Source organism: Mesorhizobium sp. WSM4822 (genome assembly GCF_055811155.1).
This window is the reverse complement of record NZ_JBVVQM010000011.1, coordinates 220483-271111: the sequence shown is the minus strand read 5'-3', so window position 1 is coordinate 271111 and position 50629 is coordinate 220483. Positions and strand designations below refer to the sequence as shown.

Below are 50629 nucleotides of genomic sequence, written 5' to 3'. Positions count from 1 at the left end.
AAATGCCTGCTGCCTTTTAACGTAATTTTGACGCGCTCTCGGCTGGTGGGGTATCCGTTTTTGCTCACTATTGCGTTTTTATCTGCTCGCCGTGGGGGCCGCGTCACCGCGGCCGCTTGCATGTTTAGAGCCCGGAGCTTATCTCGTGAGCTTCGGTGAAACGCGCCGCCTGACCTCAGGGCCATCAAGCGTTACCAAGCGGAGAATCAGGCATGGCTTCGGCTGCTGAACAATTAGCCTCGAATCTGAATTTCTCGGCCTTCGCCAAGGCGGAGGATTTGAAGAAGCGCATCTGGTTCACGATCGGCGCGTTGCTCGTCTATCGCCTCGGCACCTACATCCCGCTTCCCGGCATCAATCCCGACGCCTTCGCCCAGGCCTTCTCCTCGCAGAGCAAGGGCGTGCTTGGCATGTTCAACATGTTCGCCGGCGGCGCCGTGGAGCGCATGGCGATCTTCGCGCTCGGCATCATGCCTTACATCTCCGCCTCCATCATCATGCAGCTGATGACTTCGGTCATCCCGTCCCTGGAAGCGCTGAAGAAGGAAGGCGAGCAGGGCCGCAAGGTCATCAACCAGTACACGCGCTACGGTACCGTGCTGCTTGGGCTGGTTCAGGCCTATGGCATTTCTGTCGGTCTGGAAGGCGGCAACGGCATCGTCAGCGATCCCGGCATGTTCTTCCGCGTCTCGACCGTCCTCACGCTGCTCGGCGGCACCATGTTCCTGATGTGGCTCGGCGAGCAGATCACCGCCCGCGGCATCGGCAACGGCATTTCGCTGATCATCTTCTCCGGCATCGTCGCCGGCCTGCCGCACGCCATCTCCGGCACGCTGGAGCTTGGCCGCACCGGCGCGCTGTCGACCGGCCTGATCCTGGCGATCATCGTGCTCGCCGTCGTCGTCATTGCGCTCATCGTGTTCTTCGAGCGCGCCCAGCGCCGCTTGCTGATCCAGTATCCGAAGCGCCAGGTCGGCAACCGCATGTTCCAGGGCGATACATCGCACCTGCCGCTGAAGCTCAATACGGCGGGCGTCATTCCACCGATCTTCGCCTCGTCGCTGCTGTTGCTGCCGGCCACCGTCGCGGGCTTCTCGCAGACGACCAACATGCCGGCCTGGGCAAGCACGATCCTGGCCGCACTCGGCCACGGCCAGCCGCTCTATATGGCATTCTATGCGGCGATGATCGCGTTCTTCGCCTTCTTCTACACTGCGATTGTCTTCAACCCGAAGGAAACCGCCGACCAGCTCAAGAAGCATTCGGGCTTCATCCCGGGCTATCGTCCGGGCGAGCGCACCGCCGATTACATCGATTACGTTCTCACCCGCATCACCGTCGTCGGCGCCATCTATCTGGTGCTGGTGTGCCTGTTGCCGGAGTTCCTGATCTCGGCGACTGGCGTACCATTCTACCTTGGTGGCACATCGCTTCTGATCGTGGTCAGTGTCACGCTCGATACGGTTGCGCAGATTCAGGGCCACCTGATCGCGCACCAGTATGAAGGCCTGATCAAGAAGTCGAAGCTGCGCGGGGGGAAGAAAGCCAGATGAGGTTGATATTGCTTGGGCCGCCAGGAGCGGGCAAGGGGACGCAAGCACAAAGACTGGTAGAAAAACACGGCATACCCCAGCTCTCGACGGGCGATATGCTGCGTGCTGCCGTCCAGGCAGGCACCGAAGTCGGCAAGCGCGCCAAGGCGGTGATGGATGCCGGTGAACTGGTGTCCGATGCGATCGTCAACGCGATCGTCGCCGAGCGTATCGATCAGCCCGACTGCGCCAAGGGGTTCATCCTCGACGGCTATCCGCGGACCCTGGTGCAGGCGGATGCGGTCGAGCAGATGCTGTCGGATCGCTCCCAGGGCCTCGACGCCGTCATTGAGCTCGTGGTCGACGACAAGGCCCTGGTTGGCCGGATCGTCAAGCGCGCCGACGAGGCGCAGGCCGCCGGTCTTCCCGTTCGCAAGGACGACAACCCGACCGTGTTCGAAGAGCGCCTGAGGGAATACTACAAGAAGACGTCGCCGCTGATTGGCTACTACTATGCCAAGGGCAAGCTCCGCAGTGTCGACGGCATGGCCGATATCGACGCCGTGACGGAACAGATCGAAGCGGTGCTCAAGGACGCAGTGCGGGGAAATTAACGATTGCACTTGACGGAGGCGGTTCGCTGCGGTATGGCGGCCCGTCTTCCTATCAGGCATGAGCTTTGCTTGTCCGCAAGGGCAAGGCAGCCGCATTGAACTGGAAACTCCCGCATGGGCCGGCCTCCACCGGACGCGGGGCAACTTAAGACAGCGCCGTGCCCGCCTCGTTTTTGAGGATTGGCCGGCCCACATGGAGAAGGGAAGAACATGGCTCGTATAGCCGGCGTCAACATTCCGACCAACAAGCGCGTTGTCATTGCGCTTCAGTACATTCACGGCATTGGCAAGCGGTTCGCCCAGGAGATCGTCGACAAGGTCGGCATCCCGGCCGAGCGCCGCGTCAACCAGCTGACCGACGCGGAAGTGCTGCAGATCCGCGAAACCATCGACCGCGATTACCAGGTTGAAGGCGACCTGCGCCGCGAAGTCTCGATGAACATCAAGCGGCTCATGGACCTCGGCTGCTACCGCGGCCTGCGTCACCGCCGCTCGCTGCCGGTCCGCGGCCAGCGCACGCATACCAATGCGCGCACCCGCAAGGGCCCGGCCAAGTCGATCGCCGGCAAGAAGAAGTAAGTGAGCGAATAGCGAGTAGCCATTAGCGAGTAGGGATCCCTACTCGCTATTCCCTACTCACTACTCGCTTTCCAAGGTGGAGCCGCTGGCATTACGGCGGTGTAGAGATCAACTGAAAGGACTATCATGGCCAAGGAAGCCGCTCGTGTTCGCCGTCGCGAACGCAAGAACATCTCGTCGGGCGTTGCCCACGTCAATTCGACCTTCAACAACACGATGATCACCATCACCGACGCGCAGGGCAATTCGATTGCCTGGTCGTCGGCCGGTGCCCAGGGCTTTAAGGGTTCGCGCAAGTCGACCCCGTTCGCTGCCCAGATGGCTGCCGAGGATGTTGCCAAGAAGGCCCAGGAACACGGCATGCGCATGCTCGAAGTCGAGGTCTGCGGACCCGGCTCCGGTCGTGAATCGGCATTGCGCGCCCTGCAGGCGGCCGGCTTCACCATCACCTCGATCCGTGATGTGACGCCGATCCCGCACAATGGCTGCCGCCCGCGCAAGAAGCGTCGCGTCTAAGCATTTACCGAACGCCGCGCGAGCGCCCTTGGGCGCTCCTCCGCGGCATTCCAGGTCGCCCGCCACGATTGGATGGTGGCGGGTCAACGGAAGGAAAGCATCATGATCCAGAAAAATTGGCAGGAACTGATCAAGCCGAACAAGATCGAGTTCTCGTCGAAGAAGAAGACGCTGACCACGCTGGTCGCCGAGCCTCTCGAGCGTGGCTTTGGCCTGACGCTGGGCAACGCGCTGCGCCGCGTGCTTCTGTCTTCGCTGCGCGGTGCGGCTGTTACCGCCGTGCAGATCGACGGCGTTCTGCATGAATTCTCGTCCATCGCTGGCGTGCGCGAGGACGTGACCGACATCGTCTTGAATATCAAGGAAATCGCCATCCGCATGGAAGGCGATGGTCCCAAGCGCATGGTCGTTCGCAAGCAGGGACCGGGTGCTGTTCTTGCCGGCGACATCCAGACGGTTGGCGACGTCGAGATCCTCAACCCCGACCACGTCATCTGCACGCTGGACGAAGGCGCTGAAATCCGCATGGAATTCACCGTCGACACCGGCAAGGGTTACGTGCCGGCCGACCGCAACCGCGCCGAAGACGCGCCGATCGGCTTGATCCCGGTCGACAGCCTTTATTCGCCGGTCAAGAAGGTCTCCTACAAGGTCGAGAACACCCGCGAGGGCCAGGTTCTCGACTATGACAAGCTGACCATGACGATCGACACCGACGGTTCGATCACCGGCGAGGACGCGGTGGCTTTCGCCGCCCGCATCCTGCAGGACCAGCTCGGCCTGTTCGTCAACTTCGACGAGCCGCAGAAGGAAGTCGCCGCCGAGGCCGTCACCGAGCTCGCCTTCAACCCGGCGCTGCTCAAGAAGGTCGACGAACTCGAGCTTTCGGTGCGTTCGGCCAACTGCCTGAAGAACGACAACATCGTCTATATCGGCGACCTGATCCAGAAGACCGAAGCCGAGATGCTGCGCACCCCGAACTTCGGCCGCAAGTCGCTGAACGAGATCAAGGAAGTCCTGGCGGCGATGGGCCTGCACCTCGGCATGGAAGTGCCGGACTGGCCGCCGGAAAACATCGAAGATCTCGCTAAGCGTTACGAAGACCAATATTGAGCATGAATTCCAAGGATGGGCGGCGTGGGCCGCTCGATCCGACGGTCATGCGGAAAACCATCAGAGGCCGCGGCCTCTTGAACAACTGAAGAAGGAAAAGAGCCATGCGCCACGGTTTCAAAGGCCGTCGCTTCGCCCGAAGCATTAGCCATCGCAAGTCGATGTTCGCCAACCTCGCCGTGTCGCTGCTCGAGCACGAGCAGATCGTCACGACCTTGCCGAAGGCGAAGGACCTGCGTCCGATCGTCGAGAAGCTGGTGACGCTCGGCAAGCGCGGCGACCTGCATGCCCGCCGCCAGGTCATTGCCCAGATCGGCAATGAAGGCGTCGTCAAGCGTCTGTTCGACACCATCGCGCCGCGCTACGCCAACCGCAATGGCGGCTATCTGCGCATCATGAAGGCGGGCTTCCGTCACGGTGACAACGCCGCCATGGCCGTCATCGAGTTCGTCGATCGCGACGTTTCGGCCAAAGGCGCCGGCGACCGCGCTCGCATCGAAGCCGAAAGCGCTGACACGGACGCCGCAGCCGCATAAGGCTCGGTTTTCCCAAATGAGTTCAAAGGGGCCTGCGGGCCCCTTTTTGTTTTCTGAAAGCAGCAAACCGCGGCGGAATCCGATTTCCTGGCTTGCCCCTGGGGTTTTGGCCCAAAATAGTCGGATTTCAGCGGCTTAGCCTTTCATTTTGCACAATCGTCGGGACAATGCCCCCGAACTTGCCTTGGAGGATTCGCGAATGCGCGCCAGAAGACTGCCCTTTGTTCTGCTTTTCGCCATCATGGCGTTTGCGGCCGCACCGGTGGTCAGGCAGGCATTGGCCGAGGAGACGAAGACCGATCCCGGCCTGTCCGATGTGCTGACCGACCTGCTGCATGGCGTGGAAGGCGAAAACGCCACGGCTGGTCCCGACAAGCGCGTACCCTTCGGCCGCGAGGAGGTGCAATTGTCGTTTGCGCCGCTGGTCAAGCAGACAGCCCCGGCCGTGGTCAACGTCTATGCCTCGCAGACGGCCAAGGTCACGTCGCCTTTCGATGGCGATCCGTTCTTCGAGGAATTCTTCGGTCGCTCGCAGCCGCGTGCGCAGTCTTCGCTCGGCTCCGGCGTGCTGGTCGATCCGACCGGCGTCGTGGTCACCAATTACCACGTCATCAAGGATGCCGACCGGGTCAAGGTGGCGACCGCTGATGGGCGTGAGTTCGACAGCAAGGTGCTGCTCAAGGACGAGACACTCGACCTTGCCGTGCTCAAGATCACCTCGGACAAGCCGTTTCCGGTTATCGCCATCGGCGATTCCGACGCGCTCGAGGTCGGCGACCTGCTGCTGGCCATCGGCAACCCCTTCGGCGTCGGCCAAACCACCACCAGCGGCATCGTCTCGGCCCTGGCCCGCAGCCATATCGGCGTCTCCGATTCCAGCTTCTTCATCCAGACCGACGCCGCCATCAATCCGGGCAATTCCGGCGGTGCGCTGATCAACATGGGCGGCCAGCTGGTCGGCATCAACACCGCCATCTACAGCCGCAGTGGCGGTTCGATCGGCATCGGCTTCGCCATTCCCTCGAATATGGTCCGCGCTTTTGCCGACGCGGCCAAGGCCGGGCTCGACTTCTTCGAACGGCCCTATATCGGCGCCGAGTTCGAATCGGTGACGCCGCAGATCGCCGAATCGCTCGGCATGGAGAAGCCGACCGGTGCGCTGGTCTCGTCGGTCGAGGCGACCGGTCCGGCCGGCAAGGCAGGACTCAAGCCCGGCGACGTGGTGCTGCAACTCAATGGCAAGCCGGTCGAGAGCATCGAAGCGCTGGACTACCGGATGGCGACGCTGTCGATCGGCACCACCGCCAATTTCGCGGTTTTGACCAAGGGCCAGCAGGCGGCGATGGATATTGCGCTGGAGCGTGCTCCGGAAGGCATGAAAGCTGCCGAGGTGACGCTGCATGGCCGCAGCCCGTTTTCGGGCGCCAAGGTCGCGGAGCTGTCGCCCCGGCTCGCGCAGCGGCTTGGCCTGCGCACGGACATCAAGGGCGTCACCGTGGTCGACATCAACCGTGATTCTCCGGCCGCCGATTTCGGCTTCCAGCCGGGCGACATCGTGCGCGAGGTGAACGGCACCACCATCGATACCGCGGCGACCCTGGAGTTGGCGGCCAGGACGGATACGCGCTGGTGGCGCTTTACCGTCGAGCGTGGCGGGCAGATAATGCGTCAGGTGTTGCGTTATTAGGGCTGGGTTCCGTGCATTCGGGCTCATGCTCCAACGAAAAAGAAGTGCATGGCCGATCTGTTCAGCGTCGATGAACCGGAAAAGACCCCGCCTGGGCGGCCGCTGGCCGACAGGCTGCGGCCGAGAAACCTTGGCGAGGTCGTCGGCCAGGAGCATCTGACCGGCCCTGACGGCGCGCTGACCCGGTTGATCGGTTCCGGCTCGCTCGGCTCGATGATCTTCTGGGGGCCGCCCGGCACCGGCAAGACCACCGTGGCGCGCCTGCTTGCCGGCGAAACCAGCCTGGCCTTCGAGCAGATATCGGCTGTCTTTTCCGGCGTCGCCGACCTGAAAAAGGTGTTCGAAGCGGCCAAATTGCGCCGCACCAATGGCCGCCAGACCTTGCTGTTCGTCGACGAGATCCATCGCTTCAACCGTGCCCAGCAGGACAGCTTTCTCCCGGTCATGGAGGACGGGACAGTCGTGCTGGTTGGCGCCACGACCGAAAACCCGTCCTTCGAACTGAATGCCGCTTTGTTGTCACGCGCGCGCGTTCTGGTCTTCCATTCGCTTGGCGAGGAGAGCATCTCCAAGCTGATGGTGCGGGCGGAGGAGACCGAGGGCAGGGCGCTGCCGCTCGACGACGAGGCGCGGACCATGCTCATCCGCATGAGCGATGGCGACGGCCGGGCCTCGCTGACGCTCGCGGAAGAAGTCTGGCGGGCAGCCAAACCCGGCGAGGTCTTCGATCCCGAGGGACTGCAGCGCATCGTCCAGCGCCGCGCGCCGATCTACGACAAGGGCCAGGACGGCCATTACAATCTGATCTCGGCGCTGCACAAATCGGTACGCGGTTCAGACCCTGACGCGGCTCTCTACTATCTCGCACGCATGTTCGATGCGGGCGAGGATCCGCTCTATCTAGGCCGCCGGCTGGTGCGCATGGCGATGGAAGACATCGGCCTTGCCGACCCGCAGGCGCTTGTCGTCGCCAATGCCGCCAAGGATGCCTACGACTATCTCGGCTCGCCCGAGGGCGAGTTGGCGTTTGCCGAGGCCACCGTCTATCTCGCCACCGCGCCCAAATCCAACGCCGTCTACAATGCTTTCAAGGCTGCCACGCGGGCCGCGAAGGAACACGGCTCGCTGCTGCCGCCCAAGCACATCCTCAACGCACCGACAAAGCTGATGAAAGAGGAGGATTACGGCGCCGGCTATCGTTACGACCATGACGAGCCGGATGCCTTTTCGGGGCAGGATTATTTTCCCGAGAAGATGGGCCGCCAGACCTTCTATGATCCGCCCGAGCGCGGCTTCGAGCGCGACATCAGGAAGCGGCTCGACTATTGGGCGAAGCTGCGCAAGGAGCGGGAGTAGCAGGCTTGCGTGAGGCCGTTGACCAGATCCGCCAGGCAGCCAGCCGGCCGCGATAGCAGGGCCGTTGTGTGGTAACCCAAAAAACCTTATCAAGGCGCACGACCGGGCGGTGGTCGTTGCCGTGATTTGGGCACTTCATTCGCAACAGGATCGCGCTCCGCGCGTGGAAAAATGACAAAAACCCTTCGCAAGTCCCTTCGCAAATTCGCCATTGCCATCCCGCTTCTCGCCCTTGGCTTCTATTTCATTCCCATCCTGACGACGATCTTCATCATCTGCGGCCTGATCGACGTGCTGCGCAACGACCGCAAGGATCTGTCGCTGTTCTCAGGCTATTTTCTCGGCAACGGCCTGTTCACCTGGCTGCTTTCGCCGTTCAATCTGCTGGTCGACCTCTTGTGCTACAGAAATCCAGGTGTCTGGAAGCTGGAGCAGTTTCCCGCCGACTATCAGCGCGAGGTCAACGAGGTCCTGGACATCTTCAAGGCGCGCAAAGATGAGATCATTGCCGATATCGACGCCAATTTCGGCGCCGGCCGGCGCGGCATGTATGTCTACCAGTGGTACGGTAAGCACAGGATCGACAACGTCGCCGAGTTCAACAAGGATTTCAAATACATCAAGACCATAGCCGTTTCCGTCTTCAGCAAGCGCGAATCGACGTCCTGGCATTTCGGCCCGCTGCGGCTCAGCCTGCGCATCCTCTACAATCTGATCCCGGTTAAGTCGGAGATTTTCGTCGAGTGCGGCAACGTCAAGAATTATTGGTACGACAATCCGCTGTTCATCTTCGACGACACGCTGCTGCATCGCTCGGTCAACGAGTATGACGGACGCCGCTACTGCGTGTTCATGGACATCATCCGGCCGTCTCCGGTTCCCAGACTGATCGCGGGTATGCTCTCAATCGTCTCGGTCAGCGTCGAGCGCATCAATTCCATGTTCTACAAGAACTGGAAGATGATCGGTTCGACCAAGCCGAAGAATGCCGAGACGACCTGAGCAGGCAATCGCTCAATGCAGCTGGCGGCATCGGCTGAATTTGAATAGCCCGGGGAAGTACCGAAGATGTTCAATCTGTTTCTCGTCGTCGTCGGTGGCGGCATCGGTGCCGGAATTCGTCACCTTACCAACATCGGCGCGCTGCGTTTTGTCGGCCCCAGCTATCCCTGGGGCACGATGGCCATCAACATCATTGGCTCCTTCGCCATGGGGCTGTTCATCGCCTCCATGATGCGCCGTGGCGGATCGAACGAGGTCAGGCTGTTCGTTGCTACCGGCATTCTCGGCGGCTTCACCACCTTCTCCGCCTTTTCGCTCGATTTCGCGACGCTGTGGGAGCGGGGAGCCACGCTGCCTGCGCTGGCTTATGCCCTTGCCAGCGTCATTGGCGCCATTATCGCCCTGTTTCTGGGACTTTGGCTCGCAAGAAGCCTGCCTTAGTGCTATTGCCGCGCCAAGAACAGGCCGAGCTTCGCTCGGGAAACGGATAAGCGACAAAAAACATGGCAGGCGTTGAACAGATCACGGTGGAGGCCGGCGAGGCGGGCATGCGGCTCGACCGCTGGTTCAAGACCCATTTCCCGGGCCTTGGTTTCGGCCATTTGCAGAAGCTTCTGCGCTCCGGCCAGATCCGCGTCGATGGCGGACGGGTCAAGGCCGACACCCGTGTCGAGCCCGGCCAGATGGTTCGCGTCCCACCGCTCGAGGTCGACAAGAAGGGCGAGAGTGCGCTGACCGGCCACTCGATCCGCAACCAGGGCGATGCCGATGTCCTGTCGAAAATGCTGATCCATGAAGATCCCAAGGTTTTCGTCTTCAACAAGCCGGCGGGCCTTGCGGTGCAGGGCGGCTCGGGCGTCACCCGCAATGTCGACGACATGCTGGAGGCCTGGCGCAGCCAGAAGGGCGAGAAGCCCAGACTGGTTCACAGGCTCGACCGCGACACTTCAGGTGTTCTGGTCGTCGCCCGCACCCGGCTGGCCGCCATGAAGCTCTCGGAAGCGTTTCGCGCCCGCGAGACCAAGAAGACCTATTGGGCGCTGGTCAAGGGCGTGCCGCCCAAGCGCGAGGACAAGATCTCGACCTGGCTGATCAAGGAGCCGACGCCGGACGGTGACCGCGTGCGTGTCGCCGCGCATGGCGAAAAGGGCGCCGATCACGCCGTCTCCTACTACCGCATCATCGAGCAGGCTGCGCAGACGATGACCTGGCTTGAAATGGAGCCCTATACGGGCCGCACCCACCAGCTTCGTGTCCACGCCGCCTACATCGGCTGCCCGATCCTGGGCGATCCGAAATATTTCGAGGCCGACACCAACTGGGACTTTCCAGGGGGCATTCAAAACCGCCTGCATCTGCACGCCCGCCGCATCATCATTCCGCATCCCGACAAGGGCGTCATCGATGTCACCGCGCCAATGCCGCCGCACATGCGCCAGAGCTGGAACCTGATCGGCTTCGACGACGCCAGCGCGGAGGACTGATCGTGAGCGGCGCCAGTGACGCGCTCGACCGGCGCGACACGGTCGACATGGCCGCCGCCGCCATCATGGTCGGGCTGACCTTTTCCTGGGGGTTGAATTACGTCGCCGCCAAGATCTCCTACGCTGGTTATGACCCGGTCTTCCTGTCGATCGCGCGCTCGATCATCGGCGGCCTGTGTGTCTTTGCCTGGTGCCGGTGGCGCGGCATCGCGCTTTTCACGCGCGACGGGACCTTGCTCGCCGGCATCGTGGTTGGCGCGCTTTTCGGCATCGAGTTCCTTTGCCTTTATGTCGGCCTGGAGCATACGACCGTTGCCCGCAACACGCTGCTGGTCAACACGATGCCGTTCTGGATGCTGCTCGGCGGCCATTTCCTGCTCGGTGAGCAGATCACATTGAGGAAATTCCTTGGCCTGCTGCTGGCCTTTGCCGGCCTTGTCGCGGTGTTTTCCGACAAGCTTGGCGGCGGCGGAGACATGCTGTTCGGCGATCTGCTGAGCCTCGGCTCCGGATTCTTCTGGGCTTTGACCAACATCCTCATCAAGCGGTCGAAGCTGGTCGAGGCGAGCGCCGAGAAGCTTCTGCTTTACCAACTCGCCGGGGCAGCGATCGTCGGCATATTGGTGCTGCCTCTCGCCGGCCCGCCCGTTCGCGACCCGACCGTGCTGCCGACCTTGGCGCTGCTATTCCAGGCTGTCTACATCGTCGCCTTCACCTATGTGCTGTGGTTCTGGCTGTTGCGGCGCTATCCGGCGTCAGGCCTGTCCAGTTTCACTTTCCTGTCGCCGGTTTTCGGCGTGCTGTGCGGCGCCATGTTCTTGAATGAGCCGCTGACCATGCGCATTTTCCTGGCACTTGGCCTGATTGCCGCCGGCCTGATCATCGTCAACCGGCCAGTGCGCAAGCTGACGCCGGTGTAAGAGAGACCTTCTATGCGTGACATCCTCAACGACCTTGAAGCGGGCAAATATCTTTCGGATCCGGATCCGGTGCGCCGCGCCCAAATCCAGATGAAGACGCCTCTGCCGAAGCGCTTCTACAAGACCGTCTCGGTCGCGCCGGTCGAAGGCGGCTTTGCCGTGCATCTCGACGGCAAGCCGGTGCGCACGCCGGGCAAGGCGCTGCTGGCAGTGCCTACCGAGGCGGCAGCCGCGCTCGTCGCCGACGAGTTCGCCACCCAAAGCGAGACCATCAATCCGGTGACCATGCCGGTGATGCGGCTTGTGAACACCGCCATCGATGGCGTCGCCAGCGACCCGCAGGCGGTGCTGGAAGACATTCTGCGCTTCGCCTCGTCCGATCTGCTCTGTTACCGCGCCGACGCGCCGCAAGGGCTGGTGGAGCGGCAGAACCAGCATTGGGACTCGGTGATAGACTGGGCGAGGGGAACACTTGGGGTGCGCTTCAATCTCGCCGAGGGCATCATCCATGTCGAGCAGCCGCGTGAGACCATCGCGGTGCTGGGCAGCCATCTTGCCAAGCGAACAGAGCCGCTGCGTCTCGCCGCCATCCATGTGATGACGTCGCTCACAGGTTCGGCGCTGCTGGCGCTGGCTGTCGATTTCGGCGAGATCGACGCTGAGGCTGCATGGGCCGCGGCTCATGTCGACGAGGACTGGCAGATCGAGCATTGGGGGCAGGACGCCGAAGCCGTTGCCCGCCGCGCGGCTCGCAAGCACGACATGATGGCTGCTGTCGGCCTGCTGGAAGCGCTCAAGGGCTAAGGGTTTCCCAGCTCGCCCGGTTTCATTCCGCAGCGCACCTAATACCAAAGTCATAATCCCAAAGACGCGCTGCCTTTGGCGGGCGCTTTCTGTCATTTTTCCCGAATGGCTGTCGTTGAGTCCGTGCTCGGAGGAGAACGCGGACGGTGTCGCGCAGCATCGAGAACGGGTCTCACGGGAGGATAACGAAATGGCAATAGCATCGACCGCCGGCGGAGCAAGCCGCGCCATGACGCGGGAGGAGAAGAAAGTCATCTTCGCTTCCTCGCTCGGCACCGTTTTCGAATGGTATGATTTCTATCTCTACGGCTCGCTGGCAGTGTTCATTGGTTCGACCTTTTTCAGTCCAGCCATCCCGGAAGCGACCCGCAATATCTTCGCGCTGCTGGCTTTCGCTGCCGGCTTCCTGGTGCGCCCGTTCGGCGCATTGCTGTTCGGCCGCATCGGCGATCTTGTCGGCCGTAAATATACCTTCCTCGTCACCATGACGATCATGGGCCTGTCGACCTTCCTGGTCGGCTTGCTGCCTGGCTATGCGACCTTGGGCATCGCCGCTCCGGTGATCCTGATCATCCTGCGCATGCTGCAGGGCCTGGCACTGGGTGGCGAATATGGCGGCGCGGCCACTTACGTCGCCGAACATGCGCCGGACAACCGGCGCGGCTACTATACCTCGTGGATCCAGACCACGGCGACGCTGGGCCTGTTCCTGTCGCTGGTTGTGATCCTGATCGTACAGGCTTCATTGAGCAAGGAAAACTATGCTGCCTGGGGCTGGCGTATTCCGTTCCTCGTATCCTTCCTGCTGCTAGGCATCTCGATCTGGATCCGGCTTTCGCTTTCCGAATCGCCGACCTTCCAGCGCATGAAGGATGAGGGCAAGGGCTCCAAGGCGCCGCTGACGGAAGCCTTCGGCCAATGGAAGAACGCCAAGATCGCACTGCTGGCGCTGCTCGGCCTCACCGCCGGTCAGGCCGTGGTCTGGTACAATGGCCAGTTCTACGCGCTGTTCTTCCTGACCAACGTGCTCAAGGTCGACGCGCAATCGGTCAACATCATGATCGCGATCGCCCTGGCAGTAGGCTCGATCTTCTTCGTCGTCTTTGGCTGGCTCTCCGACAAGATCGGCCGCAAGCCGATCATCATGGCGGGCCTTGCCTTAGCGATTGTATGCACCTTCCCGCTGTTCAAGGCACTGACCTGGGCTGCCAATCCGGCGCTTGCCACAGCCCAGCAGAACACGCGGGCGACGGTGACGGCGGCACCTGGAGATTGCAAGTTCCAGTTCAATCCGGTGGGTACCGCGAAGTTCACGACATCCTGCGATATCGCGACCTCGTTCCTGACCAAGAACTCGGTTCCCTATGACGTCGTGTCGACGGCCGCCGCCGGCACACCCGCATCTGTCAAGATCGGCAACGAGACGGTCGAGTCCTATGACGCCATCGCCGCCGGCGATCAGGCCAAGGCCAAGGAAGCCGCCTTCATCAAGGCCGTCAACATGTCGCTGCAGGACGGCGGCTATCCGCTGAAGCGCGCGGCAGCCAAGGTTGCGGACCAGAAGCTCGATGCGTTTGTTGCCGCCAACCCGGAACTGAAGCTGGATGCCGCTGCCATCCGTGCCGGTGAGAAGGCGACGGTGCCGATCGACCAGGCAGTCAAGGACAAGCTGCTGACCACCGACGAGGCGGCGGGCGCACCCGAAGTCACCGTCTACAACATTCCGGGTGGTGGCGCGTTCGCCATGTTCGCCGATCCTGCAGCAGTGAACTGGCCAATGACGATCGGCATCCTGTTCATCCTGGTGCTGTTCGTGACCATGGTCTACGGGCCGATCGCGGCGATCCTGGTCGAGATGTTCCCGACCCGCATTCGCTACACCGGCATGTCGTTGCCCTATCACATCGGCAATGGCTGGTTCGGCGGCCTGTTGCCGGCAACCGTGTTCGCGCTCAGCGCCTACAAGGGCGACATCTACTATGGCCTTTGGTATCCGGTGGTGATCGCGGCGATAACGCTGGTCATCGGCATGATCTTCGTCAAGGATACGCTCGGCACCGACCTGCACGCCAAGGAGTAGGCAGGCCCGGTGTTCAAAAGAAAGCCCGGCGCGAGCAATCGCGCCGGGCTTTCTCTTTTCAGGCCAATTCGTTGGCGAGGGCTGCTGCCCTTTGTGTCAGCTCTTGCGGCCCCGGGTCTCATCCTCGATGGCTGCCTCATGGTACCAGCCGTCGCCGAAGTCTGCGCGGGCACCACGCAGCGAGGCAAGCTCTGCCGCAAACTTAGCCTTCCCGCTCAAATTTGAGGCAGAGAGGCGCGCTGGCGCCGGGAACATCAAAATTTTGGCCGACGGTCGTGTGGAAATGATTTCCATTGCCGGGTTCCTTTCTTCCGCCGAACCTTTTCGATTCAACTTGATCTGAAGATAAGGTCTGCAATCAAGTTAGGCAATATGCCTATGAAAAGATCAGCATTTGCACACTATTTGTGCAAAGAACGACTGTGATTGATCGGAACGCATCGCTTAGGCGGATCACCGACTTCGAGTGGATACCGGGTCAATTTTGCCGCACCCTCCACACCAAGAATGGCACACGAATTGCATTTTAAGAATGCGGCAGGCCGGCTGCTGACGGCAGACGCATGTCGACGCCGTTCAGTGTTCGGTGATCAAGCAACGAGAGGCTAGAATGACGAAATACAAGCTCGAGTATATCTGGCTCGATGGATATACCCCGGTCCCCAACCTTCGCGGCAAGACGCAGATCAAGGAATTCGCCGAATTCCCTGATCTCGAGCAGTTGCCGCTGTGGGGCTTCGATGGTTCCTCGACCCAGCAGGCCGAAGGGCACAGCTCCGATTGCGTGCTGAAGCCGGTTGCGGTCTATCCGGATCCCGCCCGTACCAACGGCGTGCTGGTCATGTGCGAAGTCATGATGCCCGATGGCGTCACGCCGCATGCCTCCAACAAGCGCGCCACCATCCTCGATGACGAGGGCGCCTGGTTCGGCTTCGAGCAGGAATATTTCTTCTACAAGGACGGCCGGCCGCTCGGCTTCCCCGAGAGCGGCTATCCCGCACCCCAGGGTCCGTACTACACCGGCGTCGGCTATTCCAATGTCGGCTCCGTTGCGCGCCAGATCGTCGAGGAGCATCTCGACCTCTGCCTCGCCGCCGGCATCAACCACGAAGGCATCAACGCCGAAGTGGCCAAGGGCCAGTGGGAATTCCAGATTTTCGGCAAGGGCTCCAAGAAAGCCGCCGACCAGATGTGGATGGCCCGCTATTTGATGCAGCGCCTGACCGAGAAGTACGGCATCGACATTGAATACCATTGCAAGCCGCTCGGCGACACCGACTGGAACGGCTCGGGCATGCACGCCAATTTCTCGACCGCCTATATGCGCGAAGTCGGCGGCAAGGCCTATTTCGAGGCGCTGATGGCGGCCTTCGACAAGAACCTGATGGATCACATCGCCGTCTACGGCCCGGACAACGACAAGCGTTTGACCGGCAAGCACGAGACCGCGCCGTGGAACCGGTTCAGCTATGGCATTGCCGACCGTGGCGCCTCGATCCGCGTGCCGCATTCCTTCATCAAGAGCGACTACAAGGGTTATCTGGAAGACCGCCGTCCGAACTCGCAGGGCGACCCCTACCAGATCGCCTCGCAGATCCTGAAGACGATCGCCTCGGTTCCGGCAAGCGCTCAGGTTTCGGCCGCCGCGTAAGCGTTTCGACTGCATGACAAGAAGACCCCGGCGTTTCGCGCCGGGGTTCTTTTTTGGCCGTTACCCGGCTGACGGCATTCCTGGTAAAACATACCCAGAAAAAGTCAGGGAATTCACGCGGTCGCAAATCGCCCGGAAGTTCTGGCCGCAGCCATGTGAGCCTCCGGCGATCGCTCCCTATAAAGCCCGGAAAAGCGCCTTTTCCAGCCCTTATCTGGGGCAATGGACCTTCCATAAGCATCTGTTCATACAGCAGAATCGGTCATTCGCGGCCCGGCTTGCAGCGTTGACAGATCACGCTACGGCATGCGTATTCGCAGGCCTTGGGGTTACGTCACGCAATGCTGTTCGGACGGGCGGGGTTTTCTGAACGGCGGCATTGGCGTGGGCGCCGGACGAGCGGTCACTGTAGCCTGAGACAGTGCTCCGCTCGCTCCTGGCTCCAACGTTGGCGACCGACCGGCCGCCTTGATCTTCACCGGACATCGCCGAGTAGTGATTGAAGTCACCGGACCGACGCGCTCAGGCCGGCCGCTCCGATGGACCGTGGGTCTAGAATCCAGGCATCGTATGATCGTCGAAGACGAAAGACCAATATGGCTGTCCATGCGTGGCTGCCGCGCAGGCGAGACATGCCGGTCGGCTGGCAATTCCTATTGGAGCGCAGCAAAAAGCCCTTGAAAGAGGGAAGTCTTTCAAGGGCTTGGTTATTATGGCGTATCTTAGTCTGAGATTGAAGCCTCAGACAGAGTAATACATATCGTATTCGACCGGATGCGGGGTCATTTCGAAGCGCATCACTTCGGCCATCTTCAGCTCGATGTAGCTGTCGATCTGGTCGTCGTCGAAGACGCCGCCGGCTTTCAGGAAGCCGCGGTCCTTGTCGAGGCTTTGCAGGGCTTCGCGCAGCGAGCCGCAGACGGTCGGGATCTTCTTCAGTTCCTTCGGCGGCAGGTCGTAGAGATCCTTGTCCATCGGCTGGCCGGGATGGATCTTGTTCTTGATACCGTCGAGGCCGGCCATCAGCAGCGCGGAGAAGGCGAGGTAGGGGTTCGCGCCCGGATCGGGAAAGCGGACCTCGACGCGCTTGGCCTTCGGCGACGAGCCGAACGGGATACGGCAGGACGCCGAGCGGTTGCGCGCCGAATAGGCGAGCAGAACCGGCGCTTCGTAACCCGGCACCAGGCGCTTGTAGGAATTGGTCAGCGGGTTGGTGAATGCGTTGATCGCCTTGGCATGCTTGATGACGCCGCCGATGAAGAACAGGCAGCTTTCCGACAGACCGGCATATTCATTGCCGGCGAAGGTCGGCTTGCCGTTCTTCCAGATCGACATGTGGACGTGCATGCCCGAGCCGTTGTCGCCGAAGATCGGCTTCGGCATGAAGGTCGCCGTCTTGCCGTAGGCATTGGCGACCTGATGCACGACATATTTGTAGATCAGCATCTTGTCGGCGTTGCGTACCAGTGCGTCGAACTTGATGCCGAGTTCGTGCTGCGCCGCCGCCACCTCATGGTGATGCTTTTCGACGCGCACGCCCATCTCGGCGAGCACGGTCAGCATTTCCGAGCGCATGTCCTGCGCGCTGTCGATCGGCGGCACCGGGAAGTAGCCTCCCTTGACGCGCGGACGGTGGCCGAGATTGCCGGTTTCGTAGTCGGTGTCGTCGTTCGACGGCAGTTCCGTGGAGTCGAGCTTGAAACCGGTGTTGTAGGGATCGGCCTTGTACTTCACGTCGTCGAAGACGAAAAATTCGGCTTCCGGGCCGACAAAGATGGTGTCGCCGATGCCTTCGGCCTTCATGTAAGCCTCGGCCTTCTTGGCCGTGCCGCGCGGATCGCGGTTGTAGGATTCACCCGAAACCGGATCGAGGATGTCGCACAGGATGACCATGGTTGACTGGGCGAAGAACGGATCCATGTGAACCGTTTCCGGGTCGGGCATCAGCACCATGTCGGACTCGTTGATGGCCTTCCAGCCGGCAATCGACGAGCCGTCGAACATCACGCCATCGGCGAACATGTCTTCCTCTACCTCGATGACATCCATCGTCACGTGTTGCAGCTTGCCCTTCGGGTCTGTGAAGCGCAGGTCGACGAATTTCACGTCGTTGTCCTTGATCTGCTTCATGATGTCTTTGGCTGTCGTCATGTCGTGTATCCCTGTGTGATGACTTTTTTTGATGATGACGTTTTCAGGAGGATGGGGCGGTCGGTTCAGACCGCGTCCATGCCCGTTTCGCCGGTGCGGATCCGCACGACTTCCTCGATGTTGGAGACGAAGATCTTGCCGTCACCGATGCGGCCCGTCTGGGCCGCCTTGCGGATGGCCTCGATGGCGCCTTCGACCGCGTCGTCGCCAAGCACGACCTCGATCTTCACCTTGGGCAGGAAATCGACGACATATTCGGCGCCGCGGTAGAGTTCGGTATGGCCCTTCTGACGACCGAAGCCCTTTGCCTCGGTGACGGTTATGCCTTGCAGTCCGGCCTCCTGAAGCGCTTCCTTCACTTCGTCCAGCTTGAATGGCTTGATGATCGCTTCGATCTTTTTCATGTAAAAAGTGGCCTCCACTGCCAAAAAAACGGGTTGTGACCCCCCGCTTGCGCCTCCATCAAGCACGAACTGTGCCAATTCAGCGGATTCGAAGCGGTCTCATAAGATTTCAAAGCCACGCCGCACCGGGATGCAAATTCGCGTCATTCGCTGCACCGGAAGCGGCATGGGCTGCCAGAGCCTACACAGCGCCAGCACCCGCGTCCGCACAAAAATCAGGCATATCGCCTATCCCGCAGGCAATTTTCTGCCCGCGATGCCTTCGTGCCGACGTTATGGCTGCAGATCTCGGCAACTCCCCCTTGTTTGCTTAGGATCGAAATTGGACAATGCGCGATAGCATGCGGATCGGCAATCCATGAGCAACGAACTTCTTTCCCCGGCCGAAATGAGCGAGGCTGATCGGCTGACGATCGCGGCCGGTCCGGCCGATGGAATCAGCCTGATGCGGCGCGCGGGCGAAGCGGTCGCGACCGAGGTGCTCAAGCGCTATCCCTCGGCAAAGCACATCCATGTGCTCTGCGGGCCCGGCAACAATGGCGGCGATGGCTATGTCGTCGCACGCCTCCTGGCCGGCAGCGGCGTCGGCATAACGATCTGGTCATCCGGAGCGCCGAGGCCGGAAAGCGATGCGGCGCTCGCCGCCGCGGAATCCCTGGTCAAGTCCCGGCCGCTGTCTGATTTCGACGCCGAGTTCGGCTCGATCGTGATCGACGCGCTCTATGGGGCAGGGCTGTCCAAGCCGCTGTCCGGCGATGCCGCGAAAGCTGTCGATACCGTGACAGCCCTGCGCCTGCCTGTGGTCTCGATCGACCTGCCGTCGGGCGTCTCGGGAGCCAGCGGCGAAATATTGAGCAGGGCGTTTCGTGCCGAGGTCACCGTCACCTTCGCGCGGAAAAAGCCCGGCCACTTGCTGCTGCCGGGGCGCGGGCAATGCGGTGAGATCGTGCTCGCCGATATCGGCATCGATGACGGCATCATCGCCCAGCTCGCCGTCTCGACCTTCGAAAATGTGCCGGACCTGTGGTTGCGGGAATTTTCGGTGCCGGCGGTGGACGCGCATAAATACAAGCGCGGCCATGTCGGCGTCTTTTCCGGCGGTCCCAGTGCTACCGGCGCAGCGCGGCTGTCGGCGATGGCCGCCGCGAGAAGCGGGGCAGGGGCGGTCACCGTGCTGTCGCCTGGCAATGCCATGCAGGTGAACGCGATACACCTCACCTCGATCATGCTGCGAGAGGCGGGGTCACTCGAGGAGGTGCAGGAATTTCTGACGGCGCGCCATCCCGAGGCGCTGGTGTTTGGACCGGGGCTCGGGCCAAAGCCCAAGGTCGGCGATTTCGCCCTGCAACTGATCAAGACCTTGGCGGAGGGTGCACGCGCATCGCAAACTGCAAACCATGGAGGAGCGATCGTGCTTGATGCTGACGCCATTACATCTATGGCCCATCAGCCGCAGGCGCTGTTCGAAGCCGCCCGTCACCTGAACGCGCCAGCGTTGGTGATCACGCCGCATGAGGGTGAATTCGGCCGCTTGTTCCCAGATATCGCCGGGGACAAAACCATGTCGAAATTGGACAAGGCGCGAGCGGCTGCCGCGCGGGCCAACGCAACGATCGTCTACAAGGGCGCCGACACGGTCATAGCTGCGCCTGATGGCAAGGCAGCCATCAATTCCAATGGTGCGCCGTGGCTGGCCACAGCCGGGTCAGGCGACGTGCTGTCGGGCATCATCGCCGGTCTGCTCGCACAAGGCATGCCGCCCTTCGAGGGCACCTGCGCGGCGGTGTGGCTACACGCTGAAGCCGGCAGCCGGTTCGGACCCGGCCTGATCGCCGAGGATCTGCCGCTGGCGCTGCTGCCGGTGTTGCGTGAACTCTTCGACGCGCGCACGGCCGCTCCATGAGCCGTCCCTTTGCTCTTTTGCTTGCCACTTTCTTTATCGCCTTCGTGGCGTCGACGGCGCGCGCCGAAGGCCCTGTAACCGTCGTCGACAATCCGGCGGTGCTCGCCGCGCTCGATGCCGGGGGTTTTGGCTTCGCCGATGTTTTGGGGGTTGACGGCGAGGACGGTCTAAAGACGCTCTACGGCGAGGCGCCCGCCTATCACGCCATCGTCGACATCGTTGCCTCCGATGTTGCAGCGCTCCGCGCCGAGATGAAGGCCGGCGGGCGGCCGCTCTACGAGGTCACCGACGGCAATGTCGGCCGCATCATGGACATGCGCTGGCTGAAGACCGATGCCGCGCGCTTCCGGCTGGTCGGCGTCGTCAACCGGCTCGACCGTCGCGACTTCACCATGCTGCAAGGCGACAGGAGCTGCGGCGAGGTGCGCTTCATCTACCGCCTGGCCTACAGTTTTCGCAAGAACGGCAAGCTGCTGGCATCGCGCCTGCCGTTCAATTTCAATGCCGTCTACAGCGCCGCGCCCGATGCCGATGGCGGCTGCGTCGGCACTGCCGGACGCTGGACGCCACAGCTTGACGAGAGCGTCGATGCCGGCTGGCTGACCGGCGGGCCGCTGGAGAAGGCCGGGCTGACCTTCAAGCAGCTGGAGCTCAACGCGCAGGTGGTGCGCTTCCCGTCCGGCCAGGAAACCGAGTTCGGCGGGCAGGCGGCCTATCTCATGCGGGTATTCGGCATCGATGGCGCTGCTATCAGCGAGAAGCCGCTGGAGAACACGCCCGACACCGCACGGCTCTCGCAGGACGCGGCGCTGAAAGCACGGCTTGCCGCCTATGTCGGCGCCAATCTGCCGGCGGTCGACGAAGGCGTCTATGAAATCCCCGACGAGTTCCTGGCCAGAAAGATCATTTCATGGTCGACCTTCGGCAGCGCGCGGCAGGCCAATCATCCGTTTACGCAATTATTCCAGCCCAAGGAATTCGCACCGCTCGATTATTCCGCGCTGAAACTGGTGCGCACGCCGGAAGCGCTGGTCGAGCGGCTGGACAACGGCGCCTGCCAGGGTTGCCATCAGGCCGGTTCGACCGCCGGTTTCCATTTCATCGGGCTAGACGACAAGACGACCTCGCCGTTGAACCGCATCGAGGTCGGGATTTCGCCGCATCTTCATGCCGAGATCCCGCGGCGCCAGGCGTGGCTCGCCGCCACGGCCGAAGGCAAGCAGCCGAACCGCTTCCGTCCGCTCTCCTTTGCGCCGCCGGCGGTCTGGACGAACGCCGACGCGGTCGATTACGCGCCGGCGGAGATGGCCATGCCTTGCCTGATGCCGGAAGATGCCGCGCGGTTCGGCGCGACCTGGCAATGCGACGGCGGCTCCGTCTGCACGCCGCTGGCCACGGCTTCGGGCGTGCACACGAAATTGGCGCAATGCCTGCTGCCCAAGGACAGCGAAAAAATGTTTTCCGGCCACCCCTGCCTGACCGGCTCGATCGCCAGCAACGCGGCGCAGCCTTTCAACGACCGCTATAGCAAATCGGGCCAATTCGCGGCCTTCGCCCCGGACATTTCCCGTACCGCCTACACCTGCCGTCCGCCGAAGATCGGCGTGCCTGGCGGCATCGCCTATCGCGGCTGCGACGACAAGGACCGCGACTTCGCGGCCTTCAAGGCCGGCAAGCCGATGCCGAACGAGATCTGCGGCCTGGTCGGCGGCAAGAAATTCGACATCTGCGTGGCCACCAACAATTTCGACCAATGCCTTGGCGGCGCCGTCAATCGCGGCAACCGGCCGGCCTGTTCGGCCGATCATTTCTGCCGCGAGGACTATATGTGCCAGTCGCTGCCGCCTGACACGCCGGGCATCGGCAAGGTCAAAGGCATCGGCTTCTGCTCGCCGACTTACTTTATCTTCCAGATGCGTATCGACAATCACGCGACGCCATGGGGCAGCCCTGTCCGCGCCACCATGGGGGCGGGATTTGGCGCGGCGGAAGAGGAGTGAGCTGCCCGACGGTTACCTCGGATAGATGCCCAGCCACGCCTCACAGCGGGATGTTGTCGTGCTTCTTCCAGGGGTTCTGCATGTCCTTGTTGCGCAGCATGCGTAGCGCGCGCGCGATGCGGCGGCGGGTCGAGTGCGGCATGATCACCTCATCGACATAGCCGCGCTCGGCGGCGACGAAGGGCGACAGGAAGCGATCCTCGTAAGCCTTTGTATGGGCTGCGATCTTTTCGATGTCACCGATGTCCTTGCGATAGATGATCTCCACCGCCCCCCTGGCCCCCATCACCGCGATCTGCGCGGTCGGCCAGGCATAGTTCATGTCGCCGCGCAGATGCTTTGACGCCATCACGTCATAGGCGCCGCCATAGGCTTTGCGGGTGATGACGGTGATCTTCGGCACGGTGGCCTCGGCATAGGCGAACAGGAGTTTCGCGCCATGCTTGATCAGGCCGCCATATTCCTGCGCCGTGCCGGGCAGGAAGCCGGGGACATCGACGAAGGTGACGATCGGGATCGAAAAACAGTCGCAGAAACGCACGAAGCGCGCTGCCTTGCGGCTGGCATCGGAATCGAGCACGCCGGCCAGCACCATCGGCTGGTTGGCGACGAAGCCGACGGTGCGGCCCTCGACGCGCCCGAACCCGGTGACGATGTTCTTGGCGAAGTTCTGCTGGATCTCGAAGAAGTCGCCTTCGTCGGCAACTTTCATGATCAGTTCCTTGATGTCGTAGGGCTTGTTGGCATTGTCGGGAATCAGCCGGTCGAGCGACAAATCATGGTCGGTGACCGACTGGTAGCATTCGATCTCGGGAAGCTCCGATGTGTTGGAAGCCGGCAGCAGGTCGACCAGCCGGCGCATCTGCAACAGCGCCTCGACGTCATTGTCATAGGCGCCGTCGGCGATCGAGGATTTCGTCGTGTGGACGGAGGCGCCGCCGAGGCTCTCGGCGGTCACCGTCTCGTTGGTCACGGTCTTCACCACATCCGGTCCGGTGACGAACATGTAGGAAGTGTCGCGCACCATGAAGATGAAGTCGGTCATGGCAGGCGAATAGACGTCGCCGCCGGCGCACGGCCCCATGATGACGGAAATCTGCGGAATGACGCCTGAGGCCAGCACGTTGCGCTGAAAAATCTCGGCATAGCCGCCGAGTGCTGCCACGCCTTCCTGGATGCGCGCGCCGCCAGCATCGTAGAGGCCGATGATCGGCGCCCGGTTGCGCAGCGCCATCTCCTGCACCTTGATGACCTTCTCGGCATGCGCTTCCGACAGCGAGCCGCCGAACACGGTAAAATCCTTGGCGAAGAGGTAGACCGGGCGGCCGTTGACGGTGCCCCAGCCGGTAACCACGCCGTCGCCGGCGATCTTGCTCTTCTCCATGCCGAAGTCGGTCGAGCGGTGCTCGACATACATGTCGAATTCCTCGAACGAGCCCTCGTCGAGAAACACCTCGATGCGTTCGCGCGCGGTGAGTTTGCCCTTCTTGTGCTGGGCATCGATGCGAGCCTGGCCGCCGCCCATGCGGGCAATCTCGCGGCGGCGCTCGAGTTCCTTGAGAACGTCTTTCATCGATTACCTCCCAAGCCAGTGGCATTTCGTGGTAATCGTGCCGGCAAGCGAGCGCAAGCGCCGCTTGCGCCACGGGTTTTGTTGCGCTGCAGCATGACGCCCCTTGCATTTGGCGGCGAACTCAGCCATATGCAGCCCATAGGCGCTTGGGCCGGGAACGAATCCGGCCTTCTCGACGAATGAGACTGGTTGCGTCTGTTTTCCCTCTTTCCGGTATATCGGCCCTTTTTCCGGTAAATCACAAAGCGGCGAAAAAGCCCCGTGGCATGATGCCTGCGGGCACGACAGCGCAGCCGAGTGGACGAATACGTCCGCCCGCCTTGTCGTTCATCACAGATTTTTCGACGGCAGGTTGCGCCCTGCCGCCATCGATGTTTGCGGCTAGAAGCCGCGTGAAAGAAGATTATTTTGACCAACGAAAACACTTTGCCCGGTAGCACTGCGGAACTCACCGGTTTCGCGGCACTGGGTATTACGGGCGCGCTGCTCAAGGCCACCCACAACGCGGGCTTCGCCGAGCCGAAGCCGATCCAGGCACAGGCGATCCCGCCTCAGATGGAAGGCCGTGACATTTTCGGCATCGCCCAGACCGGCTCCGGCAAGACCGCGGCCTTCGCGCTGCCGATCTTGTCGAAGATCATTGCGCTTGGCACCAAGCGCCGGCCGAAGACGGCGCGTGCGCTTATCCTGGCGCCGACGCGCGAACTCGCCGTGCAGATCGAAGACACGATCAAGATCCTCGCCAAGGGCGCGCATGTCTCGACCGCGCTCGTGCTCGGCGGCGTGTCCCGCTTCAGCCAGGTGAAGAAGGTTGCTCCCGGCGTCGACATCCTGATCGCCACGCCCGGCCGGTTGACCGACCTTGTGCGTGAGGGCGACCTCGTGCTTGCCGACACCAAATGGCTGGTGCTCGACGAAGGCGACCGCATGCTCGACATGGGCTTCATCAACGACGTCAAGCGCATCGCCAAGGCGACGGCGCCCGACCGTCAGACGGTGCTGTTCTCGGCGACCATGCCCAATGAAATCGCCGAACTGGCCAAGGGCCTGCTGAAGAACCCGATCCGCGTCGAAGTCGCGCCGCAAAGCACGGCGGCGGCCGAGATCGTGCAGGGCGTCGTCTTTGCCCGCACCAAGCAGAAGCGCCAGGTTCTGTCGACGATGCTCGCCGACGAGGCGATGAAGTCCGTCATCATCTTCTCGCGCACCAAGCATGGTGCCGACAGGGTGACCAAGGACCTCGAGCGCGACGGCTTCAAGGCCGCCGTCATCCACGGCAACAAGTCGCAGAATGCCCGCCAGAAAGCGCTGAACGATTTCCGCGACGGCTCGGTGCGCATTCTGGTGGCGACCGACATTGCGGCGCGCGGCATCGACGTCCCCGGCATCAGCCATGTCGTGAATTTCGACCTGCCTGATGAAGCCGAGAGCTACGTCCACCGCATCGGACGTACCGGCCGCAACGGCATGGACGGCATCGCGATCACGCTTTGCGATCCTTCCGAGAACAGCAAGCTGCGCCAGGTCGAGCGCATCATCCGCACCAAGCTGCCGATCGTTGCCGACCATCTCGGCAGCCCCGATCCGCTGCGCAATCCGGCTGAAAAGAACGAGCGCTTCGAGCCGGCCAATGATCGCAACGACCGCAATGGCCGTCGCGACGGCAGGCGGCCCGGTGGCGAGAACAAGGGCAACGGCTTTGGCAAGAAGCGCTTCGGCGACAAGCCTGCCTTCGCAGGCGAGCGCAAGCCGGAAGGCGCCAAGCCGGCCTTCAAAGGCAACAACAAGCGTCGCTTCGGCGGCAAGCGTCCGGCTGCGCGGGCTGCGTAAGCCAGATCGCGTTGTAATCAGTCAGGCTTAGCCTGGCTGATTGCCGGGACAGACCAAGGAAAGGGCGGCTGAAGCGATGCTTCGGTCGCCCTTTCCGTTTGCCTACTTCACCACCGCTTCGATCCAGACGGCGATCCTTTGCGCCAGAAACGCCGTGGTCGACGGCGACAGCGCGTCGCCGGCAATGACGTGATTGTCCGGGTCGCCGGTGTCGTCGACCGGAACCAGTTCATGCGGCGCGCCCCAGCGCCCGGCAATCTCGCGGGTGCGATCGGCCCGCACCACTTTGTCCGAATCAGAAAAGATGAACAAAGCAGGGATGGTCGCCTTCTCCACCGGCGCGCCATAGGCAAGCTCGGTCAGCGCCTGCATCGGCAAGGTTGCTTCGATCGGATAGCGGGTGGTCCAGAATTCTTCATTCAGCGCGTTGCGCGGCACGAAGCTGTGTTCCTTGCCGGCGACCAGCCTGGCAATTTGTTTGCCCCACGGCATGGTCAGGATCTCGGCGCCCGAAGTCTTGACGCCGAAGTTCGGCGAGATGAACGCAATCGCCGCCACCTCGTCCGATGCACCGGGCTGCGTTGCCGCCCAGACGGCCAGCGAGCCGCCGGTCGACGTCGAGATGACGATCACCTTGTCGCCGATCGCCCGGCCGATGGCGAGCGCTTCCTCATAGTCGTTGATCCAGGCGTTGATGCTGCCTTGCGTCATCGCCGCGCCATCCTGCCCGTGACCGGTGAGCCGGGTGTAGAAGAGATTGGCATCAAGCTGTTCCGCCACTTCGTCGGGCAGCGGGCGGACCTCGCCCTTGGATGCGGAAAAGCCGTGGATGTAGACGATCGACAGCGGCGTCCTGGCATGCACCAACGGATCGGCCCAGACGATCTCTTTTTCCAGCCCGTCACGGATTCCGGGGATGGCGGCTTCCGCCTTTGCCACATAGGCCTGCGGATCGTCAGCGATGAGCGAGGGATCGAAACGGATCGTGGTGTCGACGCGAACGCGCGGGCCGAGCACGAAGGCCAGTGCGAGAATGGCGATCAGGCCCAGCACAGCAAGCACGATCCGTCGCCCCATCGCAGACTCCACGCAGCACTTGTCTCAACCATGGCGACGGCGGCCGAAACGGTGAGCCTGCCAATTTCGCCGGCGTCCTATTCGATCGGGGGCTTGCGGTCGTAATGCAGCGGCCGCGCCTTCCAACTGGTCATCAGGCTGATAAATCCTCTGCACAGCGGCCTCGGCAGCAGGCCGAGCAGTTTCAGGGGCCAGCTGGTCCGGCGCGGGAAATGGACTTCGAAGCCGCCGGACTTGATGCCCCGCGCCATGCGGCGCGATGCGCGGCTGACCGGCATCAGTCCCGGCATGGGCAGCATGTTCTTCTCGGTCAGCGGGGTGTCGATGAAGCCGGGATTGAACACCTGGATACGCACGTTCATCTTGTCGAAATCATACTTCAGCGACTCGGCCAGGATGTTGATGGCCGCCTTGGTGCCGCCATAGGCGGCCGTTGTCGGCCAGCCGAAATAGGATGTCACCGAGCCGACCAGCACGACATGGCCGCGCGCCCGCACACGCATGCGTTCGACCGCGGGCACGAGGCCGTTGATGATGCCGAAATAATTGACCTCGAAGGACCGGCGAAAGTCGTTGACGACAAGATTCTCCCCCGGCGTCGAAATGTAGTTTCCTGCATTGAAGATGGCGAGCACGATGGGACCGAGCTCCTTCTCGATCGCGGCGACGGTTCTTGCCATGCGCGGCTCGTCGGTGACATCGCAGGGAAAGGCCGTGACACTGCCCGGCATCTGCGCGGTCTCGACGACAAGCGTGTCGATCGGATCGCCGTCAAGCGCCGTCACCGCGACGGCATAGCCCTGGGAAGCAAGATCCCTGGCCAGCGCACGGCCGATGCCGCTTGAGCCGCCCGTGATCCAGGCGACGCCGTGCTTCGGGTTGGCCCGGTAGAGTGTCATGCTGCGCCCTGTCGACTTGTTGGTGCTTTGCTCTAGCGGTGAAGAAATCGAATGAAAAGCCGCTTTTCAACGTCAGCCGGAAATGAACAGTGGCGCAAGAGGCCAGCCTCGGGAAGCGCCGACGCAACAACAGCACTGCAAATGCGACTGGACCAGACAAATTCTTGCCTTGAAACCGCAGCTTCGGGTTTCTAGGGTTTCGGCGCACGCACACAAGGAATCCTGGATGCCCCGTTCTGTGATCGACGCGATCGGCAACACGCCTCTGATCCGCCTCAACAAAGCTTCTGAACAAACTGGTTGCGAGATCCTGGGCAAGGCCGAATTCATGAATCCGGGCCAGTCGGTCAAGGATCGTGCCGGCCTGTTCATCATCCGCGACGCCGAGCAGCGCGGGCTGCTGAGGCCCGGCGGTGTGATCGTCGAGGGAACGGCCGGCAATACCGGCATTGGACTGACGCTGGTTGCCAAGGCGCTAGGCTACCGCACCGTCATCGTCATCCCGGACACGCAGAGCCAGGAAAAGAAGGACACGATCAAACTGCTCGGCGCCGAACTGATCGAGGTGCCGGCAGTGCCCTACAGGAATCCCAACAATTACGTGAAACTGTCGGGGCGGCTGGCCGAGCAACTGGCAAAGACAGAACCGAACGGCGCCATCTGGGCTAACCAGTTCGACAATGTCGCCAACCGTGACGGCCATATCCGCACCACCGCGGAGGAGATTTGGAGCCAGACCGGCGGCAAGGTCGATGGCTTTGTCTCGGCGGTCGGTTCGGGCGGAACGCTGGCCGGCGTCGCTTCCGGACTGAAGGCGAAAAGCCGGGACGTGAAGATCGCGCTCGCCGACCCGCTGGGGGCCGCGCTCTACTCCTTCTACACCAACGGCGAGCTGAAGTCCGAAGGCGGCTCGATCACCGAAGGCATCGGGCAGGGGCGCATCACCGCCAATCTCGAAGGGTTCACGCCGGATTTTTCATTCCAGATCCCCGATGAGGATGCGCTGCCGATCGTCTTCGACCTTATCCAGGAAGAGGGCCTTTGCGTCGGTGGCTCGACCGGCATCAACATTGCCGGCGCGATCCGCCTGGCCAGGGAATTGGGTCCCGGCCACACCATCGTGACCATTCTTTGCGATTACGGCACGCGCTATCAGTCAAAACTGTTCAACCCGGAATTCCTGCGCGAAAAGCAGCTGCCAGTGCCGGGCTGGATGGAACAGCGCAGTACAATTTCGGTGCCGTTCGAGAAAGTCGCGTGATGGCAAACAGGACGGACGCCCTGTTTCGTGACGACGCCTATCTGCGCACGGCGGACGCAACGGTGGTTGCCGTCAACGACCGCGGCGGCATCATCCTCGACCGGACGATCTTCTACGCCACTTCGGGCGGCCAACCGGGCGATACCGGGTATCTCGAACGCGGCGATGGCAGCCGCATCGCCATTGCCGCCACCCTCACCGGTGAGACCAAGGACGAGATCATACACGTGCCAGCGCCGGAGCAGGCGGTTCCGCAGGTGGGCGACACGCTGAGGCTGGCGATCGACTGGGAGCGGCGGCATCTCCTGATGCGCATGCACGCGGCTTGCCACCTGCTCACCGTCGTCTGCCCGTTCCCGATCACCGGTGCTTCGGTTTCCGAGGACGACAGCCGTGTCGACTTCGACGCTCCGGATGCCGGCTTCACCAAGGAGGACGTCACCGCCGGGCTGATGGAGCTGGTGCGGGCCGATCATCCGATCTTTGTCAGACTGATCAGCGACGAGGAACTGGCCGCCAATCCAGGCCTGGTAAAATCCAAGAACGTGCGGCCGCCGGTCGGCACCGGCAAGATCCGCCTGGTCTGTATCGGCGACAACGCCTCGGTGGACAGCCAGCCCTGCGGCGGCACCCATGTGAAAAGCACCGGAGAAGTCGGCGAAATCCACATCGGCAAGATCGAGAAGAAGGGCCGTGAAAACCGGCGCTTCCGCATCCGCTTTGGGCCGATGCCGGCAAACTGAACAGGCAGTGATCGCCAAAAGGCGAGCAGGAGAACAAGAATGGCCGAGGACAGCCCCTTCACCGTCGACGCAGACTGGCTGCAGCAACGTCTCGGCGAGCCGGGCCTGACGATCATCGACACATCCTGGTACCTCCCGGCGCAGAAGCGTGATGCGCGCGGCGAGTATGAGTCCGCCCATATCCCGGGCGCACGGTTTCTCGATCAGGATGCCGTTTCGGACCCGGATTCGCCCCTGCCGCATACCTTGCCGTCGCCGCAGCATTTTGCCCAGTATGTCGGCGCCATGGGCGTTTCGGCCGATGACACCATCGTCGTCTACGACGGCCCGGGTTTCTTCTCCGCACCCCGGGCGTGGTGGATGTTCCGGGTGATGGGCGTCTTTCAGACCTATATTCTGGAGGGCGGCTTCGATGGCTGGAAAGCCGCCGGCAGGCCGGTGACGGCCGAACCGACCAAGATCGCGCCAAGCGTGTTTCATGCCGACTTCGACGCCGGGCGCGTCGCCAGCCTCGCCGACATGCGCGGGATCGTCGACACCAAGGCGAGCCAGATCGCCGACGCCCGTGGACCGGGCCGCTTCACCGGCACTGAACCTGAGCCGCGCGCGGGTATCCGCTCCGGCCATATGCCCGGCGCGCGCAATCTGCCCTATTCGGCGCTGTCGGAAAATGGCGAGCTGCTGTCGAAGGACCGTCTGCGCAAGGTGATCGAGGAGGCCGGCATCGATCTGTCGAAACCTGTCGTCACTTCATGCGGCTCCGGTATTACCGCGGCGGTGGTGACGCTGGCGCTGGAAACGCTTGGCCATACGAACAACAGGCTTTACGACGGCTCCTGGACGGAGTGGGGCGGGCTTTCCGACACGCCTGTCGTGACCGGCCCCGTTGTGATCGGCAAGGAATGAAGACGATGGAAAACAGCGCGCTGGAAGACATCGAAGTCACGGTGACGTTCCTCGAGATGCATGTGCCTCCGGCCTATTCACCGGCCGTGCCGTATAACCGTCAGGTCGCGCTGCTGAAGACCAAGGACATTCCGCTGCATTTCTACCGCTATCTGATGGACCGGGTGGGGCGCAAATGGCACTGGGTCAATGTGCTGAGGCTGGATGACGACGAGCTTTCCGCCGGCATCCATCGTGAGGATCGCGACATCAGGGTCCTTTACCTCGACGGCGCGCCCGCCGGCTTCTTCGATCTCAAGCCGCATCTGCCGGAAGAAGTCGAGCTCGCCTATTTCGGCATGATGGAACATGCCACCGGGCAAGGCATCGGCCGCTGGTTCCTGGGCTCCGCGATCGCCGCCGCATGGTCGCATGGGCCGAAGCGGGTGACGGTGCAGACCTGCACGCTCGATCATCCGGCGGCTCTGCCGCTCTACCAGAAGCTCGGCTTTGCACCGGTGGCGCAAAAGAGGGAAATCGTCCATCCGCTGCCTTTCACCGAGCGCGCGGCCAGCGTCATGCGGCCCTAGCCGGAAGCTGACACCAGCTCTAATCTGACCCCGCCGTTCATCGGCCCTTCAGGCTGTTTTTGGCATGTTGCCGGCACCATCAATGCGGCCAAGGCCGAAGGAGACGAAGACATGCTGACCCGCCGTACACTTGCCGCCGCGCTGATCGCGGCAATTGCCATGCCAAGCCTGGCCGCAGCCCAGGCGACAACGCCTTCAGCCGCGACGATCGAGCGGAAGCTCGAGGCGGCGCCGCGTGTGAAATTGCGGCCGAACGAGCGCGTCACCATCCGCGAATTCAAGCGGCGCCCGGATTTGCGCCGCATGGCCCGCTCGATCGATATCCAGTCGATCAACTTCGCCTTCGGTTCGGCGGCTATTGCCAACTCGCAATACGACAAGATCGAGACCATTGCCGACGCGCTGCGGCGCATCCTGCGCCGCGATCGCGGCGCCCGCGTGCTGATCGAGGGCCATACCGACGCCGTCGGCTCCTTCCAGTCGAATCAGGCTCTGTCCGAACAGCGCGCCGTTTCGCTCAAGCGCACGCTGGTGCGCGAATTCGGCGTGCCGGGTCATGCTCTCGAGACCGTCGGCTATGGCGAGGAGTTTTTGCTGGTGCAGACGCAGAACGAAAACTGGCGGAATCGCCGGGTGACGCTGCGCCGCTTCGATGATTTCATCCGTTGAGCCGCAGCTCTGAATTTTAGTTAGCCGGCGCTTTCGACGGGACTTGATGAGAGCCGGTCGCCGACGGGCGACCGGCTCTTCGATATCTGGCAGGAATCGGGTGGGCGGCGAGAGTTCAAAGGGATAATTTCCGGTAGACCACACCGGAGATTTTCCATGACCATCCAGTTCAAAGCTTTGCCGACCGAAGGTGTCAGGACGCTGCAGCGCGGCGGGATCGATGCTTATGGCCAAATGCCCGAGCGAAAGATCTCCGACGGTGACGGCATGCCTTGCCGGCATTGCTTGAAGAACATCGCCGCCGGCGATGCCTATCTTGTTCTGGCGTACCGGCCATTCCCGCAGCTTCAGCCCTATGCTGAAACGGGCCCGATCTTCCTGCATGGCGAGGAATGCGACCGCGCTGCCGAGAGCGAGGCGCTGCCCGAGATTCTCGAAAGCCCCGACTACATCGTGCGCGGCTATGGCGGGAATGATCGCATCGTCTATGGCAGCGGCGGCGTCATCCCGACCACGGCAATTGCTGCACGGGCCGAGACGCTGTTCGAACGCGACGAGATCGCCTACGTCCATGTCCGTTCGGCGCGCAACAATTGCTACCAGTGCCGCATCGAGCGCGTTTGAGGCTGAGATTAGCTGCTGGAAACAGTTGTCGTACTCCCGTCGCATATTCGCGATAGAAAGCTATTGTCGATCGATTTGCCGACCGCGGATGAACCGGCGGTAAATCTCGACATCGAGGAAGCGGGGCTTTGGCTCCGCTTTTTTGTTGCCTGCGTTTGGCGCGGAAAGATTCGATCAATAAAAAAAGCCCGCCGGCATGGCCGACGGGCTGCAACTGTTTGGCTGGAGGGCCTTTTAGTTGAACTTGTACTTCGCGCCGAGACGCACGGTGTGGAAAGAGGAAGTCGAGGTAAGGGTGTCGTCGGGTGCGCCGAATTCCGAAGAAAAGTCCTTCTCGGCGAACTGCGAATAGCGATATTCGAGGCCAACGGTGACATTGCTGGACAGAGCCGTTTCAAGGCCGCCACCAACCGAGAAACCGCTGGAACCCCAGTCGAGAATGTCGCCGATCGGGTCGGAAGCGTTCAGATCGAAATGCTGCCAGCTGTAGCCGGCAAGCGCATAGGCAAGGGTCGATTCGTTCATCTTCATGCCGACGCGGCCCAGCACATCGAACCCATAGTCGGTATCGACGTTGATCGACCCGCCGCCGAGATCCAGCTTGGAAGTCATGCCGGAGTAGCGTGCATCGACCATGACGCCTGCGACCCAGCTGCCGAAGTCATGATCGTAGCCGACGTTCAGTTCACCAAAGGCACCTTCGCCACCGAGACCATTGAATTCCAGGTCGCCGAGCGGCGGAACGTTGATCTGATGCACGGACGCACCGGCGCCACCAGCGCCACCGATATAGAAGCCGGTCCAGTTGTAGGCTGGCGTCTCGAAGGCAGCACCGCCGCCGTTCTGGGCACCGAAACGGTAATTGGCTGCGATCTGGAAAGTATGGCGCGAGGTGTCAAGATTGAGGAGACCGTCCGGTACTCCGACAATGCCAGCCTCGGAAAGAAGATCGTCCTTGGTCCCGAAGCCCGTATAGCGATACTCAGTCTTGATCGTCCAATTGCTGTTGATGGCCGTTTCGATGCCACCTCCGACAAAATACCCGCTCTGATCCCAATCAAAGTCGAAGCCAGCGTTCGTATCGAGCTTGTACTTCTGCCAGGAATAGCCACCCAGCACGTAGCCCAGAGTGTTCGGCGTCAAGAGGTAGCCGAGACGCAGGCCAGCGTCGAAACCGTAGGTTTCCTTGATAGAAGCGTCGAACCCCGTAATGTCCAGCGTGGTCTTGATGTTGCCCACGTGAGCGTCCAGCAGACCTCCGATGAGGAACCGGGGCGAGACCATATAGTCATAGCCGACCGTCAGCTCACCATAGACGCCTTCGCCACCGATGCCGTTCAGCGAGACTGGAATAAAATCGCTGCTGAGCTCGTGTACGTTGGCACCGGCACCGACGCCAAAACCAACGTACAGACCGCTCCAGTTAAAGCCGGCAGCTTCTTCCACTGGCTGCACGACGTCTGCTGCATGAGCAGCAGACATCAAAGCCACAGCAGAAACAGCACCAAGAAGAAAAGATTTCGCGGATGTGCGAATGAACATATGCCCGTACCCCAATGAGTAAACCCAGAATGTCTCTAGCAGGGAGTCGGCCGGTACGGGAATGACAAATATGCAACAATGATGAGCAAAGTGCCGTTGCGTCACATCTTTCGACGCCATGCTTTGCCTGAAAAACAGGCTCGCAAGAAAAAACCCGCCGGCATGGAACCGGCGGGCTGGATTGAAAGGAGCTGTTTTCGCGAAAATCAGGCGGCGAGAACGGCTTTCGGCTCGACCAGTTCGTAGCCGAGCGCCTCGGCGACTGCCCGGTTGGTGATCTTGCCCTTGTGGACATTGAGGCCGTTGCGCAGGTGATGATCGTCGACCAGCGCCTTCAGGCCCTTGTCGGCAAGCTGCAGGCCATAGTGCAGCGTCGCGTTGTTGAGCGCGTGGGCCGAAGTGACCGGCACGGCACCAGGCATGTTGGCGACGCAATAGTGGATGACGCCGTCGACCTCATAGGTCGGCTCGGCATGAGTGGTGGCGTGCGAGGTCTCGAAGCAGCCGCCCTGGTCGATGGCGACGTCGACCAGCACCGAGCCTTTCTTCATGCCCGACAGCATTTCGCGCGAAACCAGTTTTGGCGCCGCGGCACCCGGGATCAGCACCGCGCCGACGACGATGTCGGCTGAAAAACACTCTTCTTCCAGCGCCTCGACAGTCGAGTAACGGGTGTGGACGCGGCCGGCGAAGAGGTCGTCGAGCTGGCGCAGGCGCGGGATCGAGCGGTCGATGATGGTGACGTCGGCGCCAAGGCCGGCCGCCATCCTGGCCGCGTGCAGGCCGACGACGCCACCGCCGAGCACGGTGACCTTGCCGGGCAGCACGCCGGGCACGCCGCCGAGCAGCACGCCGCGGCCGCCATTGGCCTTCTGTAGCGCCGTGGCGCCGGCCTGGATCGACAGGCGTCCGGCAACTTCCGACATCGGCGCCAGCAACGGCAGGCCGCCACGGTCGTCGGTCACGGTCTCGTAGGCGATTGCCGTCACGCCGGACGCAAGCAGGCCCTTGGTCTGCTCCGGATCCGGAGCAAGGTGAAGGTAGGTGTACAGGATCTGGCCTTCGCGAAGCTGCGCCCATTCGCTGGGCTGCGGCTCCTTGACCTTGACGATCATGTCCGACCTGGCGAACACCTCGGCGGCCGTCTTGGCAATCGTGGCGCCGGCGGCGCGATAGGCATTGTCATCGGCGCCGATGCCGGCACCGGCCCCGGTCTCAACCAGCACTTCGTGGCCATGGGCGACATATTCGCGGACCGAGCCGGGGGTGAGGCCGACGCGGTATTCGTGGTTCTTGATTTCCTTGGGGCAGCCGACGCGCATTTTCTTCTCCTGATCCGGCCCTTTGGGCTCGTTCCCTGTATGGATGGAGTGAACCACGAATCGTTGCGCAGGTGTTTGCGAATGCGCTTGCGCCAACCGGCAGGTTTCGATAATCGTTGCGCAAAATAGCTGGATATTCGCAGGATTCACGAAAAATGCGGCTCGACAGGATTGATATCGCCATTCTCGAGGCTTTGCAGAAGGATGGCAGGATACCCAATGCGGCACTGGCCGAGAAGGTCGGCCTGTCGCAGTCGGCCTGTTCGCGCCGGCTCGACAATCTGGAGAAATCCGGAACCATCCGCGGCTACCATGCCCGGCTTTCCAATGCAGCACTCGGCCACCAGATGACGGCGATCGTGCACATATCGCTGTCGGGACAGTTCGAGAAGACGCTCTCGGATTTCGAGGCGGCGATCAAACGCTGCCCGAACGTGCTGTCCTGTCACCTGATGTCGGGCGAGTACGACTACATCCTGCGGATCGCGGCGAAGGATCTCGTCGACTATGAGCGCATCCACAAGGAATGGCTGTCGGCGATGCCGCATGTGACCAAGATCAATTCGTCCTTTGCGCTACGCGAAATCGTCGACAGGACCGCCATGGGCATGAAGCCGGAAATGGCCTAGGCTGCGTTGATATTCAGGTGATGCCGGCCTGCAAATGGTAGCTCCCTGCGCTTCCGGTGCTCGCGTACGAAAAGTACGCTCCGCTCCCGTTCTCGGAAGCGACCATTTTCGACGCGGCCTGACCTGAATCTCAGCACAGCCTGGACTAGCTGGCCTCCGTTACCACCCGGTCCATCGGGATATCGTGCGGCTGCGGGTAGATGGTCGCGATGCGTTGCAGCTCGTAGCCGACGCCGATGACCAGCGGCTTGAACGGCATCGCTGCCAGCGTGCGGTCGAAGAAGCCGCCGCCATAACCCAGGCGGTAGTTCTGGGGATCGATGCCGACGATCGGCGAGATGACGATGTCCGGCAGCACCGGATCGCCCTCGGCCGGGATTGGGATGTTCCAGACACCTTTCTCCAGCCGGTCGCCCGCTTTGTAGGCGCGGAAGATCAGCGGGTGCCCCTTGTCGATGACGATGGGCAGGGCGGTGCGGCCGCCGCGTTCGTTTATGGACGCCATCCAAGGCCGCAAATCCGGCTCGCCGCGAAACGGCCAGTAGAGACTGACCATGCGCCCGGCGATCTCGCCGATGATCGCGTCGAGGCCATCGGCGATGCGTTGCGACATTACCGCTCGTGCGTCGGCCGAAACGGCGAGACGCGCAGCGATCAGCCGTTCGCGTTCGGCCTTGCGCCAGCGTCTCACATCGATCCAGTCGCTCGAAGGCGCACGGAATTCCGGATCGAGCTCGTGCATGAAACAGGGCGGCGAAGAATACTGCGCCGGAGCATCGTCGTCACGATCGTTGGCCATGCCTCACCTCATCGCGTGTTCGATGACGCTATACCTCGCGATACGATACAACATGTGCATTCACGACATGGAACGACGAGTCTCGGGCACCGTCCATCTGTTGTTGCATTGCACAAAAATACCTACATCCAGGACAGCCAATCTTGCCATCGGGGTGAACGAAATGAATGAAGCCAGGCATCATGTCGTCGTTGTCGGCGCGGGTTTCGGCGGTCTCGAGTTCACCCGTGCACTTGCTGGCGCTCCGGTGCGTATCACCATGATCGACAAGCGCAACCATCACCTCTTCCAGCCGCTGCTCTATCAGGTGGCGACGACGGCGCTGGCCACCTCCGAGGTTGCCTGGCCGATCCGCCACCTCCTGCGCAAGCGCAAGGATGTGACGACCCTGCTCGCCAATGTCACCGGTGTCGACCGCGCCGGCAAGCGCGTGCTGCTCGATGACGGCAGCGCGGTCGCCTACGACACGCTGGTGCTCGCCACCGGTGCCCGCCACGCCTATTTCGGCCACGACGAATGGGAGCCTTTCGCCCCGGGCCTGAAGACGCTGGAGGACGCCACCAGCATTCGGAGGCGAATTCTCCTGGCCTTCGAGCAGGCCGAGCGGGAGACCGATCCCGCCAAACGCCGGGCGTTGCTGACCATTGCGATCGTCGGCGGCGGGCCGACCGGCGTCGAGCTTGCCGGCACCATCATCGAGCTGGCGCATGACACGCTGCGCGGCGAATTCCGCAACATCGACACGCGGCAGACGCGTGTGGTGCTGATCGAGGCCGGCGACCGCATCCTGGCCAATTTCGCACCGAAACTTTCCGACTATGCCAGCAAAGCGCTCGAGCGGCTCGGTGTGACGGTCGAGCTTGGCCGGGCCGTCACGCGCTGCGACGCCGAAGGTGTTGTGTTTGGCGATAAGCAACTGGCAGCCCGAACGATCCTGTGGGCAGCCGGCGTTGCCGCTTCGCCAGCCGCTGAATGGCTGGGAGCGAAGGCGGACCGCGCGGGCAGGGTGCTGGTCGAGCCCGATCTGACTGTATCTGGCAGCCCGGAGATTTTCGTCATCGGCGACGCCGCCCTTGTGCTGCGGCCCGATGGCCGGCCGGTGCCCGGCGTCGCGCCTTCCGCCAAGCAGGAGGGCCGACATGTTGCGGCCACCATCAAGGCCAGGCTCGGCGGCGACACGACCGCGCGTCCTTTCCACTACAGGCATGCCGGCGATCTCGCCACGATCGGCAAGCGCGCCGCGGTGATCGATTTCGGCTGGCTCAAGCTGACCGGCTGGGCGGCCTGGTGGCTGTGGGGAGTGGCGCACATCTATTTCCTGATCGGTTTTCGCAACCGGCTTGCGGTTTCGCTGAGCTGGCTATGGATCTACGCGACAGGCCAGCGCAGCGCGCGGCTGATCACCCAAGGCGACGACGACAAGGGCTGATTTCCTCACCCCGATCGTTCATCGGCACGTCATCCGTTGCTGATCGAGTGGCGGCTTCATGCGCGCGACTTGTTGAATGGACTTAAGCAGGTTTCAGAGCGAAGTTCGCTTCGGGGCAGGGCTTGTCAGTTGTCGAAGGAGAAAACATGTCGCAACTGCTCCATCCCATATCCCGCCGCGATCTCCTTGCGGGCGCCGCCGCAGGGGCACTGATTATGCTGCATCCGTTCTCCGCCCGCGCTCAAGGCAACCAGGCCCATCTCCGGATCATGGAGACCACCGACATCCATGTGAACGTGCTGCCTTACGATTACTACGCCGACAAAACGAACGACACGCTGGGCCTGTCGCGCACGGCGTCTCTCATCGATGCTGTGCGCAAGGAAGCCGTGAATTCGATGCTGATCGACAATGGCGACCTGCTGCAGGGCAATCCGATGGGCGACTACATCGCCTATGAGAAGGGGCTGAAGGACGGCGACCTGCATCCGATCATGAAAGGCATGAACCTGCTTAGCTACGAGTGCTCGACGCTGGGCAACCACGAGTTCAACTACGGCCTGTCGTTCCTGGATAAGGTGCTGGCCGGCGCCAATTTTCCCTTCGTCTGCGCCAATTTGATCCGCGGCACCGAGCTTGCCGCGAACCCGCGCGACGACAAGCTCTATCTCAAGCCCTATGTCATCCTCGACAAGAAGATCAAGGACGGTTCGGGCGCCGAGCAGCCGATCAGGGTCGGCATCATCGGCTTCGTGCCGCCGCAGATCATGGTCTGGGATCTCAAGAACCTCGAGGGCAACGTCAAGACGCGCGACATCGTCGAGGCGGCCAAGGCCTGGGTGCCGCAGATGAAGGAGGAGGGCGCCGACATCGTCATTGCGCTCTCGCATTCCGGCATCGACGTGAAGCAGGGCGACATGATGGAGAACGCCTCGTTCTTCGTCGCCGGCGTCGATGGCATCGATGCGGTGTTCACCGGCCACCAGCATCTGGTGTTCCCCGGCAAGAAGGATTTCCAGTCGCTCGACGGTGTCGATACGCAAAAGGGCACGCTGCAGGGCAAACCCGCCGTCATGGGCGGTTTCTGGGGCTCGCATATGGGGCTGATCGACCTGATGCTGGAGCGTGACGGGTCGAAATGGAAGGTCGTTTCAGCCACCTCCGAAGCGCGGCCGATCTTCGAACGCCTCGACAACAAGAACAAGCCGACTGTCCCGGACGACAAGCGCATCATCGCGGCCCTCGAACAGGACCACCAGGCGACGCTGGCCTATGTGCGGCGTCCCGTCGGCAAGACCTCCGCGCCGCTTTATTCCTATTTCGCGCTGGTCGCCGACGATCCGTCGGTGCAGGTCGTCAGCCAGGCGCAGACCTGGTACCTCAGGGATATCCTCAAGAACACGCAATGGAAGGATGTGCCGCTGCTGTCGGCGGCCGCGCCGTTCAAGGCCGGCGGGCGCAACGGCGCCGACTACTATACCGACGTGCCGGCAGGCGATATCGCCATCAAGAATGTTGCCGACCTCTACCTCTATCCCAACACCGTGCGTGCGGTCGAAATCACCGGTGCGCAGGTCAAGGAATGGCTGGAAATGTCGGCCGGCATCTTCAACCGGATCGAGCCTGATAAGGCCGACCAGGCCCTCATCAACACTGATTTTCCGTCCTACAATTTCGACGTCATCGACGGCGTCACCTACAAGATCGATCTGTCGCAGCCGTCGAAATACGATACCAAGGGCGGGCTGGCCAACGCTGGCGCCAATCGCATCGTCGACCTGAGTTTCGATGGAAAACCAATTGATCCTAAACAGAAATTCGTCATCGCGACCAACAATTACCGGGCTGGCGGCGGCGGCAATTTCCCCGACATCAATGCCTCGAAGATCATCTACGAGGCGCCGGACACCAATCGCGATGTCATCGTCCGCTACATCGTCAGCGAAGGTACAATCAACCCGTCGGCGGACGACAACTGGTCGTTCGCGCCGCTGCCTGGAACCAGCGCCGTGTTCGAAACCGGTGCCAAGGCCAAGGATTTCATCGCGCAGGTGAAATCGCTGAAGATCGAGCCGGCGGGCGATGGCGAGGCAGGCTTCGCGAAATACCGCATCCTGCTTTGAAGGGTGGGCTGCGGGGCGGCTCGATCCAAGCCCCTTACGGCGTGGATTGATCCGACCCGAAACGTTCCTTGATGTCAGGCATGACGAGATCCAGCGCATCCGTGGAAATGCCGCCGGAATAGCCGTCCGGCAGTTGCTTGATCAGTTCGGGATCGTCGAGCCCTTGCGAAAAGTCGCCGCCGGAATAAGGGCCGAGCAGATAGACTCTTGTATCGACTCCTTGCATGCGATCGAGAAACCGGTTCGGCCAACCCCACATCCATTTCGCGATGTTGACGGGGATGAGCAAGGTGCCTTTGCGGCAGGCATCCGGAACGTAGCCGGTCCAGCCAATTGCGGCATAGCGCAGGATGCATTGCGTCAGCGATGCGCGGCTTAGCGTATGCATGTCCGGCAGTGCTGCCTTGACGGCGGCGATCGGCTTGTCGCCACCATAGACCGACAGATAACCGCGCTCGGCTGGTGCCAGCGTGGCAAGCCATGCGGCCAGCTTTTCGCCTTCGCCCGGATCGTTGCTCTTGACGTTGATGTTGAAGCGGCGGGCCGGGAAGTGCGTCAGAACCTCATCCAGGGATGGCATCATGCCGATACCCTTGCCGCGGAATGGAAAGGTCTTGCCACCATCCGCCGTATAGCCATAGCCGACATCGAGGGTCTTCAACTCGGCCATGGAATGGCTGCGCGTTTCTCCCTTGCCTTCCGTGCGGCAATCCAGCGTCCAGTCATGGAAGACGGCGAACTTGCCGTCCGTCGTCGGGTGAACATCCAGTTCGAGCGCGTCAGCGCCCAGCGCGAAGGCGGCCTCCATCGAGGGAATTGTGTTTTCGAGGTAGCCATGGCGCGGCGGCAACATGCGACTGGCCGTGCAAGTCTCACCCGTCATGCCTTCACGTGCGTAGTCCTGGGCAAGGCCGCGATGGGCAAGCATCTCCGGACTGCCGGCGGGGCGGCTTGACAACAGGGAGGTGTTGTTGAGCCAGATTCCCACCGCAGCGACAACAATGACGCCGAAGAAGATCGTCCGTCTGCGCATCAGGTGATTTCCGATTCGTCCGTCCTGCGCGGCATTCTGCTTCGCGATCGGACTTTTTGACGGCGACGACGCGGCTATGTCGCGATCATGCTCGACATAGCCTGTTCAAGAGCGTGTCGGCTTACGCCTTGTAGACCACCTGGCGCACGTCGATGTAGCTGGCGCGGAAGCCAGCCTCGCAATAGTGCAGGTAGAACTCCCAGAGCTTCTTGAACCGGTCGTCGAAGCCGAGCGGGACGATCTTTTCCCATGACGCCCAGAACCGGTGGCGCCACTCGGCAAGCGTGCGCGCGTAGTCGTCCGGAAACACGCGCTCGCGCAGATGGGCAAGGCCATGATCCTTGCCGAGCGCCTTCAGAATCGACGGCGTCGGCAGCATGCCGCCCGGGAAGACGTAGCGCTGGATGAAATCCGGCCTTGCGCGATAGGTGTCGTAGGCGGCTTCGTTGATGGTGATGATCTGCAGGCCGGCGGTGCCGCCAGGCCTTAGACAGGCCTTCATCTTGCCGAAAAACACCGGCCAGTATTTCTCGCCGACCGCCTCGAACATCTCGATCGAGGCGATGCGGTCATAGGTGCCGGTTTCGTCGCGATAATCCTGCAGCTTGATGTCGACCTTGTCGGCAAGGCCAGCCCTGGCGATGCGAGCCGTGGCAAAATCGTGCTGCTCGCGGCTGATCGTCAGCCCGGTGACGCGGCAGCCGATCTCGCGCGCCGCGAATTCGGCGAAGCCACCCCAACCGCAACCGATTTCCAGCACATGGTCCTTCGGACCGATCCCTGTATCCTTCGCCAGAGCGCGATATTTGGCGGCCTGGGCGCCTTCCAGGTCGTTGGCACCGGTCGTGTAGAGCGCCGAAGAATAGGTCATGCTCGGATCGAGCCATTCCTTGTAGAAGGCGTTGCCGAGGTCGTAATGCGCCGAGATATTGCGTTTCGAACCGGTGCGCGTGTTCTGGTTGAACCAGTGGCGTATGCGCTGGACGGTGTTGATCAGCCAGCTGGTGCCGCCCGCGATACGCTCGCCAATGACCGAATTGACCACGAACAGCTCCAGGAAGCTGGTCACATCAGGGCTTTCCCAATCGCCGTCCATATAGGATTCGGCAACGCCGATCGTGCCGCCGGAAAAGGCGCGGCCGGGCAAGCGCCAATTCTTCAGCACCAGTTCGGCATCCGGGCCAGGTCCCTTGCCGCCGACGAGGACGGCGCGGCCGTCCGGCAGCCTCACCCTGAGCGAACCGCGAGGCAGGTTCATTGCCGCCGACAGCACCATGCGCGCTTTCGCTGGAAGGCCTTTGACGATCTCGGCGAAGTTGAATTCATCGAGCCTGACCGCGTCGCTCAATGCTACGCTAAAATGTTCCTTTTGCGCCATCTCATGCCCCTGGATTTCCGCGGTGCCGGCGCAAATTGCCGGACCACGGTTCTCTTGGATCATTCGCCAGCTTCGAACGCCGCCGCAGCCGGTTCGTCGGCGAGCGGGCTCGAATGAAGTGCGCGCCCCCTACCAGAGCTTCAGCGCTTCCCGGTGAATCCGTGCGACAATCTTCCACGTCATGCGGGGAAACTTCAAGGGGCAGGCTGCAAGCGGGGCTGTGCCAAGCAGATTGCTCGCGCCGGCGGGCATCTATGCCTGTGCACAGCCAAGGCGCAGCGCGTCAAAAAAACGCCTATGGCCGCAGAATTCCGTGTGCGATAGATTTAGCCATGCGTTATGTAATCGTCATTGCCGCCATCGCGTTTTTCCTGATCTGGGATGGCATGTACAATCAGGGCCGCTATCTCGACACCGCTGTGAGAGAGCTTAGTCATGTTGTGCGATATGTTACCAGCAAAGCTTAACTCCAGTGGCAGCAGCCGCGACATCCTTGTCGATTGACGCCAACGTCCTGCCGTCACAAAAGACCCCGGCACTTTGATCGAGGAGGCGGGGTTGATCCGGCATATCGTTTTCTTCAGCGCGCGGCGAAAAGAGGATGTCGAGGCTGTGCGCACCGGCTTGCTGGCGCTCGGCGACATTCCTCATTCCAGCCTGTTCGAGGTCACGCTCAACACCAAGGTGGATCCGCTGTCGGATGAGGTCGACGTGGTCGTCTATGCGGAGTTCGTCGATGACGCCGCGCTGGCCGCCTACAAGGCGCACCCGCTCTACGCGCAGACCACCAGCAAGGTCAAACCGATGCGTGAACTGCGCTATTCCGCCGATGTCGTCGCGGGGAGCTGATCGAACCTTGCTCCAGGGGCGCCTTTCGACGTCCGGTGAATTGACGGGCGAACTGGCCGGGTATTGCGATCAAGTCTTGAACGGCTTTGCGGAATGATGCACATCGCGCCTGCATGACCAAAACCGCAGCCGCAGGCACCCATCCGCTCGATCATCTGGTGCTGCCGACGCACAGCCTCGATGTGGCGCGAGCCCGGCTCACCGCGCTTGGCTTCGTCGTTGCCCCGACCGGAATCCATCCGTTCGGAACGGAAAACTGCTGTGTTTTCCTGGCCGACGGCACCTATCTCGAACCTTTGGCGGTCGGCGACGAGCAGGTGGCGGCAAAGGCTATCGCAGACGGCAATGTCTTCGTCGCGCGTGATCGCGCCTATCGCGACAGCAACGGCGACGAGGGATTTTCCGCCATTGTTCTGGGCACGGGCAATGCCGATGCCGACCATGCACGCTATGTCGATGCCGGCATCTCGGCGGGAGACATGCTGGGTTTTTCGCGCGCCTTCACCGACCCTGCCGGCAAAAGCGACATCGCGTCGTTCAAGCTCGCCTTCGCGGCCGGAGCCGAGGCCACGGACGCCTTTCTGTTTGCCTGCGAGCGGGTCAACGCGCCTGATGTGGATCGCACGGCTTTGCAGGCCCACGCCAACGGCGCGACCGGAATTGTCGAGATCTTGGCGGTCAGCGATGCGCCCGGAAAGCAGCATGGGCTGATTTCCGTGGCGGTGGGTGATCCGGCCGCCGACGGGCAGGGCGGCATTTTTCCCTTGCCGAATGCGGATTTGAGCGTGCTTGACCGCGCGGCTTTCACCGCGCGCTTCGGCCTGCCGGCCGGCGCGCCGACAGATCTACGCTTCGCAGCGGTGGTCTTTTCGGTTCGGAACGCCGATGTGACATCGAGGCTGCTTGCAGCCAATTCCGTCCAACACGATATAGCGGGCAATGATATCGTCGTGCGGCGTGCACCCGGACAGGGCGCGGCCTTTATCTTCCGGGAGATCCCATGAGCAAGCCGCAAGCGTCCAATTCGATGGCGGCCAATTCGTCTGTAGCCGTCGGCAATGTCGTCTTCGACAACAGGGCGGCTTTGTCCCTGATCGCCGGCCCGTGCCAGTTTGAATCGCGCCAGCATGCCTTCGACATGGCCGGCGCACTGAAGGAACTGACCGGCAGGCTCGGCATAGGCCTCGTCTACAAGACCAGCTACGACAAGGCCAACCGCACCTCGCTATCGGCGACGCGCGGTGCCGGTATGGACGCAGCCCTTCCCGTCTTCGACGAACTGCGCAAGGAACTTTCGCTCCCCGTGCTGACCGATGTCCACACCGAGGAGCAGTGCGCGATCGTCGCGCCGCATGTCGATGTCCTGCAGATTCCGGCTTTCCTGTCGCGCCAGACCGACATGCTGGTCGCCGCCGCAAGGACCGGCAAGGTTATCAATGTGAAGAAGGGGCAGTTCCTCGCCCCCTGGGACATGAAGAACGTCGTCGCCAAGATCACCGGTTCCGGCAATGCCAATGTGCTGACCACCGAGCGCGGCGCCTCCTTCGGCTACAACACGCTGGTCTCCGACATGCGCGCTCTTCCCATCATGGCCGAGATCGGCGCGCCGGTGATCTTCGATGCCACCCATTCGGTGCAGCAACCGGGCGGGCAGGGCGGGTCCTCGGGCGGTGAACGTCGTTTTGTCGAGACGCTGGCGCGCGCGGCCGTCGCTGTCGGCGTTGCCGGCGTGTTCATCGAGACCCACCAGGATCCTGACAATTCGACCTCGTCGGATGGTCCGAACATGCTGCCGTTAAAGGACATGCCAGCCCTGCTCGAGCGGCTGATGGCATTCGACCGTATCGCCAAGGGCCTTTAAGGCCGGACGCATACTCTGCCGACCGCCGGCGCTTGTGGAAGGCACGAGCCGGCTATACGCTTGCCTGGCAACTGAGCGTTTTGGCAGGAGGAAGCCATGTCCGTCGCCCGCGTCACCGAAATCACATCGTCGTCGAAGAAGAGCTTTCAGGACGCCATCGAACAGGGAATTGCGCGCGCCTCGAAAACCCTGAAGAACGTCGAGGGCGCCTGGATCCAGGACCAGAAGATCGTCGTCCAAGACGGCAAGATTGTTGCTTATCGCGTCAATATGAAGGTTACCTTCATCCTCGCGGAGTGACCGGGCGTCGCCGAAAAAGTCGGGAACCTTCGCCCGCGCCCCTCATTGTCCAAGTATGGTTCTAAACCACAATGAGGAGCACAATCATGACAACCCAGACAGGTCACACCCAAGCCATCGCCGCCTCACGCGTCATCGGTACATCGGTCTACAATACCGAAGGCACGAGCATCGGAAGCATCGAGGATGTGATGCTCGACAAGATGACGAACGGCATCATGTTCGCGGTGATCGGTTTTGGCGGCTTCCTCGGCATTGGCGAAAAATATCACGCCATTCCGTGGGCAAGCCTCGACTATGATGAGGACAAGGGCGGCTATGTCGTGCCGTTTTCCAAGGAACAACTCAGAGCGGCGCCTGCCTATTCGATCAACGAATTGAGCGGGGCGGATGGCGAGGTGGCGCGCGACGAATCTTACAATTACTACAAGGTCACGCCTTACTGGCATTGACAGCAACGACAAAGCGGCCCCGTCGAGAGACGGGGCCGCTTTGTATTCTGGCTTATTCGCTGACGTGTAAGGGGGCCATCGCCTTCGGCGGCGACTGCTGATTGTCGCACGACGTCAGGAATGCCGCCGCGATCAGGAACAGACTCACGATACCACTCAACTGGGACATGGCGAAACTCCTCCTGTTTCGCCCCGCGCGCTGCACCTTAACCGGAAGTCAGCCGACCGTGCATGACTTATGATGACAGCGATTTGCGCTTCGTGAATCGTTCGGAGGCTGATGCCGCGGCAATAATTGCCGGCCGGCCGATTGCCTTTTGCGGCGCTTTGGCTAAGACGTGCGGCATTCTTCAGATCAATCGAGGACATCGCAAATGACCGCCATCATCGACATTGTCGGGCGTGAAATCCTGGACAGCCGTGGAAATCCGACCGTCGAGGTCGATGTCATTCTCGAAGACGGCTCGATGGGCCGCGCGGCGGTGCCGTCGGGTGCTTCGACCGGCGCCCACGAGGCCGTCGAACTGCGCGACGGTGGCGCCCGCTATCTCGGCAAGGGCGTGCTCAGGGCCGTCGAAGCGGTGAACGGCGAGCTGTTCGAGGCCATCGGCGGCATGGAAGCCGAAAACCAGATCCATATCGACCAGACCATGATCGAGCTTGACGGCACGCCCAACAAGAGCCGGCTTGGCGCCAACGCCATACTTGGCGTTTCGCTAGCGGTGGCCAAGGCGGCCGCCGATGCCGCCGGCCTGCCGCTCTACCGCTATGTCGGCGGCACCAAGGCGCATCTCCTGCCGGTACCGATGATGAACATCATCAATGGCGGCGCGCATGCCGACAACCCGATCGATTTCCAGGAATTCATGATCCTGCCGATCGGCGCGCCGACGCTGCGCGAAGGTGTCCGCTGGGGTTCGGAAATCTTCCATACGCTGCGCAAGAAACTGAAGGACGCCGGCCACAACACCAATGTCGGCGACGAGGGCGGCTTTGCCCCGAACCTGAAAAGCGCGCCTGTGGCGCTCGATTTCATCATGGAATCGATCGAGCAGGCCGGCTTCAAGCCGGGCGACGAGATCGCGCTGGGCCTCGATTGCGCCGCGACCGAGTTCTTCAAGGACGGCAACTACGTCTATGAGGGCGAGAAGAAGACGCGCGATCCCAAGGCCCAGGCCAAATACCTGGCCAAGCTTGCCGCCGACTATCCGATCATCTCGATCGAGGACGGCTTGGCCGAGGACGACTGGGAAGGCTGGAAGTACCTGACCGACCTGATCGGCAAAAAGACGCAGCTGGTCGGCGACGACCTGTTCGTCACCAATACGGCGCGGTTGCGCGACGGCATCCGCATGGGCGTTGCCAATTCGATCCTCGTCAAGGTCAACCAGATCGGCTCGCTGACGGAAACGCTCGACGCCGTAGAGACCGCGCACAAGGCCGGCTACACTGCCGTCATGTCGCACCGCTCGGGCGAAACCGAGGATTCGACCATCGCCGATCTCGCGGTTGCCACCAATTGCGGACAGATCAAGACAGGCTCGCTGTCGCGCTCCGACCGCATGGCCAAGTACAACCAGCTGATCCGCATCGAGGAAGAACTCGGCAAGCAGGCAAGCTATGCCGGCAAGTCGGTGGTCAAGGGCTGATCCAGAAACACCGGCTCATCGATACCGGACAAAAGGGCGGGAGCATTCCCGCCCTTTTTTGTTTCGACGCCGCCCAACAGGACACCCGTAACCGTCCGTTAAGCACAATCGGGCGAAAAAGATCGTGAGCCGCCTGAGTTCGCGGCCGCGAGGATTTGGATCATGTGGACGCGTCAGCACAAGCAGAGAAACACCGGCCGACTGATCATTCCCTCGCTTTGCGTGGCGTTCCTGGCCTATTTCGGCTTTCACGCCTATCACGGCGAATTCGGCATCTATTCGAAATATCAGCTGGAAGCCCAGACGGTGGCGCTGCAAGGCCAGCTCGATGTGACCAAGGCGCGCCGCATGGAACTCGAGCGCCGCGTTCGGTTGATGCATGAAGGCACGCTCGAAAAGGACATGCTCGATGAGCAGGCGCGCAAGGCGCTCAATCTGTCCCAGGCTGACGAAATCACCATTATGTTGCCGACCTCGTCGAAATAACTGATTTCAAGTTAATCATCAATATTTTCAATGATTTTAATCGCTTAGGCGCATGCCAGCTATGCAAATTCAGCATGGCGCAACGCTTTGACGCGTGTTAGCCTCCCTTAAATCGGTGGGGAAGAGCTGATCTCCCCAGAGCAGATTTCATCTGCTCTAATGTCCACAAAGAGACGCCAACAGGGAGTGATGCATGGCCACCGCCGCCAGAAAAGCGCCTGCCAAATCCAAATCCGACGGAAAATCGGGGATTTCGGCCCCCAAGCCTGCCGAATTCACCAAGGACGAAGAGCTTGCCGCTTACCGGCACATGCTGCTCATCCGTCGTTTCGAGGAAAAGGCCGGCCAGCTTTACGGCATGGGTTTCATCGGCGGCTTCTGCCACCTCTATATCGGCCAGGAAGCGGTCGTCACCGGCATGAAGATGGCACTGATCGATGGCGATCAGATGATCACCGCCTATCGCGACCACGGCCACATGCTGGCGATGGAACTGTCGCCGCGCGGCGTCATGGCCGAGTTGACCGGGCGTCGGGGCGGCCTGTCCCGGGGCAAGGGCGGCTCCATGCACATGTTCTCCAAGGAAAAGCACTTTTACGGCGGCCACGGCATCGTCGGCGCGCAGGTGTCGCTCGGCACGGGCTTGGCCTTCGCCAACCGCTACCGCGACAACAACAATGTTTCGCTGACCTATTTCGGCGATGGCGCGGCCAACCAGGGCCAGGTCTATGAAAGCTTCAACATGGCCTCGCTGTGGAAGCTGCCGGTGATCTACATCATCGAGAACAACCGCTATGCGATGGGCACCTCGGTGTCGCGCTCTTCGGCGGAAACCAATTTTTCGCACCGTGGCGCCTCGTTCAAGATTCCCGGCATCCAGGTCGACGGCATGGATGTCCGCGCCGTCAAGGCCGCCGGCGACCAGGCAACCGAATGGTGCCGCGCCGGCAACGGGCCGATCATCCTCGAAATGCAGACCTACCGCTATCGCGGTCACTCGATGTCCGACCCGGCGAAATACCGCTCGAAGGAAGAAGTGCAGAAGATGCGCTCGGACCATGACCCGATCGAGCAGGTCAAGGCACGGCTGATGGAAAAGAAGTGGGCGACCGAGGACGAGCTCAAAACCATCGACAAGGAGGTCCGCGACATTGTCGCGGATGCCGCCGAATTTGCCCAGAACGACGCGGAGCCGGATCCGTCCGAGCTCTGGACCGATATCGTATTGTAACGGGAGGGCAAGGACATGCCGATCGAAATTCTCATGCCCGCTCTCTCGCCGACCATGGAAGAGGGCAATCTTTCGAAGTGGTTGAAGAACGAGGGCGACAAAGTCGTCGCCGGCGACGTCATCGCCGAGATCGAGACCGACAAGGCGACGATGGAAGTCGAAGCCGTTGACGAAGGCACGCTGGGCAAGATCCTGATCGCCGCCGGTACCGAAGGCGTCAAGGTCAACACACCGATCGCCGTGCTGCTACAGGACGGCGAAAGTGCCGGGGATATCGGCAAGGCCGCGGCGCCCGCCAAGGCGGAAGCGCCTGCAAAGGCAGAGGCTCCGGCGGCCGCAGAGGATAAGGCGGAGGCCGCAAAGCCGGCTGCGCCGGTGGCTGCTGCTCCGAAGTCGGAAGTCGCCGCCGATCCGGACATTCCGGCCGGCACGGAAATGGTCTCGACCACGGTGCGCGAAGCGCTGCGCGATGCGATGGCCGAGGAAATGCGCCGCGACGGCGATGTCTTCGTCATGGGCGAGGAGGTTGCCGAATACCAGGGCGCCTACAAGATCACGCAAGGCCTGCTGCAGGAATTCGGGCCGCGGCGCGTCGTCGACACGCCGATCACCGAGCATGGCTTTGCCGGCGTTGGCGTGGGTGCGGCGATGGCCGGCCTGAAGCCGATCGTCGAGTTCATGACCTTCAACTTCGCCATGCAGGCGATCGACCAGATCATCAACTCGGCCGCCAAGACGCTCTATATGTCGGGCGGCCAGATGGGCGCGCCGATCGTGTTCCGTGGACCGAACGGCGCCGCCGCACGCGTCGCCGCTCAGCACTCGCAGTGCTATGCCGCCTGGTACAGCCACATTCCGGGCCTGAAAGTGGTGATGCCCTACACCGCCGCTGACGCCAAGGGCTTGTTGAAGGCAGCGATCCGCGATCCGAACCCGATCATCTTCCTCGAGAATGAAATCCTCTACGGTCAGTCCTTCGACGTGCCGAAGCTGGACGATTTCGTGCTGCCGATCGGCAAGGCGCGCATCCATAAATCAGGCAAGGACGTCACCATCGTCTCCT

The 50629-nt window shown here is 61.9% G+C and carries 47 protein-coding genes (1 of these 47 cut by a window edge); 36 read left to right on the top strand and 11 right to left on the bottom strand.

Annotated elements, in window-relative coordinates:
* Positions 1–212: 212 nt before the first annotated feature.
* The 14 genes from secY to AC0L3E_RS24885 all read left to right on the top strand — a co-directional run bounded on the left by secY (position 213) and on the right by AC0L3E_RS24885 (position 14223).
* A complete protein-coding gene (gene secY / locus AC0L3E_RS24950) occupies positions 213–1553 on the top strand; it encodes a preprotein translocase subunit SecY (protein WP_128308891.1) in 1341 nt (446 codons plus the stop codon).
* Positions 1550–2146 carry an adenylate kinase gene (locus AC0L3E_RS24945; protein ID WP_013531436.1) on the top strand — a complete coding sequence of 199 codons (597 nt, stop codon included), beginning with the start codon at positions 1550–1552 and terminating at the stop codon, positions 2144–2146. Before secY ends, AC0L3E_RS24945 begins: the two co-directional genes overlap by 4 nt.
* Before the next feature lie 210 nt (positions 2147–2356).
* Complete coding sequence (gene rpsM / locus AC0L3E_RS24940) at positions 2357–2725, top strand: 30S ribosomal protein S13 (RefSeq protein ID WP_013531437.1); 369 nt, start codon at positions 2357–2359, stop codon at positions 2723–2725.
* Between the two features lie 126 nt (positions 2726–2851).
* Complete coding sequence (gene rpsK / locus AC0L3E_RS24935; protein WP_006205444.1) at positions 2852–3241, top strand: 30S ribosomal protein S11; 390 nt, start codon at positions 2852–2854, stop codon at positions 3239–3241.
* Positions 3242–3343: 102 nt separating this feature from the next.
* Positions 3344–4354, top strand: a complete 1011-nt coding sequence (locus AC0L3E_RS24930) for a DNA-directed RNA polymerase subunit alpha (RefSeq protein WP_023812081.1) — start codon at positions 3344–3346, stop codon at positions 4352–4354.
* Positions 4355–4458: 104 nt separating this feature from the next.
* Complete coding sequence (gene rplQ, locus AC0L3E_RS24925) at positions 4459–4890, top strand: 50S ribosomal protein L17 (RefSeq protein WP_128289223.1); 432 nt, start codon at positions 4459–4461, stop codon at positions 4888–4890.
* A 199-nt stretch (positions 4891–5089) separates the two neighbouring features.
* Positions 5090–6577 (top strand): DegQ family serine endoprotease, encoded by a 1488-nt coding sequence (locus tag AC0L3E_RS24920; protein WP_127330906.1) that lies wholly within the window; start codon positions 5090–5092, stop codon positions 6575–6577.
* A 48-nt stretch (positions 6578–6625) separates the two neighbouring features.
* Positions 6626–7933, top strand: coding sequence for a replication-associated recombination protein A (locus AC0L3E_RS24915; RefSeq protein WP_127268774.1), 1308 nt, complete (start codon positions 6626–6628; stop codon positions 7931–7933).
* 171 nt (positions 7934–8104) lie between these two features.
* Positions 8105–8935 (top strand): aspartyl/asparaginyl beta-hydroxylase domain-containing protein, encoded by an 831-nt coding sequence (locus AC0L3E_RS24910; RefSeq protein ID WP_127396447.1) that lies wholly within the window; start codon positions 8105–8107, stop codon positions 8933–8935.
* A 66-nt stretch (positions 8936–9001) separates the two neighbouring features.
* Complete coding sequence (gene crcB, locus AC0L3E_RS24905; protein ID WP_127268771.1) at positions 9002–9376, top strand: fluoride efflux transporter CrcB; 375 nt, start codon at positions 9002–9004, stop codon at positions 9374–9376.
* A 62-nt stretch (positions 9377–9438) separates the two neighbouring features.
* Complete coding sequence (locus AC0L3E_RS24900; protein WP_127271590.1) at positions 9439–10419, top strand: RluA family pseudouridine synthase; 981 nt, start codon at positions 9439–9441, stop codon at positions 10417–10419.
* Positions 10420–10466: 47 nt separating this feature from the next.
* Positions 10467–11339, top strand: a complete 873-nt coding sequence (locus tag AC0L3E_RS24895; RefSeq protein WP_164748929.1) for a DMT family transporter — start codon at positions 10467–10469, stop codon at positions 11337–11339.
* 12 nt (positions 11340–11351) lie between these two features.
* Positions 11352–12143: an ATP12 family chaperone protein gene (locus tag AC0L3E_RS24890; RefSeq protein WP_128308772.1), complete on the top strand. Its 792-nt coding sequence runs from the start codon at positions 11352–11354 to the stop codon at positions 12141–12143.
* A 190-nt stretch (positions 12144–12333) separates the two neighbouring features.
* Positions 12334–14223, top strand: a complete 1890-nt coding sequence (locus AC0L3E_RS24885) for an MFS transporter (protein WP_127321607.1) — start codon at positions 12334–12336, stop codon at positions 14221–14223.
* 96 nt (positions 14224–14319) lie between these two features.
* Here AC0L3E_RS24885 and AC0L3E_RS24880 read toward each other — a convergent pair whose 3' ends face one another.
* Entirely contained in the window at positions 14320–14517 is a 198-nt protein-coding gene (locus tag AC0L3E_RS24880) for a DUF2735 domain-containing protein (protein ID WP_128308771.1), read from the bottom strand.
* A 316-nt stretch (positions 14518–14833) separates the two neighbouring features.
* Between AC0L3E_RS24880 and AC0L3E_RS24875 the strand changes: the two genes are divergently transcribed.
* Positions 14834–15874 (top strand): glutamine synthetase beta-grasp domain-containing protein, encoded by a 1041-nt coding sequence (locus AC0L3E_RS24875; RefSeq protein WP_127260164.1) that lies wholly within the window; start codon positions 14834–14836, stop codon positions 15872–15874.
* Between the two features lie 741 nt (positions 15875–16615).
* Here the strand turns inward: AC0L3E_RS24875 and glnA are convergent.
* The gene (gene glnA, locus AC0L3E_RS24870; protein WP_127269124.1) at positions 16616–18025 is read right to left on the bottom strand and encodes a type I glutamate--ammonia ligase; all 1410 of its coding nucleotides are present in this window, start codon (positions 18023–18025) and stop codon (positions 16616–16618) included.
* A 65-nt stretch (positions 18026–18090) separates the two neighbouring features.
* Positions 18091–18429 (bottom strand): P-II family nitrogen regulator, encoded by a 339-nt coding sequence (locus AC0L3E_RS24865; protein ID WP_006205430.1) that lies wholly within the window; start codon positions 18427–18429, stop codon positions 18091–18093.
* A gap of 358 nt (positions 18430–18787) precedes the next feature.
* Here AC0L3E_RS24865 and AC0L3E_RS24860 point away from each other — a divergent pair, with 358 nt between their 5' ends.
* Complete coding sequence (locus AC0L3E_RS24860) at positions 18788–20332, top strand: NAD(P)H-hydrate dehydratase (protein ID WP_473605842.1); 1545 nt, start codon at positions 18788–18790, stop codon at positions 20330–20332.
* The gene (locus tag AC0L3E_RS24855; protein ID WP_473605841.1) at positions 20329–22332 is read left to right on the top strand and encodes a hypothetical protein; all 2004 of its coding nucleotides are present in this window, start codon (positions 20329–20331) and stop codon (positions 22330–22332) included. Before AC0L3E_RS24860 ends, AC0L3E_RS24855 begins: the two co-directional genes overlap by 4 nt.
* 40 nt (positions 22333–22372) lie before the next feature.
* Here AC0L3E_RS24855 and AC0L3E_RS24850 read toward each other — a convergent pair whose 3' ends face one another.
* Positions 22373–23905, bottom strand: coding sequence for an acyl-CoA carboxylase subunit beta (locus AC0L3E_RS24850; protein WP_128310013.1), 1533 nt, complete (start codon positions 23903–23905; stop codon positions 22373–22375).
* A gap of 408 nt (positions 23906–24313) precedes the next feature.
* Between AC0L3E_RS24850 and AC0L3E_RS24845 the strand changes: the two genes are divergently transcribed.
* Positions 24314–25735, top strand: a complete 1422-nt coding sequence (locus AC0L3E_RS24845) for a DEAD/DEAH box helicase (protein ID WP_127269639.1) — start codon at positions 24314–24316, stop codon at positions 25733–25735.
* A 102-nt stretch (positions 25736–25837) separates the two neighbouring features.
* Here the strand turns inward: AC0L3E_RS24845 and AC0L3E_RS24840 are convergent, their stop codons facing one another.
* Both AC0L3E_RS24840 and AC0L3E_RS24835 read right to left on the bottom strand, forming a co-directional pair.
* Positions 25838–26812, bottom strand: coding sequence for an alpha/beta hydrolase (locus tag AC0L3E_RS24840; protein ID WP_473605840.1), 975 nt, complete (start codon positions 26810–26812; stop codon positions 25838–25840).
* A 77-nt stretch (positions 26813–26889) separates the two neighbouring features.
* On the bottom strand, positions 26890–27711 hold the full coding sequence (locus AC0L3E_RS24835) for an SDR family oxidoreductase (protein ID WP_473605838.1): 822 nt from the start codon (positions 27709–27711) through the stop codon (positions 26890–26892).
* Positions 27712–27937: 226 nt separating this feature from the next.
* On the opposite strand from AC0L3E_RS24835, the gene AC0L3E_RS24830 reads away from it, so the two are divergent.
* The 6 genes from AC0L3E_RS24830 (at position 27938) to AC0L3E_RS24805 (ending at position 32483) form a co-directional block, all read left to right on the top strand.
* Positions 27938–28972: a cysteine synthase A gene (locus tag AC0L3E_RS24830; protein WP_473605837.1), complete on the top strand. Its 1035-nt coding sequence runs from the start codon at positions 27938–27940 to the stop codon at positions 28970–28972.
* On the top strand, positions 28972–29715 hold the full coding sequence (locus AC0L3E_RS24825; protein ID WP_128309357.1) for an alanyl-tRNA editing protein: 744 nt from the start codon (positions 28972–28974) through the stop codon (positions 29713–29715). Before AC0L3E_RS24830 ends, AC0L3E_RS24825 begins: the two co-directional genes overlap by 1 nt.
* Before the next feature lie 39 nt (positions 29716–29754).
* Positions 29755–30621 carry a 3-mercaptopyruvate sulfurtransferase gene (sseA, locus tag AC0L3E_RS24820; RefSeq protein WP_473605836.1) on the top strand — a complete coding sequence of 289 codons (867 nt, stop codon included), beginning with the start codon at positions 29755–29757 and terminating at the stop codon, positions 30619–30621.
* A 5-nt stretch (positions 30622–30626) separates the two neighbouring features.
* The gene (locus AC0L3E_RS24815; RefSeq protein WP_128309358.1) at positions 30627–31190 is read left to right on the top strand and encodes a GNAT family N-acetyltransferase; all 564 of its coding nucleotides are present in this window, start codon (positions 30627–30629) and stop codon (positions 31188–31190) included.
* A 111-nt stretch (positions 31191–31301) separates the two neighbouring features.
* Positions 31302–31859: an OmpA family protein gene (locus tag AC0L3E_RS24810; RefSeq protein ID WP_128309359.1), complete on the top strand. Its 558-nt coding sequence runs from the start codon at positions 31302–31304 to the stop codon at positions 31857–31859.
* A gap of 156 nt (positions 31860–32015) precedes the next feature.
* Positions 32016–32483, top strand: a complete 468-nt coding sequence (locus AC0L3E_RS24805; RefSeq protein ID WP_473605835.1) for a DUF1203 domain-containing protein — start codon at positions 32016–32018, stop codon at positions 32481–32483.
* 234 nt (positions 32484–32717) lie between these two features.
* On the opposite strand, the gene AC0L3E_RS24800 is transcribed toward AC0L3E_RS24805, so the two are convergent.
* Together AC0L3E_RS24800 and ald are read right to left on the bottom strand one after the other, a co-directional pair.
* The gene (locus tag AC0L3E_RS24800; RefSeq protein WP_127330932.1) at positions 32718–34025 is read right to left on the bottom strand and encodes an outer membrane protein; all 1308 of its coding nucleotides are present in this window, start codon (positions 34023–34025) and stop codon (positions 32718–32720) included.
* A gap of 206 nt (positions 34026–34231) precedes the next feature.
* The gene (gene ald / locus AC0L3E_RS24795) at positions 34232–35347 is read right to left on the bottom strand and encodes an alanine dehydrogenase (RefSeq protein ID WP_023812057.1); all 1116 of its coding nucleotides are present in this window, start codon (positions 35345–35347) and stop codon (positions 34232–34234) included.
* Positions 35348–35502: 155 nt separating this feature from the next.
* Between ald and AC0L3E_RS24790 the strand changes: the two genes are divergently transcribed.
* The gene (locus tag AC0L3E_RS24790) at positions 35503–35976 is read left to right on the top strand and encodes an Lrp/AsnC family transcriptional regulator (protein ID WP_127269076.1); all 474 of its coding nucleotides are present in this window, start codon (positions 35503–35505) and stop codon (positions 35974–35976) included.
* A gap of 145 nt (positions 35977–36121) precedes the next feature.
* Here AC0L3E_RS24790 and AC0L3E_RS24785 read toward each other — a convergent pair whose 3' ends face one another.
* Positions 36122–36775 carry a 5-formyltetrahydrofolate cyclo-ligase gene (locus AC0L3E_RS24785; RefSeq protein WP_127269075.1) on the bottom strand — a complete coding sequence of 218 codons (654 nt, stop codon included), beginning with the start codon at positions 36773–36775 and terminating at the stop codon, positions 36122–36124.
* Positions 36776–36938: 163 nt separating this feature from the next.
* Here AC0L3E_RS24785 and AC0L3E_RS24780 point away from each other — a divergent pair, with 163 nt between their 5' ends.
* Together AC0L3E_RS24780 and AC0L3E_RS24775 are read left to right on the top strand one after the other, a co-directional pair.
* Positions 36939–38204 carry an NAD(P)/FAD-dependent oxidoreductase gene (locus AC0L3E_RS24780; protein ID WP_473605834.1) on the top strand — a complete coding sequence of 422 codons (1266 nt, stop codon included), beginning with the start codon at positions 36939–36941 and terminating at the stop codon, positions 38202–38204.
* A gap of 146 nt (positions 38205–38350) precedes the next feature.
* Positions 38351–40327 carry a bifunctional 2',3'-cyclic-nucleotide 2'-phosphodiesterase/3'-nucleotidase gene (locus AC0L3E_RS24775; protein ID WP_473605833.1) on the top strand — a complete coding sequence of 659 codons (1977 nt, stop codon included), beginning with the start codon at positions 38351–38353 and terminating at the stop codon, positions 40325–40327.
* Between the two features lie 34 nt (positions 40328–40361).
* Here AC0L3E_RS24775 and AC0L3E_RS24770 read toward each other — a convergent pair whose 3' ends face one another.
* Together AC0L3E_RS24770 and AC0L3E_RS24765 are read right to left on the bottom strand one after the other, a co-directional pair.
* Complete coding sequence (locus tag AC0L3E_RS24770; protein ID WP_128309607.1) at positions 40362–41360, bottom strand: glycerophosphodiester phosphodiesterase family protein; 999 nt, start codon at positions 41358–41360, stop codon at positions 40362–40364.
* 121 nt (positions 41361–41481) lie between these two features.
* Complete coding sequence (locus AC0L3E_RS24765; protein WP_128309611.1) at positions 41482–42738, bottom strand: SAM-dependent methyltransferase; 1257 nt, start codon at positions 42736–42738, stop codon at positions 41482–41484.
* 558 nt (positions 42739–43296) lie between these two features.
* Here AC0L3E_RS24765 and AC0L3E_RS24760 point away from each other — a divergent pair.
* The 9 genes from AC0L3E_RS24760 to AC0L3E_RS24720 all read left to right on the top strand — a co-directional run.
* Positions 43297–43587: a Dabb family protein gene (locus tag AC0L3E_RS24760; protein WP_127323248.1), complete on the top strand. Its 291-nt coding sequence runs from the start codon at positions 43297–43299 to the stop codon at positions 43585–43587.
* 113 nt (positions 43588–43700) lie between these two features.
* Positions 43701–44591: a VOC family protein gene (locus tag AC0L3E_RS24755; protein WP_128309609.1), complete on the top strand. Its 891-nt coding sequence runs from the start codon at positions 43701–43703 to the stop codon at positions 44589–44591.
* The gene (gene kdsA, locus AC0L3E_RS24750; protein WP_473605831.1) at positions 44588–45448 is read left to right on the top strand and encodes a 3-deoxy-8-phosphooctulonate synthase; all 861 of its coding nucleotides are present in this window, start codon (positions 44588–44590) and stop codon (positions 45446–45448) included. Before AC0L3E_RS24755 ends, kdsA begins: the two co-directional genes overlap by 4 nt.
* 96 nt (positions 45449–45544) lie before the next feature.
* Positions 45545–45748, top strand: a complete 204-nt coding sequence (locus AC0L3E_RS24745) for a dodecin family protein (protein ID WP_013531476.1) — start codon at positions 45545–45547, stop codon at positions 45746–45748.
* An 86-nt stretch (positions 45749–45834) separates the two neighbouring features.
* Positions 45835–46200, top strand: a complete 366-nt coding sequence (locus tag AC0L3E_RS24740) for a PRC-barrel domain-containing protein (protein WP_127397501.1) — start codon at positions 45835–45837, stop codon at positions 46198–46200.
* Between the two features lie 374 nt (positions 46201–46574).
* Positions 46575–47849, top strand: a complete 1275-nt coding sequence (eno, locus tag AC0L3E_RS24735) for a phosphopyruvate hydratase (protein ID WP_127273626.1) — start codon at positions 46575–46577, stop codon at positions 47847–47849.
* A 162-nt stretch (positions 47850–48011) separates the two neighbouring features.
* Entirely contained in the window at positions 48012–48335 is a 324-nt protein-coding gene (locus AC0L3E_RS24730; RefSeq protein ID WP_128309873.1) for an FtsB family cell division protein, read from the top strand.
* Positions 48336–48528: 193 nt separating this feature from the next.
* Positions 48529–49566 (top strand): pyruvate dehydrogenase (acetyl-transferring) E1 component subunit alpha, encoded by a 1038-nt coding sequence (gene pdhA / locus AC0L3E_RS24725; RefSeq protein WP_128309874.1) that lies wholly within the window; start codon positions 48529–48531, stop codon positions 49564–49566.
* A gap of 15 nt (positions 49567–49581) precedes the next feature.
* On the top strand, positions 49582–50629 hold the 5' portion of the coding sequence (locus AC0L3E_RS24720) for a pyruvate dehydrogenase complex E1 component subunit beta (protein WP_256746230.1). 353 nt of this gene lie beyond the right edge of the window; the window shows 1048 of its 1401 coding nt (coding positions 1–1048); it begins with the start codon at positions 49582–49584; its stop codon lies off the right edge, out of view.

What these genes read in the sequence shown, in the direction of transcription:
- AC0L3E_RS24775 (WP_473605833.1), top strand. Translation starts at nt 38,351, where the DNA reads ATGTCGCAACTGCTCCATCCCATATCCCGCCGCGATCTCCTTGCGGGC.
- AC0L3E_RS24835 (WP_473605838.1), bottom strand. Translation starts at nt 27,711, where the DNA reads ATGACACTCTACCGGGCCAACCCGAAGCACGGCGTCGCCTGGATCACG.
- ald (WP_023812057.1), bottom strand. Translation starts at nt 35,347, where the DNA reads ATGCGCGTCGGCTGCCCCAAGGAAATCAAGAACCACGAATACCGCGTC.
- pdhA (WP_128309874.1), top strand. Translation starts at nt 48,529, where the DNA reads ATGGCCACCGCCGCCAGAAAAGCGCCTGCCAAATCCAAATCCGACGGA.
- glnA (WP_127269124.1), bottom strand. Translation starts at nt 18,025, where the DNA reads ATGACGACAGCCAAAGACATCATGAAGCAGATCAAGGACAACGACGTG.
- AC0L3E_RS24840 (WP_473605840.1), bottom strand. Translation starts at nt 26,812, where the DNA reads ATGGGGCGACGGATCGTGCTTGCTGTGCTGGGCCTGATCGCCATTCTC.
- AC0L3E_RS24800 (WP_127330932.1), bottom strand. Translation starts at nt 34,025, where the DNA reads ATGTTCATTCGCACATCCGCGAAATCTTTTCTTCTTGGTGCTGTTTCT.
- AC0L3E_RS24790 (WP_127269076.1), top strand. Translation starts at nt 35,503, where the DNA reads ATGCGGCTCGACAGGATTGATATCGCCATTCTCGAGGCTTTGCAGAAG.
- AC0L3E_RS24900 (WP_127271590.1), top strand. Translation starts at nt 9,439, where the DNA reads ATGGCAGGCGTTGAACAGATCACGGTGGAGGCCGGCGAGGCGGGCATG.
- AC0L3E_RS24930 (WP_023812081.1), top strand. Translation starts at nt 3,344, where the DNA reads ATGATCCAGAAAAATTGGCAGGAACTGATCAAGCCGAACAAGATCGAG.
- AC0L3E_RS24755 (WP_128309609.1), top strand. Translation starts at nt 43,701, where the DNA reads ATGACCAAAACCGCAGCCGCAGGCACCCATCCGCTCGATCATCTGGTG.
- AC0L3E_RS24780 (WP_473605834.1), top strand. Translation starts at nt 36,939, where the DNA reads ATGAATGAAGCCAGGCATCATGTCGTCGTTGTCGGCGCGGGTTTCGGC.
- AC0L3E_RS24825 (WP_128309357.1), top strand. Translation starts at nt 28,972, where the DNA reads ATGGCAAACAGGACGGACGCCCTGTTTCGTGACGACGCCTATCTGCGC.
- rpsK (WP_006205444.1), top strand. Translation starts at nt 2,852, where the DNA reads ATGGCCAAGGAAGCCGCTCGTGTTCGCCGTCGCGAACGCAAGAACATC.
- AC0L3E_RS24890 (WP_128308772.1), top strand. Translation starts at nt 11,352, where the DNA reads ATGCGTGACATCCTCAACGACCTTGAAGCGGGCAAATATCTTTCGGAT.
- AC0L3E_RS24880 (WP_128308771.1), bottom strand. Translation starts at nt 14,517, where the DNA reads ATGGAAATCATTTCCACACGACCGTCGGCCAAAATTTTGATGTTCCCG.
- eno (WP_127273626.1), top strand. Translation starts at nt 46,575, where the DNA reads ATGACCGCCATCATCGACATTGTCGGGCGTGAAATCCTGGACAGCCGT.
- AC0L3E_RS24770 (WP_128309607.1), bottom strand. Translation starts at nt 41,360, where the DNA reads ATGCGCAGACGGACGATCTTCTTCGGCGTCATTGTTGTCGCTGCGGTG.
- rpsM (WP_013531437.1), top strand. Translation starts at nt 2,357, where the DNA reads ATGGCTCGTATAGCCGGCGTCAACATTCCGACCAACAAGCGCGTTGTC.
- AC0L3E_RS24920 (WP_127330906.1), top strand. Translation starts at nt 5,090, where the DNA reads ATGCGCGCCAGAAGACTGCCCTTTGTTCTGCTTTTCGCCATCATGGCG.
- AC0L3E_RS24875 (WP_127260164.1), top strand. Translation starts at nt 14,834, where the DNA reads ATGACGAAATACAAGCTCGAGTATATCTGGCTCGATGGATATACCCCG.
- AC0L3E_RS24785 (WP_127269075.1), bottom strand. Translation starts at nt 36,775, where the DNA reads ATGGCCAACGATCGTGACGACGATGCTCCGGCGCAGTATTCTTCGCCG.
- sseA (WP_473605836.1), top strand. Translation starts at nt 29,755, where the DNA reads ATGGCCGAGGACAGCCCCTTCACCGTCGACGCAGACTGGCTGCAGCAA.
- AC0L3E_RS24895 (WP_164748929.1), top strand. Translation starts at nt 10,467, where the DNA reads ATGGCCGCCGCCGCCATCATGGTCGGGCTGACCTTTTCCTGGGGGTTG.
- AC0L3E_RS24730 (WP_128309873.1), top strand. Translation starts at nt 48,012, where the DNA reads ATGTGGACGCGTCAGCACAAGCAGAGAAACACCGGCCGACTGATCATT.
- AC0L3E_RS24830 (WP_473605837.1), top strand. Translation starts at nt 27,938, where the DNA reads ATGCCCCGTTCTGTGATCGACGCGATCGGCAACACGCCTCTGATCCGC.
- AC0L3E_RS24815 (WP_128309358.1), top strand. Translation starts at nt 30,627, where the DNA reads ATGGAAAACAGCGCGCTGGAAGACATCGAAGTCACGGTGACGTTCCTC.
- AC0L3E_RS24810 (WP_128309359.1), top strand. Translation starts at nt 31,302, where the DNA reads ATGCTGACCCGCCGTACACTTGCCGCCGCGCTGATCGCGGCAATTGCC.
- AC0L3E_RS24945 (WP_013531436.1), top strand. Translation starts at nt 1,550, where the DNA reads ATGAGGTTGATATTGCTTGGGCCGCCAGGAGCGGGCAAGGGGACGCAA.
- AC0L3E_RS24765 (WP_128309611.1), bottom strand. Translation starts at nt 42,738, where the DNA reads ATGGCGCAAAAGGAACATTTTAGCGTAGCATTGAGCGACGCGGTCAGG.
- AC0L3E_RS24860 (WP_473605842.1), top strand. Translation starts at nt 18,788, where the DNA reads ATGAGCAACGAACTTCTTTCCCCGGCCGAAATGAGCGAGGCTGATCGG.
- rplQ (WP_128289223.1), top strand. Translation starts at nt 4,459, where the DNA reads ATGCGCCACGGTTTCAAAGGCCGTCGCTTCGCCCGAAGCATTAGCCAT.
- AC0L3E_RS24740 (WP_127397501.1), top strand. Translation starts at nt 45,835, where the DNA reads ATGACAACCCAGACAGGTCACACCCAAGCCATCGCCGCCTCACGCGTC.
- secY (WP_128308891.1), top strand. Translation starts at nt 213, where the DNA reads ATGGCTTCGGCTGCTGAACAATTAGCCTCGAATCTGAATTTCTCGGCC.
- AC0L3E_RS24915 (WP_127268774.1), top strand. Translation starts at nt 6,626, where the DNA reads ATGGCCGATCTGTTCAGCGTCGATGAACCGGAAAAGACCCCGCCTGGG.
- kdsA (WP_473605831.1), top strand. Translation starts at nt 44,588, where the DNA reads ATGAGCAAGCCGCAAGCGTCCAATTCGATGGCGGCCAATTCGTCTGTA.
- AC0L3E_RS24855 (WP_473605841.1), top strand. Translation starts at nt 20,329, where the DNA reads ATGAGCCGTCCCTTTGCTCTTTTGCTTGCCACTTTCTTTATCGCCTTC.
- AC0L3E_RS24850 (WP_128310013.1), bottom strand. Translation starts at nt 23,905, where the DNA reads ATGAAAGACGTTCTCAAGGAACTCGAGCGCCGCCGCGAGATTGCCCGC.
- AC0L3E_RS24910 (WP_127396447.1), top strand. Translation starts at nt 8,105, where the DNA reads ATGACAAAAACCCTTCGCAAGTCCCTTCGCAAATTCGCCATTGCCATC.
- AC0L3E_RS24885 (WP_127321607.1), top strand. Translation starts at nt 12,334, where the DNA reads ATGGCAATAGCATCGACCGCCGGCGGAGCAAGCCGCGCCATGACGCGG.
- AC0L3E_RS24745 (WP_013531476.1), top strand. Translation starts at nt 45,545, where the DNA reads ATGTCCGTCGCCCGCGTCACCGAAATCACATCGTCGTCGAAGAAGAGC.
- AC0L3E_RS24805 (WP_473605835.1), top strand. Translation starts at nt 32,016, where the DNA reads ATGACCATCCAGTTCAAAGCTTTGCCGACCGAAGGTGTCAGGACGCTG.
- crcB (WP_127268771.1), top strand. Translation starts at nt 9,002, where the DNA reads ATGTTCAATCTGTTTCTCGTCGTCGTCGGTGGCGGCATCGGTGCCGGA.
- AC0L3E_RS24865 (WP_006205430.1), bottom strand. Translation starts at nt 18,429, where the DNA reads ATGAAAAAGATCGAAGCGATCATCAAGCCATTCAAGCTGGACGAAGTG.